Genomic DNA, 41,371 nt, shown 5'->3' on the forward strand with positions numbered 1-41,371 from the left:
CCAGGCGTAGATTTCATTTTCCATGCAGCAGCACTTAAGCAGGTTCCATCTTGTGAGTTCTTCCCAATGGAAGCTGTTCGTACAAACGTAGAGGGAACCGATAACGTGCTTCACGCAGCTGTTGAGGCTGGCGTTCAGCGAGTTGTTTGTCTTTCAACAGATAAGGCTGCATATCCAATCAATGCCATGGGTATTTCAAAGGCTATGATGGAAAAGGTTATCGGCGCTAATGCTCGTGTAGCTGCTGGTAAAACTACTATCTGCACCACACGTTATGGTAACGTTATGTGCTCTCGTGGTTCGGTTATTCCTCTTTTTATCGACCAGATTAAGGCAGGAAATCCTATCACAATCACAGACCCTAACATGACTCGTTTCCTTATGAATCTTGATGAGGCAGTTGCTCTTGTTATGTTCGCATTCGAGCACGGCGAGCCAGGTGATTTATTCGTTCAGAAGGCAGATGCCTGCACAATCGGCGACCTTGCAAAGGCTGTTCAGCAGACATTTGGCGATACAGGTACAAAGATTATCGGAACACGTCACGGCGAGAAGCTTTATGAGACACTTCTTACAAATGAGGAGTGCGTTCGTGCCATCGATATGGGTGATTACTACCGAGTACTTCCTGATGGTCGTGATCTTAACTATGACAAGTTCTTCGTTGATGGCCAGGTTCAGACAATGGCTTCTGATTCTTACACATCACACAATACAAAGAGACTTGATGTTCAGGGCACAATTGACAAGATTATGGGGACGGACTATGTGAGGGAGATGCTGGAGAGCTGGAAAAAGTAGGCTATTGGATATAAATGCCACTATTATATAATAAAATAAACAATCTGTGGTATATGTTGAGGGTAAATTTTTGAGATAAAAGAAAGATGATGAGGGAAAACTAAGAAAGAAGGCTTGATGTGATAGAGGAATTTCACGAAATATGTAATGTATTGGTTTCAAAATTGAATTCAAGAAATGTTAAGATATCTAGAGATGTAGTAGTTGAGGGCATAGCTCTTGCAAATCCGGTAGTCGGAGTGGCGGCAACAGGGGCAAATTCGTTCTTGGATACATTGGATAACTATTTGCTTAGTCGGTTGCTGATGGGTTTGTCAAGTGGTTTGAATCAGGAGAAACAAATTAATGATTTATATAATTTTGTGAAAACTTCTGAGGAAAGAGCTTTTTTAGTCGGTACAATATTTAAGCAAACTATGGCTTCTCAATCTCCAAAAGCTTGTGTTGTTATGGGCAAAATTCTAGCAAATCATATAGGTGATAATGAATCAGATTTTACTAGAGATGAAATAATAGCGCTTACAGCCTTGGCAAATGCAACGGATTATGATTTAGAAAGTTTCAGTATCATAATGAGGCAATGTGTTAAGAATGATGAGAATGGCGCTAAAAGAATATCATATAATAAATCGATAGATAAAATTGAAGATATGATTCCTGAACTTAATAGCACATGTGCATGGTGTACATATAATCGCTTATTTACATACAATCCAATGGAATGGGGAAGTTTTGACGGTGAAAAGTTGATTGTTGATACACATTATAAGATAACGGCCTCATCAGAAATTTTAATTAGATGGATAGATGAGGTTAAGCAGATTTGGGATTATGGCAAATAAACATTGAGTGAGATTAGGCAATTGAGTGGGAAATCCACTTTATTGGAATCGGAATAAGATTATGTGACATATAAAAATGAAGAATTTTTTGCGCACTGGAATTTCAATGGTAGAAAGTAATACTTTATTATTTGCATATAAGCTTATGGGTATTGAAATATACGTACATGGTTTATGTAAATAATGAGTGAAGTTTTTAGGCAACAATACACTGTCAATTATATATATTATAGAAGATTGTAGTGGATGATATATAAAATGAAATGACTTATTATAAATTTTAAAGAGCTTGAAATTCAAAGGCTTTGAAAGTTATGGAGGGACTATAGATGGAAAAAATATTAATTGAAAATTTAGGACCTATTAAACACTTTGAAACTTTTTTGGAGAGTGATTTATATACTGTCATAGGTGAACAAGCTAGTGGGAAAAGTACTATAGCAAAATCAATCTTTTTCTTTAAAAGTATAGGGGAAGAATTTGAAAAATTTCTTATGGATGAATTGAGTATTTTCGCAGGAGGGGAAATAGATGTTTCTCTAATTAGTTTCAAAAAAAGACTTAGAACAAAATTTATAGAATTGTTTGGGACAACAAAACATATGATGCCTTTTAAAATGAAGTATGTGTCAGATAATGATGAAATAGTTATTTCGTTAAGACGAGGTTATGCAAATATTGCATTTTCTAAAGAATTATCAAATCAATGTTATTCCGCAATTATGGCGGCTAGAGATTATGCCGAAATGATGACTGCCGGAACTGAAATGGCAGATTTTGGATTATGGATAAAACGACGTGATGATTTATCTGATGTGATAAAAAACCTATCAAGAAAAGTTTTCAAACAAGAGTATGTATCGATATTTGTTCCAGCTGGCAGGAGTATTTTGGCTACAAATTCAGAATTTTTTCATGCGTTTACACCTAATAAATATGATATATTAATGAATGATTTCATTGAGAGAATAAGATTACTACAAAAACAATATTCACAGTCACTAGAAGATATTGTAGAGGACAGAAAAAAATTAAGTACAGTTGAGATAGATTTTGATAGTGTAAAAAGAGCTAAAAGTTTAGTAAGAAAAATTCTTAAAGGTGATTATATAAATGATCAGAATGGTGAAAGAATCTATTATGATGGAAGACGATATGTAAAATTGATTCAAGCTTCCTCAGGACAGCAAGAAGTACTGTGGATAGTATTATTATTATTTTCTATTATATTAAATAAGCAGAAGGTTTTTTTGACTATTGAGGAGCCAGAAGCACATGTGTTTCCTAATGCGCAGAAGGATATTATAGAATTGATAGCTTTAATGATAAATTCGACGGATAGTACAGTGGTATTGACTACCCATAGTCCGTACGTATTGACGGCAGAGAATTTGTTAATGTATTCATCTAAAGTAGAAGGGGATAGTGAATTAGAAAAAAGTGTAGTAGATAGGAAATATCGAATAGATTATAAAAAAGTACAGTCTTATTTGATAAAAAACCAAGAAATAGAAAATATAATGGATTATGAGAATGCAATGATAGATGCGACTAAAATTGATGAGGTATCAATGTTAATAAATGAATCCTTGGATAAATTATTAGATTTGGAGGAAAACTGATGTGTGATTTATTTACAGATTGTGTCGAAAACATTCAGCTGAAAAGCATACCTCATACTAATTGCAGTAGTTTAAATTGTTTTGAACATTCTGATACTAGAAAAAATGTTAAGGTTGAAGAGAATAAGAAGAAATACTTAATAAATAATTCGTTAGCAAAAAAACTTACGGTGCTGAAAGTTGATGGAGGAATGATAGACAATTCAAGTCAAACTAAATGTGACTATTTAGTATTGCAAATTGAAGATAAGATAAGTATATTTGTTGAATTAAAAGGTTCTGATGTAAAGCATGCTTTTGAACAGTTAAGTGAGACGATAAATAGTATGAATGCGTGCTTGGAAGATTATTCAGTCTATGCAAGGGTGATTTGCTCATCGAAGCAAAATGTGCCCAATTATAATGCTTGCCCACAGTATGTAAAATTAAAAAAAATATTGAAGAAACACGATGGTGATTTAGAGATAAAGAGTATGGAGTTGACAGAAGATATTGCAAAATTTTACTGAAAGATTTCACTTTATAAGTAGGTTGATTAGACACTTGTGAATGCGATGATTACGTTTGATTGGGGGGCCGCTGAGGATAATAGAACAATTGATAGTATCATAATTACATCTTATAATGACAAGAAATATAAAATATATTAGGAAAATCGTATTCAAAAAAGATGAAGATGAATCGCTGGCTGGAACGCATGGATATTATCCTACTATTATATTCAGGCTATCTTATTAGAATCATTGTAAATGCTCCATATGGAGCATTTACGTTTAACTATTACTTTTTGTTCGAGGCAACCGCCATTACAAGCAAGTACTTGTTTGCCGCTGGTTTGATGGTCTACAGATTGATTTTTTCAGCTGTTGGAGCAGAGGAATAAATAGTGTATAATTTGGACTGTGAGGTATAATCTTCACAGTCTTATTTTTTGCGAAGGTTTTGGTACATATGAATATATTGTTTTTGTCATTACTAGATTTTAATTCATTAGATGAAAGAGGGATATATACAGATTTATTGCGGTATATAGAGTATGCGGGGCATACTGTATTTGCAATATCTCCAGTTGAAAAGCGAAATGGTGGTGAAACCAGGTTGATTCGCGAAGAAACATCTTGTATTTTGAAGCTAAAAATAGGAAATATTCAAAAGACAAATGTAGTAGAAAAGGGTATCACTACGGTTACTCTTGAGAGGCGGTTTGTTAATGCTATTAAGAAGTATTTTGGGGATGTTAAGTTTGATTTATTACTTTATCCTACTCCGCCAATCACCTTTTGTGGAGCGGTGGAATATGTAAAGAAGAGGGATGGGGCTAAATCATATCTTATGCTCAAGGATATATTCCCACAGAACTCAGTGGATTTAGGAATGCTCAGTACTGGAGGTTTGAAAGGGCTGATATATCAGTATTTTTGTGCTAAGGAAAGAAAACTATATGAGATTTCAGACCGAATTGGATGTATGAGCCAGGCTAATGTGGATTATGTGTTGGAGCATAATTCTTGGTTGGATGCTGAGAAGGTGACCATGTGCCCTAATGCTTTAGAGGTAATTGATAAATCTGTGGATTCTAACACCAGAACAGCAATCAGGAATAAGTATGGAGTGCCTTTGGATAAAAAGGTTTTTGTTTATGGAGGTAATCTTGGAAGACCTCAGGATATCAAGCATTTAGTTGCTTGCATTGATAGCCAGAAAGAAAAGGATGACGTGTTTTTCCTGGTTGTAGGTGATGGCACTGACTATGATGTTATGGCTGATTATGTGACTACTGCGTCTCATGATAAGGTACGTTTAATGCAACGCTTACCACGTGAGGATTACGATACATTAGTTGGAGCATGTGATGTTGGCCTGATTTTCTTAGATCACAGATTTACTATACCAAATTTTCCTAGTCGATTATTAAGCTATATGCAGGCAAAATTGCCAGTGCTTGCAGTTACGGATGCGAACACGGACATTGGTCGAATAATAGAAGACGGCAATTTTGGATGGTGGTGCGAGAGCGATTTTGTTGATAAGTTCGTGACTGTCATGGAACAGGTTATGCATGCGGATTTGAGCATTGGACAGAATGGGTTCGAGTATATGAAAGAGCATTACAATGCTGAGAAGGTGGCGAAACAGGTATTAGCTGAGGTGGAGCGGATTAGATATAAATGAAAAAAATTGTGATAATAGGTGCTAGTGGGCACGGAAAAGTGATTGCTGATATAGCACTACGTTGCGGATATGACGAAGTCGCATTTTTAGATGATAATCCTACAATTAAGACAGTGGGAGAATATGAGGTTTTGGGCGCAAGTGATTTGGCTAGAGAGCTAGCATCTGAAGGTTATGATTTTGTAGTAGGTATCGGTAATGCTGGCATTCGTGAAAGGATACAGAATAGATTACTAGATGTTGGTTGCAATGTGGTAACTCTAGTGCATCCGAGTGCGACTGTTGCTTATGACGTCACAGTTGGTAGGGGCACAGTTGTAATGGCTGGTGCAGTTATTGAATCGGGAACCGTTATAGGGCATGGATGCATTATTAATACGTCGGCGAGTGTTGGATCTGATAACGAGATTGATGATTATACACATATATCAGTAGGTTCAACTTTAGGAAATAAGGTCTGTGTTGAATCAAAGTCTTGGGTTGGTATTGGCGCTAAAGTATCTGATGAGGTCAAAATATGTAGTGGTGCAGTGATTGGTGCCGGAACGAATGTGACTGAGGATATTATTGAGGATGGAATTTATGTAGGCGCGCCAGCTAAGAGGATAAAATAAATAAATGAAATTCATTGGCGAAGCCGATTTTAAGTATCTACATATATTTTATGGGATTATAAAAAATGTAACGTGAGGAAAGAAATTCATGTGCTTGAATATTAAATTTATAAAACCTAAGAAGAAGTATATCAAATTTACAGGTAAAGCAATGTATTTTTGGGATATCATGAAAATATTTACGAGGCTTATTAGTACTGTTGCAATACAGTTGGTTCCTATATGGATACTAATTATTTTAAGCCGTTGTTTGGATGTTAGTTTTCGAATCAATGCATTTTTGGAAAATATTTTGGTGTATAACATAGTAGTGGGGGGAACGTTTTTAATAGAAGAAAAGCAAGAAAATGGTAACGGTAGGCAACATATAAAATTATTATCGGTATTAATTGTAATATTGGCTTCTGTGACTTATGCGGGACTATTATTGACCACAGATTCTATAGGATCTGCTGGATTAAAGATTAAGGAAGAGACATTTTTAAAGTTTACAGTGGCTATATCACAATTCACAATGCTAATACAGTATTTTGGGATAGAGAAGGATAGCGTAAGTGGAGGTATGGACTAGATGATAAAATTTATAAGCGATTATTTTATCATAATAAGCAGTTTTTTAATAATCGTTGTAATATTAGGATTATACACAAAACATTATCATAATATGAGAAAGCATTACATAGTGATAAATGAAAGTGGAAACTTAAAGAAGAAGTTTATATGGTGGAAAGAAATAAATATAGAATGTGGGGATTGTAATGTAAGAATTGAATATAAAAATGGCGGTTTTTATTTGGAGGATAATAGGCTTAGAAGTGGAGATGTTATACACAGAGGTGAAGAAATAACAATAAAATATCTTGAGAAAGAGGCCGTTTTTCCATGGAGAATGCTTCCATCTTTAACAATAATTTTATTGTTTACATTATTTCTTTATTATATTTTAAATTATGTTAGCATAACGTACAGAATGTAGGTAAAGAGAATGTTAATAAAAAATATTAGAAAAAAGATATCATATGTAATTATATTGTTTGTTCTAATAGCAATGACATCTTGCGGAGATAGTGCGTCATCAAATAGTAATAATCAGCATGAAGAGAACAATTCTAATTACAAAGATATATTAGAAGAAGGGGATGTTATCGAAGATAGTGATAAAGAAGAGACAAGTGATTGTGAAGATGCACAAGAAGAAAAAATAGATGAATTTATAGCAGAGAGGGCAACGACCATTTCTGCTGGAATCAGGGCTATATCAGTTATAGGAGATAATAGCGAAGTGTCTTTTTATGGCGATGGTTTTGCTGGACAGGACGCATCAAAACAATGGAAAGATATGTTGTCAATTTCGGTGTTTGGAAATTATGTAATTGGACTAAATTGTGATGGGGAAGTAAAAATATGTGGAGATAGTACGGAAAAGCTAAATATTTCTGATTGGGAAGATATAATAGCTGTGGATACAGGGGAAAACTATGTTATAGGTTTAGATAGAAATGGGAAAGTTTATACGGCGGGGCATAACGGTGACGGCCAGATTGATGTTGACTCATGGGAAAACATTAAATTGATTTCCGCTGCATGGAGACATACCGCTGGAGTTTCTGAAGATAATCATATATACATTACTGGATACAAAGCAAAAAAACAGGAAAATGAATTGAATAATCAACTGAAAGGTAACTATGAGATAGTAAAAGTTGCAACGGGAGGTGGTTATGAGAAATATAGTGGTCATACGGTAGTATTGACTTCTGATGGAAGAGTATTCGCATCTGGTGATAATACATATGGACAGTGTAATGTGGAAGACTGGTCAGATATTGTTGATATTGCGGCTGGGGATTGGCACACTGTTGGTGTGAAGGCTGATGGAACCGTTGTTGTAACTGGTGATGCGGGAACTAATTATAGTGGTAAAAATTCATTTGATAAATGGAAAGATGTAATAGCGGTAAGTGCTGGTAGAGGATATACGTTAGGTCTTACTGTTGATGGAAAGGTATTAACTGCGGGTTATGACAAACAGAATGAAATGGGAGTACTAAAAAAAGAAACTCAGGAAATGAAGCGTATTAAAATCTATGATGAATGGTGGACTATGAAAAATACGAATATAAAAAAATAGGGTAACAATGTAAAGCTTATTTCATCGGCGAAGCCGATTACAATCCATCCTTGCTCGCGTAAGCGAGTGGTCTAGGGAGTTCGGGTAGACCTGGCCACGGAGTGGGCGGGTAGGAATGGTCATATAATAATTAAAAATAGTTTGTAGGATAAATACTTATGTATGCAAATTGCTTTAAGAGAATAATAGATTTTGTTTTATCTTTAGTGGGGATAATTGTGCTGTCCCCACTATTTGTGATTTTAATATTGTTAGGATTCATATTCATGGGAGGCAATCCATTCTTCACACAGGAGCGGCCTGGATATCATGAGCGTGTATTCAAGTTGGTGAAGTTTCGCACAATGGATAATCGCAAGGATGCGTCAGGGCAGTTGCTGCCAGATGAGGTGCGATTGAATAAATATGGACGGTTTTTGCGTAGTACGTCGTTAGATGAGTTGCCGGAGCTTTTTAATATCCTTATGGGGCATATGGCGATTGTTGGGCCACGACCTTTGTTGGTGAAGTATCTTCCGCTTTACAATGAGGAGCAGTGCCACCGTCATGATGTGCGTCCGGGGCTTACTGGCTATGCGCAGGCTCATGGGCGCAACAGCGTGTCTTGGGAGGATAAGTTTGCCATGGATGTGTGGTATACACGGAATGTGTCCTTAGGGCTGGATGTGCAGATCTTGATTGATACTGTGAAGTCGGTGGTGAAGAAGGAGGGCATCAGCTCTGAGACTTCGGCTACCATGGAGGCGTTTATGGGGACGCCGGATGGGGTGGAGAGTAGCTGGAAGGGGCCAAGGTAATAGATATAAAGAATCAATTCTTAGATTTGTTAAGGTTATATTGTACTGTAGTTGCGCGTGTATCTAAATTCTTTATTAGAACATAAATGCTTGGAGTTGTCATGTATTTGAGACCTAAATTCGGCGATTTGTTTATATAAGATAAACGTTGAGGCTGCAGGGCTCGATTGATAGTATGTGAGTAGAGCTATAAGTGATGTTGGCTTCGGGGAGGTAATGATAAAATGATTGAAAAAATGGGGGCTGGAATAGATAATTCGAATCACGATTTATATAAGTTTTTTAAAAGAGCGAATGATGATATTGCAAAAGAGTATAGCCGCATATGCGAAAGAGTTAGTGAAGATCCTGGAACGGCTGGTGACCAAGGAGAGGAAAACTGGAAAGAACTATTGTCAAACTGGCTGCCCCAGTATTTTCCAATTGTTACTAAAGGAAGAATAATTGGGGAAAACGGATTAACTAGCCCACAAGTTGATTTATTGGTGTTATCCCCAGATTATCCTAGACAATTACTAAATTGTAAAGAATATTTATCAGGTGGAGTACTTGCCGCGTTTGAGTGTAAGACAACCTTAAGAACGGCTCATTTGGAAAAATTTATGATAAATTCGGCTAAAATAAAACAAATTGGTGGACAACGAGGTACTACATTACATGGGGAGTTAAATAGTAATATTTACTATGGACTGCTAGCACATTCACACTCATGGAATAAAAAGAATTCTCGCCCGGTACAAACTATAAATAATGGTATTTATCGTTATGACAAAATGCATATATCACATCCGTATGAGATGCCCGATATAATTTGTATTGCAGATTTAACAACATGGAGTTCAGCTAAATTTCTAAGCCCTAAAAATGGGACTATGATAGGAATTGATGATTGTATAAAAACGGTGTATTTTCAAGCAGTATCAACCAATGGAATGTATACTCCGGTAGGAGAGTTAGTATTTAACATGTTAGATTATTTGGCTTGGGATTATGTGAGTATAAGAAAGCTTGTTTCGTACATGAGAAAAATGAATATAGCAGGAAGTGGTCAAGGGGATTCTAGAACATGGAATATAGATTGTTTATCGAAAAAAGTTCAAAAAGGGCCGTATACTAATGGTGGATTTTGGAATGAATGGAATATATGTCAATAGACTGATGTAAATTTCAATATTTAAATGCTTATAATGTGCATACATGATATCTATGATGTAAAATTTGACACGGTGAATTAGTATTATTTCTATAATATGTGGTAAAATTAACATATTAAATATATTATAGGGTGAACGTAGGAAAAAGATATGGGAGTATTAGAAGAAATTGTAGAATCAAATAGACTTCCAGTTTTATTTATTGGAGCTGGGTTTTCTAAACGGTATTTATATCGCTATCCATCATGGATGGAACTGTTGGAATTATCGTTTGCAAAATTTGAACCAGATGTATTTCAACTTCAAAAACATATTGATGGGTGTAAACGTAAGGGGATGAGTGAGTTTGAGATAAATGCATATCTAGGAACAGTTATAGAGGATGGATTTAATCAGGCTTTTTTTGATAGAAAAATTTCAATAAATGTTGGAAATAAAAAGAATCCAAGTTGGGTTAAAAGAAGAATATCTCCATATAAAATGTTTTTGGCTGATTTTTTTAGGAGGCAAAAATTAAATCGTTCTCCAGAACTTTCAGAAGAACTAGATAAATTGAAAAAATTAAAGAGTAAAATTGCGGCCGTCATCACAACAAATTATGATTCATTTCTTGAAAATCAAGTTTTTACTAATGATTACAATGTTTTCGTGAGACAGCACGAGCTTTTTTCACCAGATAGTTATGGCATAGCCGAAATATATAAAATTCATGGTAGTGTGACAGATGCTGAGTCAATAGTTATAACTGAGCAAGATTACAAGAATTTTAAAGAGTCTAGGAAGCTTATTATTGCTAAAATGCTTACATTATTTTCGGAGTCACCAATTATTTTTATGGGATACTCATTTAGAGATGAAAACATCAAAGAAATAATTGAGGATTTTTTGAGTTGTCTTTCGGATGAACAGCTCTCTAATATTAGAAAACATTTTATATTTATAAGTTATAAAAAAGATGAGCAAAATTTAGTTGAAATTGAGAGGACTATTACCACTAAGAATAATATAGAAATACCATTTGTGGAAATTCAGACGGACAATTATGGGCTGGTATATGATCAGTTGGCTAGAATTACGCCTGGAATATCACCTCTAAGGGTAAGAGAAACTAGAAGATTGGTAAAAACAATTGTGGATCAAAAAATGACCTCTGCTGAAGCTCAATCTATAATAGTTGGAATAGATGATCTTTCTAAAGTGGATTTGACATCAAAGCCGTTGGCGATTGCGATAGGTTATAAAGATAATATTTTAAACAAATATGGATATGGCTTGTTGGAGGATAATCAAATTTTTGAAGATATAATTTTTGATAATAAGAAATTTGATTGTGAAGCCATGTGTTCTGAACGATATAAGAATATTGCAATTACAAGATTGTTACCGGTTTTTAAATATGTTAAAAATCAGCATATTATAGAAGATAGTAAATTAGATAATTATGTAAAAACTCATGATTCATTAGATAAAATTGTTTCAAGAAAAATAGCAGAGACTTTTAAAAATTTTCCTGAGTATGATAGTTATGAGCAATTGTATCGAAACATGATAAATGCAGAAAATTGCCGAAAAACGGCAATGTCTATTTTGAAAAATATGGATAATCTAACCATTGATGAATTAAGAGAGGCTTGCAAGTATTTATTCGAAAAGTATCCTAATGAATTTGCGACTGAAACAAATGCTAAAAGATGTATATTATGTTTGGATATTAGAGAGAATTATCTGAAGAAGTGAGAAAGAAAAAAGCTAGTGAACCTTTCCTAGTAAAACCAGGAACATCGCTAGCTTTCTTCTTTAAATAATTAAGAACATTTAATGTTCTATGTTCTACGTAACAACTGTTGATAAATTCATTGATGAATTTTTACAACTTAATTAATGTTACATTGTATTTATCGGAAAGTCAACATGTTTTTTTAGTACAATTGAGGATGTGTTGCTGTAATCTAGAGAAATTATACTTTATATTGTGCTTTTTTGAAAAAATGGAGTGAAAAATGGGAATATATTTAAATCCTGGAAACGAAGAGTTTAAAAGGATTATTAAATCAAACTACATAGACAAGACAGGACTAATAAGCATTATTAACTCAAAAATTGGTACAAAAAAGAATCTTGTTTGCGTTAGTCGTCCGAGAAGATTCGGCAAATCATATGCTGCTCAGATGCTGTGTGCTTATTATGATTGTACCTGTGAGTCTAAAGAACTATTTGCAAAGTACGGAATTGCAGAGCTGGATGACAGGCTAAGTTACCTAAATGAATTTAATGTAATCTATCTAGATATTACGAGTTTTATTTCTGATCGTACCAGTAAGGGTGATAGCATCAATTCTGTAGTCAACGATATACAGGATGCTGTGATAAAAGATGTTTCTGATATTGTAGAAGTGAATCCGCAAGATTCATTTACAAATATTCTTCTGAAATATGTAGAGCAATCTGGCAAGAAGATTATTTTTATCATTGATGAATGGGATGCCATCATTCGAGAAGCAAAGGATAATAACGAGGTTCAAACGGCATATTTAAACTTACTAAGGAGTTTGTTTAAAAATGGCAATTTTACTTCTAGAGCTGTAGCTGTAGCCTATATGACAGGTATTCTTCCAATTAAAAAGGATGGAACAGAGTCGGCTGTTTCAGATTTTGATGAGTTTACAATTATTAATCCAGGTAAGTTTGCGGAGTACACCGGTTTCAATGCTGATGATATAAGAACAGTTTGTCAGCAGAATGAAACAGGTATCACAGTAGATGAATTGAAGGAATGGTATGATGGCTATTCTTTTGATGGAGTGAACCCAATTTATAATCCATATTCAGTAATGCAGGCGATTGAAATGGGAAGGCTGGAATCATACTGGCGTAAGACTACAGCAGCAGAAACATTGTTTACATACATAAATATGGATTTTAAGGGCTTACAGGAAGATATTGCCAGGCTGATTTCTGGAGAGCAGTTGCATGTAGATATTAATAATTTCAATAATGATGTAGAAACGTTTAATAGTAAAGATGATGTTTTAACATTGCTGATTCATTTGGGATATTTAGCCTATGATAATGACACGCAGATGGTTAGAATTCCTAACAAAGAGGTCAGAACAGAGTTTGATTCTTTACTAAAGAATGAGAGTAAATCTAAACTGGCTGATTTGGTTAAAAGGTCTGATAATCTTTTTCAGGCAACTCTTAATTTGCAGGGAGATATGGTTGCGAAGGTTATCGATAATATAAGATGTTCAGAGTATGCGCCAACTTTCTATAATAATGAGCAGGCACTTAGATATGTTATAAAATTTGCTTACATATGTTGTGTTGATTCTTATCAAAAAGTTGAAGAGTTACCATCAGGTAAAGGTATAGCTGATGTGGTATATCTACCGAAGAAAGGCTCGAATTTACCAGCTATGGTGGTTGAACTTAAGTGGAACAAAACGGAAGAGGCTGCAATACAACAGATTAAGGACAAGAAATATCCAACTATTTTACAGGATTATGTAGGCGATATCTTGTTGGTTGGAGTTAATTATGACGAGAGCGTAAAAGAGCATGCTTGTGTCATAGAGAGAATAGCTAGACAATGTATTTTAGGAACATAATCTGGTGTATAATGTAGAAAAAGTTTCAAGGAGGGATTTACAATGTTTGAACAAATTAGATTAGACTATGCAACTAATGCTTTGGAACCATGGATTGATCAGACTACAGTGGAGACTCATCATGGTAAGCATCATGCTACTTATACTAAGACATTTAATGAGCTGGCGGAGAAGGCTGGTATGGCTAATCTTCCAGTAGAGGAGTTGTTGGCTTCACTAGATAAAGTAAGTGATGCTACCCTTCGTCAGGGATTGAAGAATCAGGGCGGTGGATATTATAATCACAATCTCTATTTTGAAATGTTCTCTCCAAATCCTGCAAAGACACCTACAGGCAAATTGGCTGAAGCTATTGATAAAACATTCGGTGGATTAGATGCATTAAAAGAGCAGCTTACTACAGCAGCTACCACACAATTTGGCTCTGGATGGGCGTGGCTTTCTACTGATAAATCAGGAAATCTTGCCGTTTCAAAGACTGGAAATCAGGATAATCCTATTTCAGAGGGTACAGGTATGATTCCGATTGTTGCTTTGGATGTTTGGGAGCACGCTTATTATCTTAAGTATAAGAATCTGAGAGCGGATTATATCAAGGCTTTCTTTGAGGTGCTGGATTGGGGCAAGGTTAGTGCAAGATATGAAGAGATAGTGAAATAAATAGATATTCAAGTTTCAATAGACAGCATGTAAGAGTGCTGTCTTTGTTTTAATCATGCTGTCATAAAAATAATAGAGAACACTTTACAGGAGTGATGGTATAAATGCCATGTGGATGCTATAAGACATTATAGCTATGGCCATTACCATGGCGCATACTAAAGCACAGAATTTTAAGCGATAATAATAATTATCGCTTTTTTTCATATATTTTAGTCTGCAGAACAAGAAACTAAGTACAGCAAGAAAATTTAGCAAACCATATTCGAAAAGAAAATGAAGATACATGTTATGGGAGTCTTTAAGAAGGATATCGACATACATATTTCCATACATATCGTGGAATAAATTTTGATTGCTATTATATAAATTTTTGAAGCTGCAGGCACCTTGACCCAGTAGTATATTGATTATATTTCCATGTGAAAAAAGGTATAGATGGCACTTCCAAATATATCCTCGGCCTGAACCCCAATTATTATCAAAATATAGGAAGTTAGAAAAAAATGAGAGGAATGGTGAGGTCGAAAGTCTGTCGCAAGACACAGTCTTTGTGATAATTGCGATATAAACAGGTGCAGAAAAGATAAGCATGATTGTTGCCATCAGGAGTATTTTCAACCATTTAAATGACGCTGCTTTTGTGTTAATCAGGAGCAAGAGCAAAGAAACAATTAGCAGTAGTACAATAACTGGTAGTGAAGTGACAAGCATGTATATGGAAGAAAGATTTCTTGTTACACTTAAATTTCGACGCATCACATAAATTATAGAAATACCTATTGTTACAAATAGTAGTGTGTAAAATGAGGAGTTACGGTATTCTTTTATTTCTATGGACACTAGTAAAATAAGGAGTATTTCGACGATAAAACCAACCAGCGCGGTATCGGAACTACTGATAATGACTCCTAAGGTAGACATGATAATGCCTAAAGCTCCTAGAGTATTCCACCACTTTTTTGTGAGAAGAAAGACTGAAAATGGAAGCATGACAGCAAAATAAAAGCCAGCACAATCAACATTACTCATAGTAGAGAGAAAGGTTAATGAAGAGTAACTTGGACTGATTGAGTCATACATATGAATAAAATCGTAGTTGAGGAATTGTATGAAAGCTATTCCGCCAACAATTATTAGCCCTACACTGGAACAGGCACAAAAAAGAACTTCGTTAATTCGCTGAGTACGTATAAGAGCAAAAACAATAATGAGAGTTTCAATATATAAAAAACTGGCGGCATAGTCGTTAATGCCAAAGAAGGTTTCGTGGTATCTGCCATTTATGATGAATGTTATAAGGGTAAGCAATGATATAGTTGCTAAAAGACGTTTTTCTGTTTTGACTAAATTTAATTGAGGTAAAGGTTGTTTCTTACATTTTATATATATGAAAATGATAGTATTAGAGATTATAAAAAGGAATGATACTGCGTAAAAGGCGATTAATTTTGCGTTGCCGATATCTGCATATGCTTCACGGAATATAGCTGGGTAAATAATGAAAATAAACACCCAATACATATTTTGTATAGTTTGTAACCATTCGTTTTGCATAACAATCCCCAATCTACACATAGTCATTCTAAAGAAAAGGGGCTGAATTACTTCAACCCCTTACAATATTAAGTTTATGAAATATTTATCACATACGTTAGTTTATAAATTTTTATCTTCTTCGTGCTCTTACAGGTGCTGGTTTTTCAACTGCAAATGCAAATGTACCGAATGAATCTGTGCCCCATACTACACGGCCCTGGTCGATGAGGGTCTCGCATACTGTAATGGTTCCATCATCATTGAACTTATAAACCTTAAGTACCATGCCTTCTGGAACTACTAGGTCAGCAGGCATTGGAAGTGACATGCACACCTTGCCATCAAGAGTCTTGATTGCTGTAGCCTGTTTAGAGAATACATTGAAGTCATAAACCTTCTTAACCTCTGCATTTGGTCTCCAGATACCAAGGATTGCTGTGGCAACTGAATATGTCTGAGAAGTTGGTGCGGCCTCAACTGCATTGAGTTTTGCTCCTGAAGGGATAAGGCCTACACTACCAGTCATAAGTGTATTCGAGCCATCGACTGCAGAGAACATAGTAAGTGGTTTTCCGTCAGCTGAGGTGATATTAGCTGGAAGAGCCACTTCTGTAGTAGATGCAGCAGATGAAGATGATGATCTCTGTTCGCTAGGACTAGCATTCTGCTTAGAAGACTCAACAGGGACAGTTACAGTACATTTCGCTGTAAGTGTTGTGCCTGAATTATCTAATGATGCAGTAATGTCGGTTGTACCAGGCTTTAGCGCTAAAGCCCAAAATGTAGTACCATAATTATAGATTCTTAAGAGTGAAGAATCTCCAACTGACCATTGGACTCCTTGGATAAGATTATTTCCAGGGTCGCTAATGCCTTCAAGAGATACTTTTAACTGCAGTTCACCACCAACATAAACAGTGGCAGCTGAAGATGTAAGCTTAAGAGCTGGATCTGACTGTGTTGCACCAGAACCACCCTGTCCGCTATCTGGAGATGCTTCTGAACCTTCATCAGAAGCGAAAGTGTTCATGCTAGGTGTAATGAGAAATACAGCGCCGGCTACAATTACTGTGGCAATTGCAAATACAAAATACTTTTTCAAATTCTTCATAGGTAAAAATACCTCCTACTCTTTTCCCTCGGTGTGATAAATATTTTCAAACCTAAGTATTTCGCACTCGAATGTGCGACTCTAACGCCACTGTACCACCATAATTTTTGTATTTCTACAAATACATAGAAAATACATAAACATTTAAAGTTGTGTTCTAGATATTGTTCGAGGCGTAAATCGGTTTACATAATAAGTAGAAGGGAATCAAACATTATATTTGTTAGGGTTACAGCAATACTGTTAACCACCCTAATGTAACATTTTGAAAAGCTAAAAACATGGATGCTACCATAGCTCCAATAAGGCTTATTGCTTTCAATTTTGCAAACAGATTATCGTTGATAAGATTTCTTTTGATTCGCATAATCAAAAATGCCATAGTAAGTCCTAAGCCTACGAGGCCATATTCGCACAAAAAGTGCAGGAAGAAATTGTGGGCATCATAGTTTGAATAAATACCAAGTTCCAGTGAAGTATTATAGAATTTATCAATATATGCATCAGCAAAGCCACTACTGCCAAGTCCAAAAAGTTTTTGGGAAATTGGGCTATCAGCAAAAATTCTAACAGCGCTTTTCCAGAGATACCCTCTATCTGTACCCCAGTGATTATCGAAATACAGGACACGTCCAATAAGTGTGTCTGGTCGTTGATTAGTTATGGTATATGTGAAGATGATAATTGGAAGTATGCATAGAGCTATTAGGGCTATGATGCAGATGATGCGGGATATTTTATTTATGATGGTGTCGCGATGTTTTATGTGGAGAATAAGGGGAATGGCTGAATAGCAGATTAATACGCAGAGTAATATTGGGTTTATTAGTAATCGCTCATGAATATCTAGAGGTCTTGAATCTTGAATTAGTTGAGTGAGACCTACAAGGGTGAAAGCAACACCGATGAGTAATAGTGAAATATGAAAATAGAATGCTAAATCATTTCGTCTCAGCGTGATGATACCTAATAAAATAACGACTACTGCAAAAGACAGAATTGTACCATCCGTATTAGATATTAATGCTAATATGCTGCAAAAAAAGATGCCACATCCACCAAGGACTTTGGTGAGTGCGGAATATTTTTCGGATGTCATAGCAAGGCTATAGAAACACAGTGGGAAAACCATCACTGCGTAGCATCCAAGATTGCCAATGTTTCCAATTGTACCCAAGAATAAGCTTCGCTCATCTTCGGCAACTGCTCCAAGTAATCCCAAAGGGTCGAGACCTATAAATTGAAGAGTTGAGAATAGTGAAACTGCGATTACACCGAGAGTAATAGCAGTGCTATAGAAAAAAGCAGATTCGCCCGTTTCTATTAGTAACACAGAAAGGGATGTCAGTATCAAAATGAACAGAAAAATCAGGCCTGTGCCATATTCAGCTTCGCTGGTTAGAATTTCACTAGTATGTCCATTTAACATAAAAGTAATTAGCATGCTTATAGATAAGGCTCCAAGCAATATAAGTTCTTTTGGTTTTTCTAAATATTTATATCTCAGAACAAAAGCATAGATAAAGACACTTAGAATCAATAGAGCTGAAAGGACATAAAAAGTTATCAGCTTAGTGTTGCTGATATCAAAGTACATATCGTGCATTATTAGTGGATAGAGGATGAACATCCCGATAATATAGATTTTACCAATATAGTTTTTGATTCTATTTTCCATAAGTCCCCCGTTAAAAATGACCATCTCTATCTTTTTAGTATACTAGAAAAAGTACTACTGTGGTATAATTATCAATAGTCTGATTAAGGAGAAAAATGACATGAATAAAATTGATGTTGTTATAACTATGGGAGGACTGGGTTCCCGTTTTAGAAAAATGGGATACACAGTGCCTAAATACATGATTGAAGCTAAAGGCAAGACTTTGTTCGAGTGGTCACTTATTAGTTTGGAGGGCTACAAGAATGAGGTTAATCAGTACGTTTTCATTGCTATGAAGGATGAGGCTGCTGATGTAGAGGCATTTATTAGTGGCAAGTGTCAGGAGCTCGGTATTAAGAATTATCATGTGATAGTGCTTGATTATCTTACAGATGGCCAGGCTACCACAGCTATGAAGGCTGCCGAGTATTGGAATAGAGACAATGCATTGTTGATTTACAACATTGATACATATGTAGAAGCTGGTGAGATGAATTCTGCAGAGCTTAAAGGCGATGGTTTCATTCCTTGCTTTCAGGCAGAGGGAGACCACTGGAGCTTTGTGAGATTAGATGATGCTGGCAAGGTAGTGGAGATTAAAGAAAAGCAGAGAATTTCTAATTACTGTACACTTGGGGCATATTATTTTAAGACTTGCGGATTGTACGAGGACTTATATAACGAGTACTACAGCAAGACTCAGGAATTGGTAAATGGTGAGAAGTATGTGGCCCCATTGTATGATTACTTACTGAAGAAGGGCGGAGAGATTTATATCTCTGATATCGACCCTAAGAGAGTTCATGTGCTTGGAACACCTGAGGAGCTTCAGACTTTTTTAAATGAATAAAACTATTTATTGAAGGGATAATTATTTTATGAATGAAAATTACGTACGTGAAATTGATTTGATTGATTTATTTGTAGATTGGTTGAGCCATTGGCGTTCATTGCTTGCATTCCTTATTGTTGGGGTGATTTTAGCAGGTGGGTACATGTTCCTTGGAAGTACCCCATCAGCTCCAATTGAGCTTGATGTTGTTCAAGAGGAAGAAGAGGAAGAAGAGGAGCTAACTGCAAGAGAGATTAAGGCAGTAGAGGAAGTAATAGCTCTTAATGATGAATATGAAGAGAATGTAAAGCTATACGAAGCCGAAAAGGATTCTATGGAACCTAAGGACAGAGCTGAAGCATTCTATTATATTGTTGCTACAAAGAATAGTGTTGAAGGTCGAAAAGGGACGCTCAACGAGGCACAGTTAAAATATTTATATGGTGATGAAGACACTGATGATTCAAAAGATGCAAAAGAAGAAAATGTGGAGAGTGCAACTGAGAGTGTGGCACCAGCAGGACCATCTAAAACAAAAGCGCTCCTTATAGTTATTCTCGCAGTAATTCTTCACTTCATTGTTTTCGCTTGTCGTTATATCTTCGATAACAAAATCAAACACACAGATACACTTTCAGCTATGACAGGTGTACCAGAGTACACTCGTATGGTTGATTGGAGTATGGTTGATTCTAAGAAAGGGCTTGATAAGCTAGTTAATAAGATGAGATTTGCTGGTATTCGCCGCACGTCTCTGACACAAATCGTAGAAATTAATTCATCTGCAACAATCGAGAAGCTTAAGAACAAGAACTACAGCTCAATTGCTGTTGTTGGTACAGGAATTGATTTAGAGCGCAACATTCTTTCTAATCAGATTTTAAAGGACAAGCCAGATGCTACAGTAAAATCTATCGACAGCATCACCCACAGCGTAAATGGTGCAGATGATATTGCAGGTGTGGATGCAGCTATTCTTGCTGTAAAGGTTGCTCACACTCGCTACAATGATTTTATGGAAGAACTTCAGTCACTTCGTGACAGAGGTGTTGATGTTCTTGGCATCGCAATTTTTGAATAAACGAGGTTGACCTTTAATGTTAAAATTTTTAGAGAGAATAAAGCATTGGCATCTCATAGCATATATCTTATTAGCCTATGATTTGGTGACAGTAATACTTTCTTATTTCCTGGCTTTGTGGCTCAGGTTTGACTGCCGATACACACATATACAGCATCCATATTTGGAGATGTATAGCAGTGCTATCATTCCATTCGCTTTATTTACGGTAGTAATCTATTGGCTTCTTGGACTGTATCGCAGTATTTGGCGTTTCGCCAGTTTCTTTGAATTAAAACGTTTGATTTACGCTACTCTTATTACTTTTGCGGCAAACGTAGTTGTTGTTACTACATTGGTGTACAGAATGCCAATTTCCTACTATGTATTTGGAATTGGCTTTCAGTTCTTCTTTGCAGTGATGATTCGATTTTCATATCGATTTGTGCTTCTGCTTCGTACTACTCAGAATGTAGCATTGCAGGATGAGAAGAAGGTACTTCTTATTGGCGCAGGAGCTGCAGGAAGAATGATCCTTCGTGATGTAAATTTCGTGGAAGGTGGGGCCCAAAGCAATTCAAAGATTGTGGCTATCATAGATGACAATGAAAACAAGTGGGGACGCTATATTGATGGCGTAGAGGTTATCGGTGGCCGCGATAAGATTCTCAAAGCAGTAGAAGAATACGGCATTGAAGAAATCTTCATCGCTATAGCAAGTCTTTCACCTAGAGAGAAACGTAATCTTATCAACATTTGTCAGCAGACTGACTGTAAGATTAAACAGCTTCCAAACATGTATGCTGAAAAGGCAGGTGTTATCAGTGCTGGAAATCTTCAGAACATTACCATCGAAGATGTGCTTGGTAGAGATCCTATCAGCCTCCATCAAGAAGATGTGGCTGAACAGATTCAAGGCAAGGTTGTTCTTGTTACTGGAGGCGGTGGCTCCATCGGCTCAGAACTTTGTAGACAGATTGCAAAATATCAGCCTAAGCAGCTTATCATCTTTGATGTATACGAGAATAATGCATATGATATTCAGCTAGAACTTAAGAAGAAATATCCATATTTGAATTTGGTTACATTGATAGGCTCAGTTCGTGACGCACGTCGTATCGAGTCAGTTTTTGAGACCTACAGACCAAATATATGTTATCATGCAGCAGCTCACAAGCATGTGCCTCTTATGGAGGACAGCCCTTGTGAGGCTATCAAAAATAATGCAGTTGGAACCTACAAGACAGCATACGCTGCTATGAAATTTGGTTGCGACCGTTTTGTTCTTATCAGTACAGATAAAGCTGTAAATCCTACAAATGTTATGGGTGCCACAAAACGTATATGCGAAATGATTATTCAGACCTTCGACCATATGGTTAGTACTCATCAGGAGGATAAGCTTCCTTGTTTGATTACTCATCATGTTGGAGAAAAAGAATTCCAGCCAGGTCATGTGGAGGCTGGTTCTGCTCACACAGAATATGTAGCAGTTCGTTTTGGAAACGTTCTTGGTTCTAATGGCTCAGTAGTGCCGCTGTTTAAAAAGCAGATTGCAGAGGGCGGTCCTGTTACCCTTACTCACAAGGATATCATCCGATATTTCATGACTATTCCGGAGGCTGTTTCACTTGTTCTTAAGGCAGGAGCCAATGCATCTGGTGGTGAGATATTCGTACTAGATATGGGAGAGCCCGTAAAGATTCTTGATCTTGCCAGAAACATGATTGAGCTTGCAGGCCTTCGTCCAGATATTGATATCGAAATAAAAGAAATTGGTCTTCGCCCAGGCGAGAAGCTATACGAAGAAAAGCTTATGAGTGAAGAGGGCTTAAAGGAAACAGAGAATCATATGATTCACGTGGCCGAGCCTATTAAGTTTGACTCAGAAGAGTTTATCCGTCAGCTTCACGACCTCATGGGACTTGCCTATGCCAATGAGGCAGTTGAGACTGTACAAAAGATTAGAGAAACTGTAGTAACCTTTAGGGGTTAAAACTCACAATTCAATAGGTATAAAAATAGAGCATCCTCAAATGAGGATGCTCGCTTTTGCGTAAAGCTTATTTAATTTCAACACCTGGATGAGAATTAGGAGTCATTACTGGAATAGCTCCCTTCTTAGCAAATTGCTGACCCTTTACGAAATCGTAAACGCTGTAAACATTTGCATTTGCCCAAAGAGCACCTTCCTTTGTAGGAACTGGTCTCCAAGCCTGCTCCTTCTGGTGTGTGCAGTAGTACATGTAGTAGCCTACGATGTCATCGCCATAGATTGGCTGAAGATCATAGTTTCTACTAGCGTAAGCATCTACATTGAAATAAGTAGATGGCTGTCTCTGCTCCCAGATACCAAATGTGATGAAATGTGTGTAAAGTGTTGTAGGATCGTCGCCTAATTCCTTTACTACATCTGGGTACATCTTTGCGTACTGCTCAGGATAGAAGATAGTACGGATAGTCTGGATTTCCTCTGCTGTAAGGTCACGACGATGAGCCTCGCCCTCAGCTGACATAGCGCAACTATTTACCGTAAATACGGATACGGCTACAACTGTTGCCAAGGCTAATGATAAAACCTTTACGAATCTTTTCATAAAACCTCACCTCTCATATTTATTCTTATACTCTAGGAATGTACAAACTCCTATTTCAAATATAGTCTAAAGTACCTGAATATTCAATGGTTATAGATTAAAAAACACCAAAATTTCATATACTGAGGATTGAGGTGGTACCTTTTCAATTGTAAAAATGATAAACTAACAATATTACATAAGTGGTGTATAAATGTTGATTAAAAGTGAATGGAGAAATGGAATGGCAAAATTTAGAGACTTATTAGTGAAATTCTATAGATTTATGATACTTGTATTTGGCGTTTTTGAAATCTCAGTCATCTGGGCTATGAGTATGTTTTTTACATGCTTTATTTCCAGTGATGAAAATGAGATTACGTTTTTTTGTAAGGATAAGGCACCGTTAAATATACTGATAGTAATTGTCTTTTTTGCAATTACATTTGTGTTGGCTAAAAAATCCGTAATCACGAATTTTATTGGTAAATTGAATGATGACGCATTTTTTAATCAAGCTAAAGTGATAATTCTTTGGATTATTACAATCATGGGAATCCTTTGGGTTCTTATTACCCAGTATGTGCCAGGTTCTGACCAGCTGGATGTTATGTCTAGTGCATATAAGTATGGTGTTGGAGACACTGCTGTTGTGGCAGCTGGAGGATATCTTGACAGATGGCCACATAACATTGGAATAGCCACAGTAGAAAGGGTTATCAGCTTTTTTGTTGGTGATTTTAATGTTGTGTTCATGCAGCTTTTGAATGTCCTTGGAATCACATTGATTTACAAGAAGATGGTGGATACATGGGAAAAGCTTGGCGGTTCACGTTTTTCTCAGATTTGTACATTAGGATGTGGAATTATCTTTTACCCATTAATAATGTATGCATCTTTTGTGTATGGAAATATCTGGCATGTTACATTAGCGTTGATTTCATTTGATGCTTTGGTGGATTATTTTGATACTAAGAAGAGTCTTTGTTTGGCGAAGTGTGCACTGGCCATTGGTTTATCCTATGTGGTAAAGAGTAGTGGAATCCTCTTCTTTGTGGCACTGGTTATCTATGCAATAGTTCGCGGAGCAATAGAGAAGACTAAGTTTTATAAAGTTTTGCTGGCTATTGTAATAATGTGTGTATCTCTTGGTATATTTGCAACTGTTCCAAAGGTAGTTTTGGCGAAATCCATGAAGACAGAACTGAGAGAGTCTACTGGAATATGGGCGCTTATTGCTATGGGATTACAGGAAGACGGTGCCACTGCTGGCTGGTATAACGGATATCCTTTGAATGTATATTATGAGAATAATTGTGATGGACCTGCTTCAGAGAAAGCAGCGAAAGTAGAATTAAGTAATAGATTGAACTATTTGTTTGGTGATAAACATCATGCCTATGAATTCTTCTCAAAGAAAATTGCTTCCACATGGATTGAGCCTACATATCAGTCGTATTGGATTAGTCAGGTAAGAAATCACCGTGTTACTTTTCCTAAATGGTTAGATTCGTTTATGAGTGCAAAGGGATACACCACAGCAGCAAAAGTATTTGATATTTTCCAGATATTGATTTTTACAGGAACAATTTTGTGGATGATATTAGAAGATAAAAGGAAATTTGTGGATAAAGCATTTTTACTTTTAAGCTTTATAGGAGGATTTACCTTCCTTCTGTTTTGGGAGACAAAGGCTCAGTACACAGTAACATATTTCGTATTACTGTTCCCTTATGCTTTGACAGGATTTGAGCTGTTGGCTGGAAAATGTGAAGCTGCCTCAGCGATTAAGTCGGCTAATAAGCCTGTGCTGATTTATAGCGCACTGATTATCGTATTTTATTTGGTGGGATATAAGCTTGATGCATCACACTGTTTATCAAATCAAAATGCGGCTTATGATTTTTATGTGAGTCAATGGACTGAGTCAGGATTCAATGAATCGGTTTATGAGATAAATAATATTAGAGCACAAATGAATGCATATAATGAACGTATAGTAGATTATATTCAGAGACTAGAGGCAGAACAAAAGAAAAACGCTGAATATGAGCGCTTGTTAGATGAAAATGGTATAGCCCACTAATAGAGGCTATCCATATAATCATTCATACACTTCAATCTTTCTAATACATAATTTTCAAAATCATCAAGTTTTTTATCAGGGGTGTAGTAGTTACCATCCCACCAACGGTCCATGGTACGCATATAAGCACCTGAGTTATAAATGGCATCCTCGTATTTTGCGATGGATGCCTTTATTGCATCATCGGACCATACAGTATTTCTAAGCTCGTCATATCTTGCCTGTAATTCGGGCAAAATATCTTCATCTCCACATTCCATTAAAAAGTACACAGGTGACCATTCTATTGGAAGGTCATAATCAGGTGAATTGAAATATGATGTGATGCCATGATTTCCCTGGCCATCTACATATCTGTTCCCGAAGGTTTGATCCATATCCCATGGACATAAGAGGAGCTTATAGCCATCGATACCTGTGTCGGAAAGCTTTGTGGCTGAATATAGATTCTTCACTTGGTTCGTATATACGTTATCAACGGCTTGAGTGAGCTTATAGAAAAACCAAAGATCGATAGCGTCATCCATGTCGCAGGTACTTCTGATGGTGTTGGGATCTTTGGAATATGCCATCTCATAATAAAGCTCATGGAGTTGTTCAAAGCCTTCCATGGAGCCATCCTCCAAAGAGTAGCCAGGAAGCCATAAATCTCCAGAATCTGTAGGTTCCAAATCAAGGGAGAATTCTGTGCCTGACCAGTCTTTCTTCTTAAAGAGAGTCTCTTCGTCCTGGATATCGAACTGTTTGTTATCGATAGGATAAGTCAGGGCATATAGACCGTGGTAACGATTGTTTATAAAAAGTTCTATGTATTTGTATTCGTTGGAATTAGGGGCGTTCCATTCATTTCTGTCGTAGGCCATATCGTGCCATAGATTCATGGAAAAGACAGTTCTGATTTTCTCATAATCTGAGTATGGAGAATAAAGAATCCAGTCATCATCTTCACGGAGACCCAGAAGATTCTTTTTTGACTTAGTCGAATGGTCTTCACCATTTTCTAAAAGTGAAAGACGATAGCTTTTTTGTGGAAAACCTATTGTAGTTCCGCCGCGAGTGTGGATTTTTGCAGGACTTTCAATGAGTCGGGATGCATCATCAAAATCAGCGGAGTTATCGTAAAGAGACATGGTGACAGATGTGTAATTATCGATTGCGTAAGTGTCATCAAGTCCTAATTCTTTTACTGTTTCTGCTGACACATTTATATTCATCACTGGAAGAGTGGTGATTACAAGATTTGAAATGCTGATAGAGATGCCTGATTTTATGACGAGCTTTGGCTCGCAGCTTGGGGCGGTGCTTGTAGTGTTTCCGGTATACAGGGCGAGCTTTGGCTTGGATTGTTTTAAGGCAGCCTTAAATGAGATAGAAGGCATGCGGATTATGGTTTTGCTTTCAATTTCGGCGTCGTCTTCAATCGCTGAATAATAGAAGGTGTCTGTGGCCTGGTCATATATTAGCTTTTCATCATTGAAATAAATGTCAGAGAAGAGGGCAGGGGTGTCCTCAGAGGTTTGCTGTTCGTATTTACGTAGCGCTGTTTCATCTATCTGCACATCTTCCCATGCGTAGCTAGGGTTCATACGGCTGTCGATTATAAGCAGGCCTGCAATGACGAATATGGCGAAGCAGAGCGTAATGATAGATTGTATGAACTTTGGTGATTTAAATTTCAATGATAAAAAAGCCATATAAATATCCTTAAGGTAAGCTGTTGATATAAGTGTCCATTGCAATTAGTCGTGCCAATACATAAGTTTTAAATTCGGAAAGCTTGATATTTGAATCGTTGTAAGCACCGTCTTTATATTTGTCTCTGGTTCGTGCAAAAGCACCTGAATCGTAGATTTGTTTTTCGTAGGTGTCGATTTTTTCTGAGATACATTCATCGGACCAGGTGGTGTTTCGTAATTCCTGATAGCGTTCTTTAATCTGATTGTTGATCTCGGTGTCACCTGTGTACTGAAGGCGGTAAACTGTGCCCCAGCCGATAGGAATATCATAATCAGGGCTGCCGTACTGTCCTGTAGTGCCTTCGCCGATATAGCGGAAGGTCTGATCCATATCCCATGGAGTGAACAGAAGCTTGTGCCCAGCGATTCCTGAGTCGGAGTTCTTTACAGATACGTACATGTTTTTAACGTTTCCATAATTTACATTATCCACCGCCTGTGAAAGCTTATAAAAGAGCCACAGGTCGATTGAATTATCTACATCAGAAGTCATCCTGATGATGGCTGGCTCCACCGAGTAATTCATGTTCATGTAAAGCTGAAGTAGGTAGTTGAAATCCTCGCTGGTGCCATCCTTTAGCTGATAGCCAGGAAGATAATCGCCGTTACCATCGTTTGTCAGTGCTGTATCCAATTCACTCATGGACCAGTCTTTTTTCTTAAAGCTGCTTTCACCCTCTTTAATCTTGAATTCTTTAGAATCTAATCTATAACAAAGTCCGTATAGGCCGTGATAATGGCCGTTGAAGAACAGCTCTACAAAAGCATACTTAGTAGAATTGTTTACCTTCCATTCATTATGACCAGTGGCACTGTCGTACCAAAGATTAGTGGCAAAAACATTTCTTACTTTTTCGTAGTCCTTATAGGTGGCGGAAAGAATCCAGTCATCATCTTTGCGAAGGCCAAGGAAGTTTTCCTTATTATTTTCACCATCTAGGTCGTTTTTATCTGCCAACAGGGACAGGCGGTATCCTTTCATAGGATAGTTTACAGTGGTCTGTCCGTGGCGTTTTACCTTTGCGTCAGATTTAATCACGCGGCTGGCACCATCAAAATCTGCCCTGTTATCAAACAGGTATACCGTGCTTCCTGTGTAATCCATGATGTCGAAGGTATCATCTAGCCCAAGCTGGCTCACCATATTATCGTCTATACGAATATCCATCACAGGAAGAGTGGTGCAAATGAGGTTTGAGATACTGTAGGAAGTGTTATCGTAGATGATAAGCTCTATAGGTGTGTTTCTGGCGATGGTGTTGTCATCAATGGCTGGGCCGTGAAGAGCCACGTTTATGCCAGTATCTGTGATGGCTTCAGGATTGTAGCTATCTGCATTATTTTCAATTAAAGAATAATAGAAAGTATTTGTATCGCTGTCATAGATAAGTGGCTGCTTATCAAAGTAAACATTTGTTGTAAGTGGTATGGCTGAAGGTGAAAATTTGGAAGTGATTTTTGTATAAAGCTCATCGTTTATGTATAAATCATTGGCTTCGGTGAAGGTACCCTCAGAAGATTTGCCTGAGATAATAACTACCGAGGCGATGATTAAAGATATTAAAATAATGATGGTTGATTTGATTTTTATAGACATATTCATAAAATAATTGCCTTTCAAGTTACATATGTAATATTATAGCAATATCGGATTGTTAAGCAATATATTCACATTTTATAAGCATGGAGGATGGCCGCCGGTGGGTGGCTAGAGTTTTGTAATGGAATATCGGCATGAATTGAAATTCATGGTATCAGATTTGACCATCGAGAAGCTTCGGCACAGGCTGGAGCCAGTGATGGAAAAGGATGAGTTCCATGATGATTTCTATACAATAAGAAGTTTGTATTTTGACGATTTGTTTGACAGTTGCCTGAATGAAAATCTGGCAGGTACGGACGACAGATTCAAATACAGAATTCGTTTTTACGATGATAATAAAGATTATATTAATCTGGAGAAGAAATATAAGAAGCGAGGCATGACCAAGAAAGAGTCCCAGCATTTGTCATTGGAGCAGGTGAAGAGCTTTATGGAAGGCCTGGATGGCTTGGGAACTGGTGCTGGCGATTCGTTCGCGGCTGATTTGTCCACAGAGCTGATGGCTGCAGGTTTGAAATCTGGCATGAAGCCTAAATGTATCGTGGAGTATGATAGGCTGGCATTTGTAGAGCCAGCAGGGAATGTGCGAATCACCTTCGATATGAATCTTCGCGGTAGCACTGATGTGGAAAGATTTTTGGATACAACAGAGGAGTTTGCACTTCCAGTTGTGGAGCCGGGAATGCACATACTAGAGGTGAAGTACGACGAGTTTCTGCCAAAATATATTTTACAACTGGTGGATTTAAACAATTTACATAGACAATCATTTTCAAAATATGCAATGGTGAGAGAGGTGTTAGGATGAGTTTTTCAGATATTATTAAAAAATCAGTACTTGAAAGTTTCGCAGCCACAGATATGTCGGCTAAGTTTGTAGCAGTAATTCTGATTGAGACATTTATTATCGCTTTGTACATCTTCCTGGTGTATCGCTTCATGACACGCTCAAGCTTTTACAACAAGGGCTACGCCGTTTCTATGGCGATGATTTCTGTAATCACGGCGGGAATCATTTTGGCTATGCAGTCTAATCTGGTTATTTCTTTAGGTATGGTCGGTGCCCTTTCTATCGTCAGATTCCGTACAGCCATCAAGGAACCGATGGATTTGCTTTTCTTATTCTGGTCAATCGGCACAGGTATCGTGGTTGGCGCAGGGCTTTTCTCTATGGGCGTGATGATAGCCGTATTCGTTACTGTTGGATTGGCATTTTTAAATATGGTGCCAGCGTTATCATCACCTGAGTTATTAGTACTTAAGATGGATGGCGCGGCTGAACCTTCTGTTATGTCTATCGTGAAGAGCGGCACAACAGCATTCAAAGTGGATTCAAAATCTATCACAAAGGGTGCTACTACTTTGGTCATCGAAGTGAAGACAAAGGACGGCAGCTCGCTTGTAAATAAGATTTCTGATGTGGACGGCGTGATTTCAGCTACACTGATGCATCATGAGGGTGAAGTGAAGAATTAAAAAATTATTATATAGTTATTTGGATTATAATATTTGTTGGATTGAGGGAAACTCATCGGCGAAGCCGATTATAATCATTCCTTACTCGCGTCAGCGAGTGGTCAGGGAGACGGGCAGACCTGCGAAGGTCGTGAGCCGCTGGAAATGGTACCATAAAAGAGGTAGTGCATGAAGAAATTGATAATCATAGGTGCTGGAGTATATGTACGCAAGATGTTTAAAAAGAGAAATTGATTGTGTTTTAGCTTTAGTGGGGATAGTCGTGTTGTCTCCACTTTTTGTAATTTTGATTGTGTTGGGCTGTATTTTTATGAGGGGAAATCCTTTCTTTACGCAGCAGCGACCAGGATATCATGAGAGGGTTTTCAAACTGGTTAAGTTCAGAACCATGGACAATCATAGGGGTGCTGACGGAGAGTTGTTGCCGGATGAGGTGCGGCTGAATAAGTACGGGCGATTCCTTCGGAGCACATCATTGGATGAGTTGCCGGAACTGTTCAATATTTTGAAGGGGGATATGGCCATAGTAGGGCCACGTCCGTTGTTGGTGCAGTATTTACCTTTGTATAATGAGGAGCAGCGACGTCGCCATGATGTTCGTCCAGGGTTGACAGGATATGCCCAGACTCATGGACGTAATAGCGTATCATGGGAAGATAAGTTTGCGATGGATGTGTGGTATGTGAGGCATGTGTCCTTGGCGTTGGATCTACAAGTGCTGGTGGATACGGTGCGAGTGGTGCTGAAGCGCGACGGTATTAGTTCGGAGACAGCTGCTACCATGGAGGCGTTTACAGGGACGCCGGAAGGGGTTGTGGCTGAGTGGAATATTATCAATACAGGTAAGTCCATTAAAACATTCAATTATTTGTATGATGATAATTTATTTGATTCCAAAAGGGAAAAAGGTATAGATATTCCTAGGAATATAAACTGCATATATTTAATTTGGCTTATCCCATTGGTGCTTTATTTAATGGCATTATATAAAAATAGTCTTGGTTATGCTGGTTTGTTTGGTGGATTGACAATTGTCTTATTGTTTGTGATTACTAAATTAGATTTTTATAAAAATCGAAATAGATATGAAAGTGCAGAGCAGGCCAGAATTGAGGCATTAGAAAAGACAATTTCACAGTTTTTTGATAAGCCAGCTTTGACTTATGAAATAAAAAAATCAGCAGCTGAATGGTATCTTTCCGAAAGCAAGAAAATGCCATTAGCTATAATATTAGGCATAGTTTCGAGAATATGGTTATTGGTAATTTCATTTACAGTTTTCTTGATAGGGTCGCTGTATCAACCTGCAGAAGGATGGGACCTGAGAATATTAGTTCTCATATTTGTGTTACAGCTTTTTGCGGATTCTGATTTGTGTAAGGCGGCTTTAGATTTGAGTGAAAGCCAGAATTACCGTTTAGTCAAAAGATATAAGGATTATATAGTGAAGAGCGAGCTGGAGAAATCATGATTGCGCTAGCGAGAGGTCTGGGAGGGGGCAGACCTGCGTAGCTGCTCGGAATGGTACCATAAGAATAATATATAGTGTATAATTGAGCTGTAGTGTTTACTGCAGCTTATTTTTTATGATTGGGAGACTTAAAATGTTAACTATTATATTTGGTGATTATAAGGATGCTAATTACATAAGTAATCCTGACATGTTTTTTGATAATACATATGAGGACAAGTGGTTGGAATCAGACTTGGCCAAAGACATAGTGAAGGATATAGATAAGTCGGATTTGGAAGGCCCAAATCTTGTGGTTAGTCCTGTATTAGGATCTATTCCTGTTACTAGAATATCTGGAGGTGCGAAGACATTAATACAAATAGCCTTTGATAGTGACCATATTTTCAATGCATCAGCTTGTGGAGATAATTGTGCAAAGTGGCTTTTAAAGATTGGTAATGATAAGGATATAGTTGTGAGAATGGGGCATGTTATGCATTTTCCGGAGGAATCATTTGATATTAAAATAGCCAATACTGGTGACATTGTACATACACCGTATGAACTGGTGGAAAAAGTAATAACGGAAGGTTTATTAGATTAAGAGATAACCGTCGGAGGTCTGTTTGAATGGTTGGAAGATATGATATAGAGCTGTATAACAATAAAGTTCATTATCATTTGAATATTAAAAGGAATATTACGGTTTTGAGAGGAGACAGTGCCTCGGGAAAGTCGGAGTTCATTAGATTGCTGAGCGCCTACAACGCAAATCCTGAATCATCGGGTATAACGTTGATAAGCGAAAAGGCTTGTAGCGTGTTGACTGAAGAAAACTGGAAATTATTTATAGAGTCATACAATGAGCGAATATTTTTTATAGATGAAGGAAATACATTTTTAGCTACAGAGGAATTCGCAAAGGCGGTAAAGAAAGCAGATCATTATTTTGTGATAATCTCCAGAGAACGTTTGCCGCAGCTGTCATATAGCGTTGAGGAAATATATGGTTTGCGAGAAGGAGATGAAGCTGGTAAATATAGAAATGCTACAAGAATATATAATGAAATGTATCAGCTTTATAATAATCAATTGGGAAATATTGCGGAGCCCGAGGTTGTTATTACTGAGGATTCGAATTCTGGATGCGAGTTCTTTTGTGAGGTTTATCCAGATAAATGCATTTCTGCAGGTGGAAAAAGCAATATTCAGGGAAAGATTGTTGGGGCTAAAGAGAATCAAATCTTAACCATAGTTGATGGTGCTGCGTTTGGGCCTGAGATGCAGGCTTGTATGGAGCTAATAAAAACATCGCCAAAGTCTATTTCGTTGTATGCACCAGAGTCATTTGAGTATTTAATTCTAAAGTCTGGTCTTATTGAGGTCCCTAAAGATATATTGGAAGAAACATGGAATTATGCCGATAGCAAAGAATTTTGTAGCTGGGAAGAGTATTATACTGCGGAATTATCCGATAGAACTAGAAATGGTGTTGGACAGTATTCCAAGAAAAAGTTGAATAAGTATTACATTACTAAGGGGAACTTGGATAAAATCTGTAAATGCTTGCCTTGGAAGATGGTACCATAGGAATTTAATAAGGTGTATAATTGAGCTGTGGCATAAGTCACAGCTTGTTTATTTTCTATGTTTACTGAAATGTAGGAGGGGTTGTTATGGCAGAAATGAATACTAAAGCGATGTATAAGTTATCTTATGGTTTGTTTGTATGTACGGCGGTACGTGATGGTAGAGCTAATGGCTGCATCATCAACACAGCTATTCAGGTGGCATCGGAACCAAATCGTATTTCTGTAGCGATTAATAAGGCGAACTTCACTCATGATATGGTAAAGGAGACAGGTGCTTGCAACATTTCTGTCATCAGCCAGGATGCGACCTTTGATTTGTTTAAGCATTTTGGATTTCAGTCAGGTCGTGATGTAGACAAGTTTGCTGATTATCCAAAGGAGAATTATCAGCAGGCGGACAATGGGATTCCTTATATTGTGACTGGGACAAATGCGTACTTCTCACTGAAGGTGGTGGAGGCAGTTGATTTGGGTTCGCATACTTTGTTTATCTGTGAGCCTACATTTATGACTGTACTTTCTGATGTGCCATCGGTGACATATGAGTACTATCAAAATAATATCAAGCCAAAGCCTGAGGCTGTTGGAACGACGCCTAAGGGGGAGATTGTATGGAGATGTCGCATATGCGGATATGAGTGGGTAGGCGAGGAACTGCCGGATGATTTCATCTGTCCAATTTGTAAGCATCCGAAGGCGGACTTTGAGAAGGTTGTGAGGTAAAGAAACTAGAATTCCTGAGAGGAATGTTTGTATAGGAATATAACTAAAGAAAAGGCGGACGTAAAATATACGTTCGCTTTTTTGATGAAAAAATAATGACTAGACGAGAACGAGAGATTACTGATAAAAAGAAGACCACTCCCTGTTGCATTATGTTATAATACATAAAGCTAATTAATAATTATTTGGAAAAGGTTTTTATATGGACAAGAAATTACTTACAATCGTAGTGCCTTGCTACAACGAGCAGGAGGCACTGCCACTGTTTTATCAGGCTATAATCGAAATGGAAAAAAATGGGGAGCTTGCTCCTGTTGATTTAGAGTTTGTATTTGTGGATGATGGTTCCAGAGATAATACACTGGAGGTGTTCCGAGGGCTTTCGGCACAGGATTCGCGAATTCACTATGTTTCATTTTCTAGGAATTTTGGCAAAGAGGCTGGCATCTACGCAGGCCTTGAGAAATCAACAGGTGATTACGTAGTTATCATGGATGCAGATTTGCAGGATCCACCTGCTATGCTTCCTGAGATGCTTTCATATATCGGCACAGGCGAGTACGACTGCGTTGCTACCCGTCGAGTTGATAGAAAAGGTGAGCCACCAATCCGTTCTTGGTTTGCCCGCAAGTTCTATCGCCTTATGAACAAGATTTCCAACGCTGACATCGTGGACGGTGCCCGCGACTACCAGATGATGACTCGCAAGGTTGTAGATGCAATCCTTGCTATGAAGGAGTATAATCGTTTTTCAAAGGGTATATTTGGTTGGGTAGGCTTTAGACGTAAATGGCTTGAGTTTGAAAATGTTGAGCGTGTAGCCGGAGAGACAAAATGGTCTTTCTGGAAGCTTTTCATTTATGCCATCGATGGCATCGTGGCCTTTTCAACAGCACCACTTATCATGGCATCCATCTTTGGTCTTATCATGTGTCTTGTGGCATTTATCTTCATCATTGTCATTATTGTTCGCACAATGATTTTTGGTGATCCTACAAATGGTTGGCCATCAATGGTATGTATTATCCTTTTGGTTTCAGGTATTCAGCTCTTGTGCATGGGTATCTTGGGTGAGTATCTTGCCAAGACATATCTGGAGACAAAGAATCGTCCAATCTATCTTGTGCAGGAAGAGAAATAAATAGCTATTAAATTTTTATATAGAGGTAAATTCAAATGTATACAAAGAATTTTGAGAAGTTTGAAGAGCGAGTTTTCCTTGCTACTCCAACAATGCATGGCGAGGAGCTAAAATACATTCAGGAGGCATATGACACCAACTGGATGACTACAGCGGGAACAAACATCACTGAGGTTGAGAAGCTTTGCGCTGAGAAGGTAGGCGTGAAATACGCAGTTGGTCTTTCAGCAGGTACAGCATCACTTCATCTTTCAATGAAGCTTGCGGGTATCGAGGCATATGGTATGCCTGAGGTTGGCCATGGTTGTCTCGAGGGACACAAGGTTTTCTGTACAGATATGACTTTCGATGCCACAGTTAATCCTGTAGTTTACGAGGGCGGCATCCCAGTTTTCATCGATACTGAGGATGACACTTGGAACATGGATCCAGTGGCTTTAAAGAAGGCATTTGAGATTTATCCAGAGGTAAAGGTAGTTGTTTGTGCACACCTTTATGGTACTCCTGGAAAGATAGATGAGATTGGTGCGATTGTTAAGGAACACGGTGCTATTCTTATCGAAGATGCAGCTGAGTCCTTCGGTGCTACATACAAGGGTGCCCAGACTGGTACTTTCGGTAGCTACAACACTATTTCATTTAACGGTAATAAAATAATCACTGGTTCTTCAGGTGGTTGCTTCCTTACAAATTCTAAGGAGGCAGCAGAGAAGGTTCGCAAGTGGTCTACACAGGCCCGCGAGGCAGCTGCTTGGTATCAGCACGAGGAGCTTGGTTATAACTATAGAATGAGCAATGTAATCGCTGGTGTTATCCGCGGTCAGCTCCCATATCTTGAGGAGCACATCGCTCAGAAGAAGGCGATTTACGAGAGATATAAGGAAGGCTTCAAGGGCTTACCAGTTCAGATGAATCCAATGGATCTTGAAAACTCTGAGCCAAACTACTGGCTATCATGTCTCATTATTGATAAAGATGCTATGTGCCCACAGGTTCGTGGTGAGCACGAGGCTCTTTTCACACCAGAGCACGGCAAGAGCTGTCCAACAGAGATCCTTCAGGCAATCGCAAGCATCAACGGCGAAGGTCGTCCAATCTGGAAGCCAATGCACATGCAGCCTATCTACCGTCTCAATCCATTCATCACACGCGAGGGTAATGGACGTGCGGTTACAAACGCATACATCGCAGGCGGCGTAATGGGTGCTGATGGCAAGCTTCTCGACAGAGGTGTGGACATCTTTGAGAGAGGTCTTTGCCTCCCATCTGATAATAAGATGACACCTGAGCAGCAGGATAGAATCATTGAAGTTGTTAGAGCTTGTTTTGAATAATGTGTTAATAGAGGGTATCACCATAGGGTGATACCTTTTTTGATTAATAATTTAAAAGTGTTATAATCAAGTAGTAGTATTTGTAAGCCTAAAAGGAGGATTTATGAAGAAATATATTAATAAGATTTTAGCAGGTTCTTTGTTTCTGTCTTTAGCATGTGTTGCATTCATAGCTCACCCAGTTACCGCTGAGGCTAAGGTTTATAACTATGACATCACTGAGGAGAATTTTCCTGCAGCAGATTATGCTGCCCGCTATTCTGATGTGAAAGCAGCATATGGCGATGACGCAGCTGCCCTCTATAACCACTACAAATTCTTCGGAGTAGAAGAAGGCCGCATCGTGAAGATTACAAAGGATGTGCTTGTATCTCAGGCAAATGCTGAGTCAGACGTTGTTGCATATAAGATTTTCGCGCTGGATGTGCTGGACACTATTGTTACAGACGATATGTCAGACGCCCAGAAGGTGAAGGCTGTAGAGTCTTGGATGAAGACCAACATCACCTACGGCTCATGCGGCGACACCCGCAGCTACCACATCACTGGCCCTATGACAAATCAGCCTACATTAGATGAAGGCTACGCTGAGACTTTCGAGTTCTTCATGGATGCACTGGGAATTCAGGCCATCACAAATAGTGATTTGAAGACTAACAAAGTGGAAGTTGATGGCGTTTGGTATGATGTGAATATACCTGGTGGGGTATTGTATTAGGATATTGAATTTGGGGTGGTAATGCCCCCAGGTTGAGATATTGATTTTGAATTAGAAAAGCCTGTGGCTGGCGCCACAGGCTTTAGTTTTTATTTGAACAGTCCAAGGATTTTTCCTAGGAACCCTTCATCCTTCTTCTTTTTGCTGAAATCTATTTTTGAATACTTTGACAGCACATCTGCCTCCGCATCCATTTTCTCTTTGAAAACGGACATCCAAACAACATCTTCATCCTTGCCTTGAAAATGTTCGAAAGCAACTTTTCCATCTTTTAAAGAATTGAATCTGGCCTGTAGATGCTGTAATCGCTTGAAGGTGTCATCCCACTCAGGAATATGCTCTCTGGCTTCAGTGTAGCACTCCTTCATCTTAGCCATGTATTTTGCCACGCCACCTTCCTCAAGCTTAAACTTCTGAGCAAGCATGTCATCGAAAAGAATGTAAGCATCGTAAAATCGTTCATTAACTATTCTGTTTTTTGTACTAAGCATAACTCAACCCCACCTATGTAAATTACTTAAGTTCTTCCCCGTCTTTTGTAATTATACTATCAACTATGTATATTGGTCTATTCTTAACTTCTGCAAAAATTATTGCCAAATATTCGGATATAAATCCTAAAATTATGAACAGTACTCCGAACATGAAGCACAGAACGACGATAAGTGTTGAATAACCGTTAGGCGCTGTGCCAAGGAAATACTGAACAATCGAATAGATTATCAAAATGAATGCAAGGAGCAGCGAAAATACTCCGGCGTAAATTCCCATCTTCAACGGCACATCTGAGAAATTGCAGATGGCGTTAAGTGAAAGCTTTACGAGAGCACGTAAATTGTAATTGCTCTCGCCGGCCACTCTGGCGCTTGCCTCGAATTCTAATGTAGTCTTTTTGAAGCCTACATTCTGCACATAGCCTCTGAGGAATCTTACACGCTCGCGGTAATCCCGCTTAAGTATCAATGCCACGCGGCGTGAAATCGCAAAGAAATCCGAAGAGTTATTCTCGAACTTAGTCTTTCCTGATAATGCATTCATCACCTTATAGAAAGCAACAGATGTGATTCTCTTGAAGATTCCTGCGTCAGCTCTTGCTGTACGAATCATGGAAACAACGTCATATCCCTCATCAAATTTCTCAATGATAGCTGGAATAGATTCTGGTGGATGCTGAAGATCTGCATCCATGCAAACCACGCCATCGCCAGTGGAATAATCGATTCCTGCAATCATGGCAGCCTCATGTCCACGGTTCGCAGCGAAATTTACAACTGCCACCTTTTCATCCTGACTTGCAAACTCCTTTAGCAAATCAAGGCTTCCATCTCGGCTACCATCATTTACAAAAATCAATTCATAATCCCAGCCTGTGCGCTGAGAAGTCTCTTTAAGAATAGGAGTAGTGTGCTCATAAAACTGTCTGAGCCCAAGCTCCTCGTTATATACCGATACTACTACTGAAAGTTTTTTAGTCATGATATTTGGTTTCGTCCCTTTAAATTTTATATTGTTTCCGCCAAAAGCTAAACATAAGCTATTATAACATTTTTAAAAGCTTTTCCTCAAGATTTGCTACACCATGTGCACCTCTTTTGTTATTCCAACTAGTGTGGTATAATTTACAAGATTATGGGTGCCTAGGCACTTTTGGAAAATAGGAGAGACTATTTTGAAAATTCTGGTTACCGGTGCAGCCGGTTTTGTTGGAAAAAATCTTGTGGAAACATTGAAGTGTGCTTCAGATGGAAGAGACAAGTTTCACGCTTTTGGCGAAGAGCTTACCATCTTTGAGTACGACAGGGGTTCCACTCCTGAGGAATTAGACCGCTACTGCAGCGATTGCGATTTTGTTTTCAATCTGGCAGGGGTCAATCGTCCTAAAGACAATAGCGAATTTATGGAAGGGAACTTCGGATTTGCCAGCACCCTTCTCGATACATTAAAAAAGCATAATAATACCTGCCCGGTGATGCTTTCATCATCTATTCAGGCAACACTTTTGGGTCGTTATGCAGGTAGTGATTACGGCGCAAGTAAGCTGGCTGGAGAGGAGCTGTTCTTTAAATACAGCTACGAGACAGGGGCAAAGGTTTTGGTTTACCGCTTCCCAAATCTTTTTGGAAAATGGTGCAGACCAAATTACAATTCCGCTGTGGCTACATTCTGTAATAACAAGGCAAACGGCTTGGAGATTACAGTGAACGACCCATCCACAGAACTGACGCTTGTTTATATCGATGATTTGGTAAATGAGATGTTTGATGCCCTTCAGGGAAATGAACACCGCTGTGATTATGATGAGGAAGGCAATGTGGTTCCTGATACAGCTGGAAAGTATGCTTATGTTCCAGTGACACACACAGTCACGCTTGGTGAGATTGTGGAGCTGCTCGATAGCTTCGTGGAGCAGCCAGACACACTTATGATGCCAGCCATTCCAAATGGCAGCTTTGCAAAGAAGCTTTACAGCACATATCTTAGCTACCTGCCAAAGGATAAGGCGATTATTGATTTGAAAATGAACTGCGACCAGCGAGGAAGCTTCACAGAGCTTCTTAAGACTCCAGACCATGGCCAGTTCTCTGTTAATATCAGCAAGCCTGGTATCACAAAGGGTCAGCATTGGCATCACACCAAATGGGAATTCTTCATCGTGGTTTCAGGCCATGGAAAGATTCAGCAGCGTCGTGTTGGAGTTGATGAAAATGGTCAGCCATTCCCAATAATTGAGTACGAGGTGAGCGGCAAAAAGATTCAGGCTGTTCACATGCTCCCAGGCTACACACACAACATCATCAATCTTTCTGAGACAGAGGATTTGGTGACACTGATGTGGGCTAACGAATTATTGGAGCAGGATAGACCAGATACATATTTTGAAGAGGTATAAAATGTTTAAAAATAACGGGAAATTAAAGTTATTAATCATCGTGGGCACACGTCCAGAAATCATTCGTCTTGCAGCTGTTATTAAGAAGTGCCGCAAGTATTTCGATTGCGTTCTTGCTCACACAGGTCAGAATTACGACTACAATCTTAACGGAGTATTCTTCAAGGATCTCCAGCTTGATGACCCAGAGGTTTACATGGATGCAGTTGGCGACAACCTTGGTCAGACAGTAGGAAATATCATTGCAAAGTCATACGAGCTTATGGTGGAGATTCAGCCAGATGCTCTTTTGATTCTTGGCGATACAAACTCATGCCTTTCAGCTATCGCTGCAAAGCGTCTTCACATTCCAATCTTCCACATGGAAGCTGGTAACAGATGTAAGGATGAGTGCCTCCCAGAGGAGACAAACCGCCGTATCGTAGATATTATTTCAGATGTAAATATGGCATATTCTGAGCATGCTCGCCGCTATTTGGCAGACTGTGGTCTTCCAAAGGAGCGTACATATGTGACAGGATCTCCTATGGCAGAGGTTCTTCACGATAACTTAGAGGCTATTGAGGCATCAGACGTGCTTACAAAGCTTGGCCTTGAGCCAAAGAAATACATCCTTCTTTCTGCTCACAGAGAGGAGAACATCGACACAGAAAAGAATTTCACATCGCTTTTTACAGCAATCAACAAGCTTGCTGAAAAATATGACATGCCAATTTTATACAGCTGTCACCCACGTTCAAGAAAGCGTCTCGAGGCCACAGGCTTCAAGCTTGACCCACGAGTTCGCATGCACGAGCCACTTGGCTTCCACGATTACAATCATCTCCAGATGAATGCCTTCGCGGTTGTTTCAGACTCAGGTACACTTCCAGAGGAATCAAGCTTCTTTACAAGCATTGGAAAGCCATTCCCTGCAGTGTGCATCCGCACATCGACCGAGCGTCCAGAGGCACTTGATAAGGCTTGCTTCTTCATCGCTGGTATCGATGAGGCATCACTTCTTCAGGCAGTTACAACAGCCATCGACATGAACGAGGCTGGTGATTATGGTATCCCAGTTCCTGATTATGTGGAGGAGAATGTGTCTACAAAGGTTGTTAAGATTATCCAGTCTTATACTGGTATTGTGAATAAAATGGTTTGGAGAAAGGACGTTTAAAAAATGAATTGCGATTTATTCAAAGATAAGACTCTTATGATTACTGGAGGTACAGGTTCTTTTGGTTCTACTGTACTTAAGCACTTTTTGGATTCTGATTTAAAGGAAATCCGTATTTTCTCACGTGATGAGAAGAAGCAGGATGATATGAGACATCAGCTTCAGGCTGAGCACCCAGAGTATGCTTCAAAGGTAAAGTTCTACATTGGTAACGTCCGCGATATGCGCTCTGTTCAGGATGCTATGCCAGGCGTAGATTTCATTTTCCATGCAGCAGCACT

Annotated in this window: 39 protein-coding genes; 31 read left to right on the forward strand and 8 right to left on the reverse strand. The window is 38.2% G+C overall.

All coding sequences use genetic code 11. The features are described 5' to 3' along the window. The 15 genes from BUA88_RS12870 to BUA88_RS12940 form a co-directional block, all read left to right on the forward strand. On the forward strand, window positions 1-801 hold an 801-nt coding region (locus BUA88_RS12870; protein WP_072918716.1), incomplete at its 5' end, for a polysaccharide biosynthesis protein. A 119-nt stretch (window positions 802-920) separates the two neighbouring features. After that, entirely contained in the window at window positions 921-1,643 is a 723-nt protein-coding gene (locus tag BUA88_RS12875; RefSeq protein WP_072918718.1) for a hypothetical protein, read from the forward strand. A 329-nt stretch (window positions 1,644-1,972) separates the two neighbouring features. After that, window positions 1,973-3,265 (forward strand): AAA family ATPase, encoded by a 1,293-nt coding sequence (locus tag BUA88_RS12880; RefSeq protein WP_072918721.1) that lies wholly within the window; start codon window positions 1,973-1,975, stop codon window positions 3,263-3,265. Continuing rightward, window positions 3,265-3,774: a hypothetical protein gene (locus BUA88_RS12885; RefSeq protein ID WP_072918723.1), complete on the forward strand. Its 510-nt coding sequence runs from the start codon at window positions 3,265-3,267 to the stop codon at window positions 3,772-3,774. The genes BUA88_RS12880 and BUA88_RS12885 overlap by 1 nt, the downstream gene beginning before the upstream one ends. Window positions 3,775-3,941: 167 nt before the next feature. Next, window positions 3,942-4,148: a hypothetical protein gene (locus tag BUA88_RS12890; protein WP_143151440.1), complete on the forward strand. Its 207-nt coding sequence runs from the start codon at window positions 3,942-3,944 to the stop codon at window positions 4,146-4,148. 68 nt (window positions 4,149-4,216) lie between these two features. Continuing rightward, window positions 4,217-5,437 carry a glycosyltransferase family 4 protein gene (locus tag BUA88_RS12895; RefSeq protein WP_072918726.1) on the forward strand — a complete coding sequence of 407 codons (1,221 nt, stop codon included), beginning with the start codon at window positions 4,217-4,219 and terminating at the stop codon, window positions 5,435-5,437. Continuing rightward, window positions 5,434-6,051: an acetyltransferase gene (locus tag BUA88_RS12900; RefSeq protein WP_072918728.1), complete on the forward strand. Its 618-nt coding sequence runs from the start codon at window positions 5,434-5,436 to the stop codon at window positions 6,049-6,051. Before BUA88_RS12895 ends, BUA88_RS12900 begins: the two co-directional genes overlap by 4 nt. Before the next feature lie 94 nt (window positions 6,052-6,145). Next, window positions 6,146-6,622 (forward strand): hypothetical protein, encoded by a 477-nt coding sequence (locus tag BUA88_RS12905; protein WP_143151441.1) that lies wholly within the window; start codon window positions 6,146-6,148, stop codon window positions 6,620-6,622. Beyond that, window positions 6,623-7,027, forward strand: coding sequence for a hypothetical protein (locus BUA88_RS12910; protein ID WP_072918733.1), 405 nt, complete (start codon window positions 6,623-6,625; stop codon window positions 7,025-7,027). It begins immediately after the preceding gene. A 9-nt stretch (window positions 7,028-7,036) separates the two neighbouring features. Then, complete coding sequence (locus BUA88_RS12915; RefSeq protein ID WP_072918736.1) at window positions 7,037-8,182, forward strand: RCC1 domain-containing protein; 1,146 nt, start codon at window positions 7,037-7,039, stop codon at window positions 8,180-8,182. Window positions 8,183-8,340: 158 nt separating this feature from the next. Then, window positions 8,341-8,979 carry a sugar transferase gene (locus BUA88_RS12920; protein ID WP_072918738.1) on the forward strand — a complete coding sequence of 213 codons (639 nt, stop codon included), beginning with the start codon at window positions 8,341-8,343 and terminating at the stop codon, window positions 8,977-8,979. Between the two features lie 224 nt (window positions 8,980-9,203). Next, on the forward strand, window positions 9,204-10,133 hold the full coding sequence (locus BUA88_RS12925) for a DUF6602 domain-containing protein (protein WP_242939623.1): 930 nt from the start codon (window positions 9,204-9,206) through the stop codon (window positions 10,131-10,133). A 150-nt stretch (window positions 10,134-10,283) separates the two neighbouring features. Further along, window positions 10,284-11,870 carry an SIR2 family protein gene (locus BUA88_RS12930; RefSeq protein WP_072918741.1) on the forward strand — a complete coding sequence of 529 codons (1,587 nt, stop codon included), beginning with the start codon at window positions 10,284-10,286 and terminating at the stop codon, window positions 11,868-11,870. A gap of 263 nt (window positions 11,871-12,133) precedes the next feature. After that, a complete protein-coding gene (locus tag BUA88_RS12935) occupies window positions 12,134-13,741 on the forward strand; it encodes an AAA family ATPase (protein ID WP_072918744.1) in 1,608 nt (535 codons plus the stop codon). Between the two features lie 42 nt (window positions 13,742-13,783). Beyond that, on the forward strand, window positions 13,784-14,401 hold the full coding sequence (locus BUA88_RS12940; protein ID WP_072918747.1) for a superoxide dismutase: 618 nt from the start codon (window positions 13,784-13,786) through the stop codon (window positions 14,399-14,401). 84 nt (window positions 14,402-14,485) lie between these two features. Here BUA88_RS12940 and BUA88_RS12945 read toward each other — a convergent pair whose 3' ends face one another. The 3 genes from BUA88_RS12945 to BUA88_RS12955 all read right to left on the reverse strand — a co-directional run bounded on the left by BUA88_RS12945 (window position 14,486) and on the right by BUA88_RS12955 (window position 18,729). Beyond that, window positions 14,486-15,958 carry an O-antigen ligase family protein gene (locus BUA88_RS12945; RefSeq protein ID WP_072918750.1) on the reverse strand — a complete coding sequence of 491 codons (1,473 nt, stop codon included), beginning with the start codon at window positions 15,956-15,958 and terminating at the stop codon, window positions 14,486-14,488. 112 nt (window positions 15,959-16,070) lie between these two features. Then, window positions 16,071-17,051 carry a hypothetical protein gene (locus BUA88_RS12950; protein WP_072918753.1) on the reverse strand — a complete coding sequence of 327 codons (981 nt, stop codon included), beginning with the start codon at window positions 17,049-17,051 and terminating at the stop codon, window positions 16,071-16,073. A 229-nt stretch (window positions 17,052-17,280) separates the two neighbouring features. Further along, on the reverse strand, window positions 17,281-18,729 hold the full coding sequence (locus BUA88_RS12955) for an O-antigen ligase family protein (RefSeq protein ID WP_072918755.1): 1,449 nt from the start codon (window positions 18,727-18,729) through the stop codon (window positions 17,281-17,283). Between the two features lie 100 nt (window positions 18,730-18,829). Here BUA88_RS12955 and BUA88_RS12960 point away from each other — a divergent pair, with 100 nt between their 5' ends. The 3 genes from BUA88_RS12960 to BUA88_RS12970 are packed head-to-tail and all read left to right on the forward strand — an operon-like array spanning window position 18,830 to window position 22,599. Next, a complete protein-coding gene (locus tag BUA88_RS12960; RefSeq protein ID WP_072918757.1) occupies window positions 18,830-19,561 on the forward strand; it encodes a glycosyltransferase family 2 protein in 732 nt (243 codons plus the stop codon). 28 nt (window positions 19,562-19,589) lie between these two features. Beyond that, window positions 19,590-20,624 (forward strand): hypothetical protein, encoded by a 1,035-nt coding sequence (locus BUA88_RS12965; protein WP_072918759.1) that lies wholly within the window; start codon window positions 19,590-19,592, stop codon window positions 20,622-20,624. Between the two features lie 16 nt (window positions 20,625-20,640). Then, window positions 20,641-22,599 (forward strand): polysaccharide biosynthesis protein, encoded by a 1,959-nt coding sequence (locus BUA88_RS12970; protein ID WP_072918761.1) that lies wholly within the window; start codon window positions 20,641-20,643, stop codon window positions 22,597-22,599. A 67-nt stretch (window positions 22,600-22,666) separates the two neighbouring features. Here BUA88_RS12970 and BUA88_RS12975 read toward each other — a convergent pair whose 3' ends face one another. Next, window positions 22,667-23,200: a hypothetical protein gene (locus BUA88_RS12975; protein WP_072918764.1), complete on the reverse strand. Its 534-nt coding sequence runs from the start codon at window positions 23,198-23,200 to the stop codon at window positions 22,667-22,669. Between the two features lie 223 nt (window positions 23,201-23,423). On the opposite strand from BUA88_RS12975, the gene BUA88_RS12980 reads away from it, so the two are divergent. Then, on the forward strand, window positions 23,424-25,265 hold the full coding sequence (locus tag BUA88_RS12980) for a glycosyltransferase family protein (protein WP_072918767.1): 1,842 nt from the start codon (window positions 23,424-23,426) through the stop codon (window positions 25,263-25,265). Here BUA88_RS12980 and BUA88_RS12985 read toward each other — a convergent pair. Together BUA88_RS12985 and BUA88_RS12990 are read right to left on the reverse strand one after the other, a co-directional pair. Beyond that, complete coding sequence (locus BUA88_RS12985; protein WP_072918769.1) at window positions 25,262-26,959, reverse strand: CotH kinase family protein; 1,698 nt, start codon at window positions 26,957-26,959, stop codon at window positions 25,262-25,264. The genes BUA88_RS12980 and BUA88_RS12985 overlap by 4 nt on opposite strands. A 10-nt stretch (window positions 26,960-26,969) precedes the next feature. Next, window positions 26,970-28,604, reverse strand: coding sequence for a CotH kinase family protein (locus tag BUA88_RS12990; protein WP_072918771.1), 1,635 nt, complete (start codon window positions 28,602-28,604; stop codon window positions 26,970-26,972). Window positions 28,605-28,722: 118 nt separating this feature from the next. Between BUA88_RS12990 and BUA88_RS12995 the strand changes: the two genes are divergently transcribed. The 9 genes from BUA88_RS12995 (at window position 28,723) to BUA88_RS13035 (ending at window position 37,041) form a co-directional block, all read left to right on the forward strand. Then, a complete protein-coding gene (locus BUA88_RS12995; protein WP_072918774.1) occupies window positions 28,723-29,412 on the forward strand; it encodes a polyphosphate polymerase domain-containing protein in 690 nt (229 codons plus the stop codon). Beyond that, on the forward strand, window positions 29,409-30,080 hold the full coding sequence (locus BUA88_RS13000) for a DUF4956 domain-containing protein (RefSeq protein WP_072918777.1): 672 nt from the start codon (window positions 29,409-29,411) through the stop codon (window positions 30,078-30,080). The genes BUA88_RS12995 and BUA88_RS13000 overlap by 4 nt, the downstream gene beginning before the upstream one ends. 202 nt (window positions 30,081-30,282) lie before the next feature. Further along, a complete protein-coding gene (locus BUA88_RS16815; RefSeq protein WP_083572527.1) occupies window positions 30,283-31,551 on the forward strand; it encodes a sugar transferase in 1,269 nt (422 codons plus the stop codon). Between the two features lie 133 nt (window positions 31,552-31,684). After that, a complete protein-coding gene (locus BUA88_RS13010; RefSeq protein ID WP_072918779.1) occupies window positions 31,685-32,137 on the forward strand; it encodes a DUF4869 domain-containing protein in 453 nt (150 codons plus the stop codon). A gap of 26 nt (window positions 32,138-32,163) precedes the next feature. Next, a complete protein-coding gene (locus BUA88_RS13015) occupies window positions 32,164-33,123 on the forward strand; it encodes a hypothetical protein (protein ID WP_072918782.1) in 960 nt (319 codons plus the stop codon). A gap of 95 nt (window positions 33,124-33,218) precedes the next feature. After that, window positions 33,219-33,848 (forward strand): flavin reductase, encoded by a 630-nt coding sequence (locus tag BUA88_RS13020; protein WP_072918799.1) that lies wholly within the window; start codon window positions 33,219-33,221, stop codon window positions 33,846-33,848. Between the two features lie 202 nt (window positions 33,849-34,050). Next, a complete protein-coding gene (locus tag BUA88_RS13025; protein ID WP_072918784.1) occupies window positions 34,051-34,989 on the forward strand; it encodes a glycosyltransferase family 2 protein in 939 nt (312 codons plus the stop codon). A 35-nt stretch (window positions 34,990-35,024) separates the two neighbouring features. Next, window positions 35,025-36,323 (forward strand): DegT/DnrJ/EryC1/StrS family aminotransferase, encoded by a 1,299-nt coding sequence (locus BUA88_RS13030; RefSeq protein ID WP_072918786.1) that lies wholly within the window; start codon window positions 35,025-35,027, stop codon window positions 36,321-36,323. Between the two features lie 103 nt (window positions 36,324-36,426). Then, on the forward strand, window positions 36,427-37,041 hold the full coding sequence (locus BUA88_RS13035) for a hypothetical protein (RefSeq protein ID WP_072918789.1): 615 nt from the start codon (window positions 36,427-36,429) through the stop codon (window positions 37,039-37,041). An 89-nt stretch (window positions 37,042-37,130) separates the two neighbouring features. Here BUA88_RS13035 and BUA88_RS13040 read toward each other — a convergent pair whose 3' ends face one another. Together BUA88_RS13040 and BUA88_RS13045 are read right to left on the reverse strand one after the other, a co-directional pair. Further along, entirely contained in the window at window positions 37,131-37,532 is a 402-nt protein-coding gene (locus BUA88_RS13040) for a DUF6548 family protein (RefSeq protein ID WP_072918791.1), read from the reverse strand. A 22-nt stretch (window positions 37,533-37,554) separates the two neighbouring features. Further along, window positions 37,555-38,517: a glycosyltransferase family 2 protein gene (locus BUA88_RS13045; protein WP_072918792.1), complete on the reverse strand. Its 963-nt coding sequence runs from the start codon at window positions 38,515-38,517 to the stop codon at window positions 37,555-37,557. 193 nt (window positions 38,518-38,710) lie between these two features. Here BUA88_RS13045 and BUA88_RS13050 point away from each other — a divergent pair, with 193 nt between their 5' ends. The 3 genes from BUA88_RS13050 to BUA88_RS13060 all read left to right on the forward strand — a co-directional run. Beyond that, window positions 38,711-39,931, forward strand: coding sequence for a capsular polysaccharide biosynthesis protein CapF (locus BUA88_RS13050; RefSeq protein ID WP_072918794.1), 1,221 nt, complete (start codon window positions 38,711-38,713; stop codon window positions 39,929-39,931). 1 nt (window position 39,932) lies between these two features. After that, complete coding sequence (gene wecB, locus BUA88_RS13055) at window positions 39,933-41,090, forward strand: non-hydrolyzing UDP-N-acetylglucosamine 2-epimerase (RefSeq protein WP_072918796.1); 1,158 nt, start codon at window positions 39,933-39,935, stop codon at window positions 41,088-41,090. A 3-nt stretch (window positions 41,091-41,093) separates the two neighbouring features. Further along, window positions 41,094-41,371, forward strand: a 278-nt coding sequence (locus BUA88_RS13060) for a polysaccharide biosynthesis protein (protein ID WP_143151442.1), incomplete at its 3' end; no start/stop codon positions are given.

It is taken from the genome of Pseudobutyrivibrio xylanivorans DSM 14809 (assembly GCF_900141825.1).
GTDB classification, from domain to species: domain Bacteria; phylum Bacillota; class Clostridia; order Lachnospirales; family Lachnospiraceae; genus Pseudobutyrivibrio; species Pseudobutyrivibrio xylanivorans.

Coding starts and splice junctions, on each gene's coding strand:
- BUA88_RS13020 (WP_072918799.1), top strand. CDS start 33,219: ATGAATACTAAAGCGATGTATAAGTTATCTTATGGTTTGTTTGTATGT.
- BUA88_RS12895 (WP_072918726.1), top strand. CDS start 4,217: ATGAATATATTGTTTTTGTCATTACTAGATTTTAATTCATTAGATGAA.
- BUA88_RS12955 (WP_072918755.1), bottom strand. CDS start 18,729: ATGGAAAATAGAATCAAAAACTATATTGGTAAAATCTATATTATCGGG.
- BUA88_RS12880 (WP_072918721.1), top strand. CDS start 1,973: ATGGAAAAAATATTAATTGAAAATTTAGGACCTATTAAACACTTTGAA.
- BUA88_RS12945 (WP_072918750.1), bottom strand. CDS start 15,958: ATGCAAAACGAATGGTTACAAACTATACAAAATATGTATTGGGTGTTT.
- BUA88_RS12990 (WP_072918771.1), bottom strand. CDS start 28,604: ATGAATATGTCTATAAAAATCAAATCAACCATCATTATTTTAATATCT.
- BUA88_RS13035 (WP_072918789.1), top strand. CDS start 36,427: ATGAAGAAATATATTAATAAGATTTTAGCAGGTTCTTTGTTTCTGTCT.
- BUA88_RS12950 (WP_072918753.1), bottom strand. CDS start 17,051: ATGAAGAATTTGAAAAAGTATTTTGTATTTGCAATTGCCACAGTAATT.
- BUA88_RS12970 (WP_072918761.1), top strand. CDS start 20,641: ATGTTAAAATTTTTAGAGAGAATAAAGCATTGGCATCTCATAGCATAT.
- BUA88_RS12885 (WP_072918723.1), top strand. CDS start 3,265: ATGTGTGATTTATTTACAGATTGTGTCGAAAACATTCAGCTGAAAAGC.
- BUA88_RS13000 (WP_072918777.1), top strand. CDS start 29,409: ATGAGTTTTTCAGATATTATTAAAAAATCAGTACTTGAAAGTTTCGCA.
- BUA88_RS16815 (WP_083572527.1), top strand. CDS start 30,283: ATGTACGCAAGATGTTTAAAAAGAGAAATTGATTGTGTTTTAGCTTTA.
- BUA88_RS12920 (WP_072918738.1), top strand. CDS start 8,341: ATGTATGCAAATTGCTTTAAGAGAATAATAGATTTTGTTTTATCTTTA.
- BUA88_RS12930 (WP_072918741.1), top strand. CDS start 10,284: ATGGGAGTATTAGAAGAAATTGTAGAATCAAATAGACTTCCAGTTTTA.
- BUA88_RS13015 (WP_072918782.1), top strand. CDS start 32,164: ATGGTTGGAAGATATGATATAGAGCTGTATAACAATAAAGTTCATTAT.
- BUA88_RS13010 (WP_072918779.1), top strand. CDS start 31,685: ATGTTAACTATTATATTTGGTGATTATAAGGATGCTAATTACATAAGT.
- BUA88_RS13040 (WP_072918791.1), bottom strand. CDS start 37,532: ATGCTTAGTACAAAAAACAGAATAGTTAATGAACGATTTTACGATGCT.
- BUA88_RS12975 (WP_072918764.1), bottom strand. CDS start 23,200: ATGAAAAGATTCGTAAAGGTTTTATCATTAGCCTTGGCAACAGTTGTA.
- BUA88_RS12995 (WP_072918774.1), top strand. CDS start 28,723: ATGGAATATCGGCATGAATTGAAATTCATGGTATCAGATTTGACCATC.
- BUA88_RS12935 (WP_072918744.1), top strand. CDS start 12,134: ATGGGAATATATTTAAATCCTGGAAACGAAGAGTTTAAAAGGATTATT.
- BUA88_RS13025 (WP_072918784.1), top strand. CDS start 34,051: ATGGACAAGAAATTACTTACAATCGTAGTGCCTTGCTACAACGAGCAG.
- BUA88_RS12940 (WP_072918747.1), top strand. CDS start 13,784: ATGTTTGAACAAATTAGATTAGACTATGCAACTAATGCTTTGGAACCA.
- BUA88_RS12900 (WP_072918728.1), top strand. CDS start 5,434: ATGAAAAAAATTGTGATAATAGGTGCTAGTGGGCACGGAAAAGTGATT.
- BUA88_RS12890 (WP_143151440.1), top strand. CDS start 3,942: ATGAATCGCTGGCTGGAACGCATGGATATTATCCTACTATTATATTCA.
- BUA88_RS12960 (WP_072918757.1), top strand. CDS start 18,830: ATGAATAAAATTGATGTTGTTATAACTATGGGAGGACTGGGTTCCCGT.
- BUA88_RS12965 (WP_072918759.1), top strand. CDS start 19,590: ATGAATGAAAATTACGTACGTGAAATTGATTTGATTGATTTATTTGTA.
- BUA88_RS13045 (WP_072918792.1), bottom strand. CDS start 38,517: ATGACTAAAAAACTTTCAGTAGTAGTATCGGTATATAACGAGGAGCTT.
- BUA88_RS12980 (WP_072918767.1), top strand. CDS start 23,424: ATGGCAAAATTTAGAGACTTATTAGTGAAATTCTATAGATTTATGATA.
- BUA88_RS12925 (WP_242939623.1), top strand. CDS start 9,204: ATGATTGAAAAAATGGGGGCTGGAATAGATAATTCGAATCACGATTTA.
- wecB (WP_072918796.1), top strand. CDS start 39,933: ATGTTTAAAAATAACGGGAAATTAAAGTTATTAATCATCGTGGGCACA.
- BUA88_RS13030 (WP_072918786.1), top strand. CDS start 35,025: ATGTATACAAAGAATTTTGAGAAGTTTGAAGAGCGAGTTTTCCTTGCT.
- BUA88_RS12985 (WP_072918769.1), bottom strand. CDS start 26,959: ATGGCTTTTTTATCATTGAAATTTAAATCACCAAAGTTCATACAATCT.
- BUA88_RS12915 (WP_072918736.1), top strand. CDS start 7,037: ATGTTAATAAAAAATATTAGAAAAAAGATATCATATGTAATTATATTG.
- BUA88_RS12910 (WP_072918733.1), top strand. CDS start 6,623: ATGATAAAATTTATAAGCGATTATTTTATCATAATAAGCAGTTTTTTA.